This is a genomic window from Marinomonas sp. BSi20584 (assembly GCF_002792415.1).
GTDB classification, from domain to species: domain Bacteria; phylum Pseudomonadota; class Gammaproteobacteria; order Pseudomonadales; family Marinomonadaceae; genus Marinomonas; species Marinomonas polaris.
In genome coordinates this window covers 57672-115342 of the sequence record NZ_KZ454881.1, presented here as the reverse complement: position 1 = coordinate 115342, position 57671 = coordinate 57672, and the positions used below count along the sequence as shown (strand labels likewise).

The window sequence follows — 57671 nt, the reverse complement described above, 5'->3', positions numbered from 1 at the left end:
CTGCAACCAAGCACCGCCTTGCGTCATTAACATTAGCAAGCTAACCAAACCACAGACAATCGCAAATGGGTTTAGTAGAGCAAAGAAAGAACCGGTATAAGTCACACGCAAGTATTGATCAAACTCAAATGGAACACCTTGCAACAAGTTACCAAACGCCACACCGAAAATAATAGGTGGAACGGCAGAACCAAAGGTAATCCCCCAGTCCCAGCTAGTACGCCATTTTGTGTTTTCTAGCTTAGAACGGTAATCAAAGCCGATTGGACGGAAGAATAACGCCGCCAACACCAACATCATCGCAAAGTAAAAACCAGAGAACGATGTTGCGTAAACCACAGGCCAAGCAGCAAACAAAGCACCACCCGCTGTGATAAACCAAACTTGGTTGCCGTCCCAGTGAGGGGCAATTGAGTTGATCATAATACGACGTTCTGAATCCGTACCGCCGATCACTTTCAACAAGCTACCAACTCCCATATCAAAACCGTCTGTCACAGAGAATCCGATCAGTAGAACACCGATCAATACCCACCAAATGACTTTTAATAATTCGTAATCCATCTTACACCTCTTGTTTTAGCTGAGACGTTTCTTGTTCAAGTGCATAACGACCAGTATGTAAGCTAGAAGGACCTTGCTTAGCAAAACGAATCATCAAGTACATCTCGGCAATCAAGAACGTGGTATACAACACGGCAAAACCAGCAATCGTTATCCAAATCTCAGTAGCCGTTAAACTGGATACCGCAACGTGAACAGGTAAAATCTCACCAATCGCCCATGGCTGACGGCCATATTCTGCAACAAACCAGCCTGCTTCATTCGCAATCCAAGGCAGAGGCAAGCACAACATAATGAACTTAAGGAACAAAGGATTGTTGCCAATACGACGACGTGCGTTCTGATAAAAAGCAGCAGCGAAAACAATCAACATCACGAAGCCACAACCAACCATGATACGGAAGGCAAAGAACAACGGCGCAACTTGAGGAATAGAATACTCTACCGCCTGATCGATCTCTTCAGAGGTCACCTTGTTAATGTCTTCGTTAAATGCGGTTACTAGCAAACCGTAACCAAGATCGTCTTTCACTTTCTCGAAGTTCTCTTTTACCAGCGGATCGGTTGAACCACTACGCAATTTTTCAAGCAACTGGTTTGCATAAATACCATTGATAATACGTTGGCGGTTATGCTCTTTCAGTTCTTTGATGCCCTCTACTTCTTTGTCGAGGGAGCGCGTTGCGATCAAGCCCATTAAGCCTGGTATTTTTATCGCATACTCGGTTTCTTGAAGCTCTTGGTTCGGGAAGCCAATTAGCGTGAAGTCCGCAGGCGCAGGCTGTGTTTCCCACTCAGCTTCAACCGCAGCCAATTTCACTTTTTGCACTTCGCCTAGCTCGTAACCTGATTCGTCACCTAGAAGGATAACGCTCAAGATAGACGCCAAACCAAACGCAGAAGCAATCGCAAATGAGCGACGAGCAAAAGCAAGGTCACGGCCTTTTAATAAGTAGTAGCTTGAAATAACAAGAACGAATATCGCACCCGTTGTGTAACCTGCTGATACAGTGTGAACAAATTTCACCTGCGCAACTGGGTTAAACAATAAAGCACCGAAATCAACCAATTCCATTCTCATTGTTTCGTAGTTGAACTCTGAACCTACAGGATTCTGCATCCAACCGTTGGCAATTAAGATCCACAAAGCCGACAAGTTAGAACCTAGCGCCACGCCCCAAGTCACTACCAAGTGCTTCACTTTGCTTAGGCGATCCCAACCAAAGAAGAACAAACCAACTAACGTCGATTCAAGGAAGAAAGCCATCAAGCCTTCGATGGCCAAAGGTGCACCAAAAATATCGCCAACGTAATGCGAGTAGTAAGACCAGTTAGTCCCGAACTGGAACTCCATCGTCAAACCTGTTGTTACGCCTAGCGCAAAGTTAATACCAAACAATTTACCCCAGAACTTAACCATGTCTTTGTAAACTTGCTTACCTGTAATCACATAGACAGACTCCATGATTGCAAGTAAAAAAGACATCCCTAGTGTTAACGGGACAAACAAATAGTGGTACAGAGCAGTGAAAGCAAACTGAAATCGCGATAATTCCACTACAGCTTCGTTAATCATATAACTTCAACCCATTCATTTGATTGAGAAAAAAGACGATCGTAGACACTTACTTCATTGAGTGTTCTTGTTATCCAACGCCCACCGAAGCCTCAAAAAGTTATAAGGCTTACTATAAGGCTGGATTATGAGTGTAGTTGCAATTCAAAACATTGCGTTAGATCAAGATAAAGAGAGTGAAAGAAATAAGTAGTAAAAAAGACGTGATTAATCGAGAAATTAATTAGTTCGAGAGGCCGACACAAAAATGATAGTCAAGTATTAACGTATAAAATGTATAATCATTAGCACAAACGAATTATTTTCACACAGAGCCATTTTTCTTATTTTGGAACCTCATCAATGAGATTAATTTTGAACACTATACATTCTTACTTAAAGCTCTGTTTTATCTGTCTGTCGACTATTTTTTTAGCTGCTTGTAGCATGCCTAAAGAAATAAAAGAAAATGAAGGTATCGCTCAACAGGTTATAAATACGCCGGGGCTTATTCAAGATCATGTTTTGTATATGGAAGGCCCTGATGGCGATTTTAAGCTTCACTACGCCAGCAGTGACCCAAGTGAAAAACCGCGCGATACCATAGTGTTTGTTCATGGCACACCGGGAGATTGGACTTCTTTTGCCCGCTATTTTCAAGACGCTAAACTCAAACAAAGCTTTCGTCTTATCTCTATAGATAGACCGGGCTGGGGTAAATCGACTTATGCAGGGGACTTTCCAACTAAGTTACAAACTCAATCAGCTATGATCGGCCCGATGCTAGAAAATATTTGGGAGCGTAATGGAAAACAAAAAATCATCTTGGTCGGTCATTCTCTAGGGGCCTCTTTGGTGCCTATTTTAGCAGCAGATCACCCTGACTTTGTTCGTGGTGTGGTGATTCTAGCTGGTGACCTAAAACCAGAACTAGCAGAGGCTCGTTGGTATAATACGCTACTCGATTGGACACCAAATTTGCTGATTCCAGATATGTGGAACCACTCAAATATGGAAGTATTAGATCTAACTAGCAGCTTAGAAGCAGCCCAAAACAATCTGAGTGAATTAACGACACCCATTACTATTCTGCAAGGCACAAACGATACCTTGGTCGATCCAGCAAGTGTGACTTACGCCACAAGCTTATTTAAAAATAGTGAGCTAAAAGTAGAGTGGATTGAAGGTGCGGGACACATTATAAATCTGCAGTATCCAGATAAGGTCATTGAAATCATTCGCGAAATGAACACTCGTAGTAAGTAACAGCGATGATCTTACATCGTTATTACTTACTACCGCTAAGTCGTCTTATTTTAATTTGGCATTTACACTTTAGGCGTATCGTTTAAATAAATTTTAGCTTCATCCTGTCCCATGTATTTAGCCAGAATCGATAAAGGCACATCTTTTAAATTCACCACAATCAAACCATCCAATGAATTATGGAACGCAGGATCGACGTTAAAACACACTAACTTGCCGTTCATTTTTAAGTACTGACGAATCAATACAGGCAAGCCTTTGCCCTGCTCCATTCTCGATAAAACTTTAGAAAGCAGCGTAACACTCGCCAACGATGATAATAAATTAGGTTGCCAAAATACCGAGCCACTGTTTCGTAGTGGCGTCGATGGCATCACTAAACTGGCTTTCGCTTTATCGTAATAATGGATCGACAAAGTCGCGGCGATTAACTGGCGAGCTGTGTGACTATAATCATTACTAATGCTCACAGGGCCAAATAAATGCGTATATTTAGGGTTCCGATAAGCAAAGGTCGCAATGCCTTTCCAAAGTAAAAGCAATGAATTTAAGTTCTTTTGATACTTAGCCGCGACAACAGATCGCCCCATTTCAATGCTGTGATCTAGGCTGTCGATAAAAGTTTGGTCATAGTTAAACAAGCTGCGTGAGTACAAACCTTTTAAACCATGTGCTTCAATAAGTTTATCCACCAGCCCCATTCGATAGGCACCGACGACTTCTTTATTACCATGATGCCAAACAAACAATTGGTGGTAATAAAGATCGTATTCGTCCACGTCACAGGCTAATCCACTTCCCTCGCCCACAGCACGAAAATTTTCTTCTCGGATACGACCAATTTCTTGCATCAGTAAAGGGATCGATTGCGTTGGGGCACAATAAACACTGAACTCGCCTTGTTGTAACAACAGCATCTCGCCTGGCAAACTGGCAATTTCTTCTTCTAATAAATCTTGATCAACTGGCGCAATGATTGGCAAATCTGTGCTGCCATGCTGGAACACACGTTCCTGAGCATGTTGAGGACTCATTAAGTAGGTGTTTAAGCGCAAGTAACTAACAAGATCTTGGTTGCTCTCAAACTGGCTCACTTCCGAAAACGGCACGGCACTGCCAATGGAAATCTCAATGACCGAGGATTTTTTATTAAGTAGCTCCCTTCCCAACATAGCAGTGCGCAATAAAGGATGAATACGACCTGCTTGATAAAATAGCTCGCTGTTTTGGCCATCGATAAAAATAGGTACCGTAGTTGCTTCGCTGCGTTTTAAGAAATTAGCGACCGACTGACTCCATTCAATGTCTGCCAATATCTGCTTTTCTGGCGACTGATCCTTAGATTTTTTCGGATAAGTCGATACTTCCCCAGCAGGAAATACAATCAGCACGCCGCCATCAGCCAGATGTCGGTGAGCATCACGAATCGCTTTGCCATTGGTGCGTTGTGCCGATTTGCCACCAAAAACATCGACGCCAATAAATAAGTCACTTATTTCCGGCAATCGCTTAAGCAATTCATTAGCCAGCACTTTTACATCCGTTCGAACTTGTCCTACTAAATCCGCCAACACCACACCTTCAATCGCCCCAAGTGGATGGTTAGCTACTATCACCACAGGGCCTTTTTGAGGAATATTTTCTACGCTGCCTTTTGCAATCGAATAATCAATATCCAACGCCTCAAGGGTATAACGCATAAATTCAAAACTGGTCTGGCTGCTTGGTCTTTGTTGATACAAGCGATCTAATTTAGCGAGTCCGGTCGCCCATTCAATAACAGATTCCCCAACACCAAATGGCGTGACTCTTTTTAAACGAAAAGGACTAGGCGAACGAAAAGGACTAGGCGAACGAACAGGACTGGCTAACATAATTAGACTCCGCTATTCACAATTTTATTTAGGATGCCTTGCGGATTTTTCAAATCCCGAAGCGATAAAAACGCCGCACTTAACCAAACCAAACACGCCATGATAAACAGTAAACCACCGTCGCTACCGACGACTTCACCAACTTCGTTAAACTCAGGCATCACCACACCCAGTGGGGTGAACAGGTGAAAAATAATCGCACCACTCATAATGCCCATCGCCATCAAAGACCCCAAGCCATGCCAACGGGTAAAGAGCAAAATGGAGGCAATCAGTTCGGCCACACCAATAATGTAACCACCGTAATTCCCGAAGAATTCCAAACCAGACCAAGCACCCAACACGCCGAAGATATAATCAGTTTCGTAGGAACCAGTGAATTTAAAAAACAGTGACTGCACAAACACAAAGGCGATAAACACCGTTGGCACATATTTCACGAATTGCTTATTCATCTTTATTAACCTTATTTTTTAATATTATTTTTGATCCGTTTTTACGAATCAGGGTTGGCGAATCATTTTTGCGAATCAGGGTTTACCAATAAGAGTCGGCCAATTGGCATCCGCTTGCTTGATGTGCAAAGCCGGATCTTGATCCCACTTGCGTTTAATATCGTCGTCATAATTCAAGTAAAGCTTGCCGTCGACCACCGCCCAATCTTTTGGATCAGCAGAGGCAAAATCGTTTTTGGCAGACACCGCCCACGCGCAATATCCACCATATTGAGGAGCGTATTTTTCGGGCTCTGCTTTGAACATATCGAGATGCTGTTGCGAGGCAAAATACCAATCTGCGCCTTTATATTCGGTCACGTACTTAGCGCTACCTTCGACCGGTTTTTGGTCAGTAAAATAAGCAACCGTGTCATAACCACTCAGGGCTTTATTACTAAAATAACCTGTGTAAATTTCATCTTGCGCAAATGCCAGGCTGCTTATAAACAAGGCTAAAAACATCACTAAACGCGTCATAACAACTCCTAAACTTTGATTAAAGGGGAATACCAACAAGAGGAACCTTTTCTTGAATACGATTGTCTTGAAATCGATTGCCTTGAAAACGATAAGTCTGTTCCGCCAGCGCTTCTGGTGTTAAATGCAAGCACGGCGCCCCAGCTACATAAGCCATTTTTAGATTGTCTTTTGAAACTTGAATACGTGTAAAACTAACGGTTTCAGCGTCTTCTCTATGCATGCAAACCGATAAGTGAGAATGTTCTGGATGATGCTGAGAATGAAAGGACAACAAATCGACAGGCGTTTTGGCGGCGAGTTCGCCATAGATAGATTGTCGATAAGCAACAGCGTTTTCTAACGCCACTGCAGAAGAAAAATGCGGTGATGTGGCATAAGCAATAGAGATCCTTTCACCATCCCATTGGAATTCTCTAACCTTGTTATTACCCAGTTCAAAAGCTAGCAAGGTAAAAGGCGCAAACAACTCAAGAACCTGCAGAGCAAATTGCTGTTCGACTTGGGCGACTGTTGTCGCACTGGATAAGCGCTTTAACAATTGTCCGCGGCTAATCAGCTCGCCTGCTGGCTTCTTGCCTTGATAGTTATTCAGCAAACACAACGACACCCCCTGCTCATTCAAACTGATCCAGCTACCTTTGCCGATAGGATCAACTGGCATCAAAATCTGAGTTCCCTGCTGAATAAAAGACTGTGGCGGCAATGCAGCGACGCGCGCTTTTTGCTCATCACGATTGAAAAATAATTGATAGCCTGACTCTTCTACCAACCAAGAAACTGAACACATACTTATTGACCTCGCAAAAAAGTTGCTGTGGCTGGCGCAATACCAAAATCGTCATCGATTGGCTTATTCATCAAATTTGCGGCGACTTTCACCATGGCAAAATGATGATTCGCATGTAGCGCAGCGAAAATAATTTCCCGCTCTAAAGTCGATGACATAAGACACGCTTGCGTATGAGACACTGAGACTTCCGTCAAAACATTCACGTTTTTCTTGAGCTCTTTTACGGACAAGGAAGTAAGCCAATTTGTCAGCTCGTCGATTTCAGTCAATGCAATAGAACGTGATGTTTCTACCGCATGACCGCGACGACGATGGTTGTAATCAATCACTATGCCCGCTCGAGATATGGCATTAAAAACATCCAACCAATGGCGAAAATGCTCACCGATAGAGCTGCTAACGAAAGGCTTTATCGACGCTTGATAAGCCTCATCATCCAGTATCTGTAAGCAGCGAGAAGCCTGAGAGAAAACTTCTAAACAACCTTGCACTGTTGGCGAATAATCCGCTGCTAGCAACGCGTTTACTTCTCTATTCTTTAATACCGATTGCATAAATTCTTTCCTTCCAAAAATTGCCCTTAGCTAACACCTCAAACTCACTTTTTTATTTCATTCAGTCAGTGCTGGGATAATGCTGAGTCAGGGCTTTTTCTTCTCGCCATGCTTTCAATAAAGCTCGAAGGGTCGGTGATTTAAAACCGCGATTTTTTTGCAAAGCACCTATCTCAAACAAGATTCGATACTGTTTGAGCAGGGTGCCAAAAATTTCTGATAACTTGGTATTGCGATCCCAAATATGCGTTGCCTCACTGCTCGCGCCATTCATTTCTAAAATGGAAAAATTCTCACCGGTCATAAAGGATTCAATGTCGGCAAACTTGATGTCTAAACGACCATAGTAGTAACCATCGACGTCCTTTAAGATCTCATCCAATTTACGTGTTAGCGCTTGAGTAATGTATTGATTGCCATTGCGAAAAATCGAACCACGACTGTGACTGCCTGCAAACGCAAGGGGATATTCCTCACCGTCTGCGGGAACCCAATCCAGCTTTTGTGTATGACGCGGGAAGTACAAATGGGTTAACTGACCCGCACGCGGACAACGCTCAATAAGCTGTCTCAAGCTGTGCGCTCCATCACCAACCACACTTGGTGTGTATTTCAAGGTAATGGAGATAACTTGGCCCTGTTCCTGCCCCGGATAACGCACGTAAAACACACCTGCTTCCGCTTGGTATGGCGCTTTACGCTGAAGAAGAAATCTCGCAGATAGAGGGAAGCCATGGATGTAATCATAAAGTTGTGCTTTGGATTTCAGCAGTTTGACTCCAACACCGCGACAACCTAAGTCTGGCTTAGCCACAATCGGGAATGACAACTGAACGGCGTCCATTGCTTGCAAAGCGCTTTCTAACTGAGTATCTGTATTCTCTTGGTTTTTTGTCAGAGTAATAAAAGGTTCAATCCACTTTTTGGCTACTGGGCCCGCCAAGTTCAAAATATCAGTTTTAGATTCGCCCACCATGCCACTGAGCTTGATGCTCGGATTGGCGATTAATGGTAAACAGACATCCCCGTGACGCAAACCAAGTAACAGACTTTGCGCCACAACAGGCACATAAAAAAACCAGCTCGGCATGAATTCATAAGGCGAAATGCTCGCCTCTTTTTCTACGTGGAGCAGCGGCATTCCAGCATTAATTTTATTCGGCGCAATGAACTGCCCCTCTACCATGGCACTCATGACATACCTCGCGTAAACGATTTATTAAGAAAACGATTTATTAAAAACAACAGGCCAAATACCAAAGGAATAAGTACCCACTTCAGCTCTGAGACTTGCATAAAGACACTACTGCCTATTTGGTAAATCAGCGTGAATACCACCAGCGTCCAAATAGACGTGGCAAGCAAAACGGCGCTAAAAAAGACAGGTAACGGGATGAGGAGAAAACCACTCAAGGTAAAACCAATGGTCCTTAAACCGGGAATAAAACGAATCAAGAAGAGGTTCAAAAAAGCACGCTGGGTCAGCTTTTTTCTTACGACTTTAAACGAAGAATTGCTTAAAGCTCGGTAACGCAGCCATCTAACTTTTCGGGCATAATGTCCCAAAACATACAACCCCAAATCCCCTGTCGCAATGCCGATAAAAATCGCCATTAGAGCAAGTGATGAAGGCATGTCACCGAGAGCAGATAAAGTCGCTGCCGTTGCAATAGCAAGGTCTTCGAGTAAATAAGACAAGAACACAATACCAACACACAACAAAGTCAGCGATGTTGTTCCCGATGTTAGCCATGCTTGTAATTCTGCAATCAAGGTAAGCCACCTACCCATATCATCTAAAAACTTGGAAAGATCCAAGCACCCTTATTTTGTTTCTGAGGGTTAGACGTAGATAGAAATCACTTTCTTACAGCGCTATTTAAAAAACTTATAAAAAGTAAAAAATATTAAAAATAATGAAATTTAACTAGCTAGAAGGAATTAGAAGGAGAGAAAAATACAGTAAATGATCGGAGGAAGTTAAAGATAAAGAGTGTCGTGTTTCTGTTTGCGAATTGAGCAGTTAGCCAAAATATCCAGTTTTTCACTCTGCGTAGATTTTTGCCAATCCATGATTTCAGTTATGGTTCGATAGCAACCCACACAAACATCATCGCCATCTAGGCAGCAATGTCGAATACAAGGACTTTTTATGGTTTTATCAGTTTCATGATTGGCTGACATAGCTTTACACCTCTTGCTTTCGCAATCCAAAAGAGGCCACGTTAATACGCAGCCTCTTAGTAGAACTAAGTTTGGATTTTAAACTGTTACCTTGTCCAACGCCTGACTAATATCCGCAATAATATCTTCGATGTTTTCAATACCGACAGATATACGAACTAGATCGCGGCTAACGCCAGCTTTTGCTAATTCTTCGTCATTCAACTGACGGTGAGTCGTTGATGCTGGATGACAAGCTAGAGATTTAGCATCACCAATATTGACGAGGCGTAGTACCATTTGTAGTGCATCAATAAACTGTGTTCCAGCTTCGATACCACCGTTAATACCAAAACTTAGTACACCAGACGCTTTACCACTGGTAATTCGTTGGCTCATTTCATTGTATTTATTATCTGGTAACGCTGCGTAATTCACCCAATTCACTTTATCGTGATTCTGCAAAAATGCCGCTAGTTTTTCAGCATTAGAGCAATGGCGCTCCATTCTTAGTCCTAGCGTTTCCAAACCTTGCATGATTAAAAATGAACTGTGTGGAGACAACGCTGCGCCAGTATTACGTAAAGGCACTACTCGACAACGACCTATATAAGCAGCGGCGCCCAAGGCTTCCGTATAAACAACGTCATGGTAGGAGGGATCTGGTTCATTCAACATAGGGAAACGCTTTTTATTCGCCACCCAATCAAACTTACCTGAGTCAACAATAATACCGCCTACTGTCGTGCCATGACCGCCTATGTATTTTGTTAATGAATGCACCACGATGTGCGCACCCAATTCAAAAGGACGACATAAAAATGGTGTTGCCACAGTATTATCAACAATAAGTGGGATACCATGCTTATTAGCAATGGCAGCAAGCGCTTCTATATCAACTATATTACCGGCTGGATTACCGATAGATTCACAAAAAATAGCGCGAGTATTATCATCAATCGCTGCTTCAAACCCAGCTAGATCGTCCGCAGATACCATGCGGGTTTCAATGCCTTGTCTTGGGAAACTATGGGCAAATAAATTGTAAGTACCGCCATAAAGTTGACTGGTGCTGACAATATTTGAGCCAACATCACAAATACACTGTAGTGCATAAGTAATCGCCGCCATACCTGATGCTACGGCCAGAGCTGCGATACCGCCCTCCATTGCTGCAACACGCTGCTCTAAAACGTCAGTGGTTGGGTTCATGATACGGGTATAAATGTTGCCCTGAACTTTCAGGTCAAATAAATCCGCACCGTGTTGGGTGTCGTCAAAGGTATAAGATGTCGTTTGATAAATCGGAACGGCTGCTGCTTTAGTTGTAGCTTCAGATGTGTAACCGTGATGCAGTGCAAGAGATTCTAATTTCATGGTAAGCAAACCTATTTTTATTATTCCCAAAAAGTAACGACATAATACTACAAGGTTATTATGCTTTGGAAAAACAAGTATTACTCATAACGTTAGGTAAAATTCTAATCCCAATTGCTACGGCGCATACTTTTGATTTGGCCTTTTTGTTTTTTCTGATCAACGCGTTTCTTCTGCGAAGAGCGCGATGGTTTGGTCGGTCTGCGCGCTTTTTGCACACGAACAGCTTCAAGAATCAGTTCTTTAAGTCTTGCCAATGCGTCTTCTCGATTCAATTCTTGGGTGCGATGTTGCTGGGCTTTAAGCACAATATCACCATCTTTAGTAAGACGAGAATCACTTAACGCCAACAAACGCTCTTTATAAAATTCCGGCAAAGAAGAACTAGCGACATTAAACCTAAGGTGAATAGCGGAAGAGACTTTATTCACGTTCTGGCCGCCTGCGCCTTGCGCTCGTATAGCGGTCAATTCAATTTCGTGGTCTGGGATCGCCACAGCGAGGGTAATTTGTAGCATGATGATTGCTTTATATATCTTTCTATTTGAATGACCGACGATTATAACAGGCTTAAGAAGTGTTTGCTTTGGTACATCGTTTCTCAGTACATTATCGGTTACAATCGCCATTTTTTCTGACCAAATAGGAGTTTTTTGTGACCCAATTCCGTCCTTGTATCGATCTACACCAAGGCAAAGTTAAGCAAATTGTTGGTGGCAGTCTGAATGACAAAGGCGCCACAGAGAACTTTATCAGCGAACACAATGCTGAGCATTATGCCAATATGTATCGTGAACATGGGCTCGTTGGAGGGCATGTTATTGCGTTAGGAAAAGGTAACCAAGAAGAAGCCTTAAGCGCACTGCGCGCTTATCCTAATGGTTTACAGTTTGGCGGCGGTGTTAACAGTAGCAATGCTGAAAGCTACTTAAAAGCTGGCGCTTCTCACGTTATTGTCACTTCTTATTTGTTTGAAAATGGTGAGTTTTCTTGGGATCGCTTAGACAAAATCAAACGCGAAACAGGTACTGATCGTTTAGTATTAGATTTAAGCTGTCGTCGTACAAAAGACGGCTGGTATATTGCGACCGATCGCTGGCAAACCATTACATCTACTCAAGTAAACCAAGAAAACCTTATTGAATTGGCAAACCACTGTGATGAGTTTCTTATTCATGCTGCAGATGTTGAAGGCTTACAGGCTGGTATTGACGAAGATTTGGTTCAATTACTTGGTCAAGGCTGCCCTGTTGCAGTAACCTATGCAGGTGGCGCTCGTTCTTTGGCTGACCTTAAGCGTGTTAATGACTTGTCCAATGGCTTAGTTGATTTAACTATCGGCAGTGCGCTAGATATTTTTGGCGGGAAAGGCGTGACGCTAGACGAATGTATTTTGTGGAATCAGTCACAAAAATAAAGTCCAAAGAGAGACGAGCCGTTAACTTGTCTCTCACTCTCTCTGTATTACATTATTATCTCAAAGATTCATAAAAGATTTTATTTACACTTTTAAATAAGATACTCGCATCGGCAACAGGTACTTCAGCTCGACATACTATCCGCCATGCCGCATACTTAGTCACTTATTTTCGCTTCTAATCTCAGGATTATTAAATGCCTACATTTCGTTCTGGCCTTTTACTTGCAACGCTTTTACTAAGTGCTTGCTCGATGCCAATTTTTCAAGATTTACAAAACAAGCAAACTGAGAAAAACTCTACTCCAAACACAGTAAGCACTGAACAAACTATACCAAGCAAAACTACAGACAACGAGGTTGCTACTGTAGAAACGAGTGTTATTACTGAGACAAATAATAGCAACGGCTCGAAAGCCAGCAGTCCTGATAGTAATGCCGATCTGGCTGAGCAACTTAATACACAAAGAAAATTGGCTAACGCTAACTTTACAGAACTCAAAAATCGAGTTGGAAACGCGCCCGAGCTACCAAGACTATTAGCGACAGAGCAATTAAATTCGAAAGAAATTAACTTAGGTATTCAGCAGTTACGCTCATACATCAGCAAGACGAATACCGCCATAGCTTTGCTAAATGCACGTGTAGAGGACCGAGAAAAAGTCGCTATGAATGGTGACTTAATTCGAATTTTCTTATCTGAAGCGACGGTTACTCATGACAACATGACATTCAAAGCACAACCACTTGTGGGTCAATGGGTTCGCGGCGAAAGTCGAGTCATTCGTTTAAAAGACAATATTTTGTTTGAGAACCCTAAATCAGAAGACATGCATATTACGTTTTCAGAAACGTATCAACTTGTTGTTAATGGCGAAGTCATATCGACCGTTAACCCCAAAAAAGAAAAGAATAACGCAAGTTTCAATGTAACCACATCAGGTAATAACGGTACTATTGTTGGTAAATTAGACTATCGAGTCGTTGATAACGAATAACCTAATTATCGTTAAGTAAACAAACAAAATAAGAGCTTAAATTAGGCTCTTTTTTTATTTAACCAACTTAGCGGCTTTTCTTCGTTTCTGCGCATTGTCCAATACCATCTGAATGCACGCCAAATAATCAACAATCATGCTGGCAAATAACTTATTGTCTAACTCTCGAACTAATTTCCCGATACGCTTTATTACCTGCCAATTCACAGACATGACACGACTCGATGCATGTTTATCCGCCGCATTAAGGGCAGATAAGTATGCTGTTGCTATATAGCCAGGCTCCGGGTTCATTGTACCAGTATCTTCCGGCAGCGTTCCTACACTATGTAGCAGGCGCTCAGCTAACCGCCGATACAAAGACGACACTTTTTTAAACACATGCTTATCAAGTGTATTCCCTACTCGCCCACATAATGCCGAGTTAGCAAAAAAACCGTCAAAACACATAGAAAGCATGTCACATAAAATACGTGAATCCCTATTGGGATAAAGCATTTTTTCTGTTCTATGGTCTTTAAGCATGTCTGTCTCCTTTCAAAAAAGGGTGAGCTTTGTGCAAATAAGGATAATTAAGGCCGTGTTTAATGCAAAGTTACTGCAAAAGGCTAGGACAAGCTTATCTACCTATGATTCCATAACTCTATAAATTTTCACGATCACTCTTCTGTTCTATTTAGGGAAAATAATAATGTCTTCACCAAAGCTATTTATGCATGTTCAAGATCCATTATTAGCTTCAAATCTACTTTCTTTAAATGGCGTTCGACAGTATGAGTTAAACATTAGCCATCAAGATGAAAATTGGCTAGATCAGCTATCTGTCGCTCAATGTGATGTTGCTCTTATCGAAGTAAATTCATTGCATGATGTTGCCTTAAAAGAACTTATTAACAGCCCTGTTCTATATAAAACAGAGTTCTTATTTTTCAGCAAAGGCGAACCAGATCCAATATTAGATCACCTAATGCATAAAGGTGCTGGATTTCACTATCGTGCGCCTTACAATTTAAAGCTGATTGAATCTTCCTTAAAAGAAGTCTTTAGTGAACTAAGCCGCTCTCACGAAAATGCCAATACCCAAACCAGTTATCTGGATCAATTTGGCTTATTAGTCGGCTCATCAACTGCCATGCATTCGCTTTATCGCACTATTCGAAAAGTCGCAGCAACCAAAGCCAATGCTTTTATCATGGGCGAAAGCGGTACAGGTAAAGAACTTATCGCCAATACTTTACATGTTTTCAGCCAACGCGCTGAAGGTCCTTTTGTCGCCATCAACTGCGGTGCGCTTAGCCCGGAGTTAATCGACAGTGAATTATTCGGCCATGTTAAAGGTGCTTTCACCGGAGCACACAAAGATCATCAAGGCGTTTTCGAGCAAGCAGAAGGCGGTACACTCTTTTTAGATGAAGTCACCGAGATGCCATACGAACAGCAAGTAAAACTTTTACGAGTGCTCGAAAGTGGTGAATACAAACCAGTCGGCGCTCAACAAGTAAAAATGGCCAACGTACGAATTATTGCTGCAACTAACCGTACATTAAGCGATGCTATCCGCGATGAAGTATTCCGCGAAGATCTCTATTTTCGTTTAGCTCAATTTCCTATCATGGTTCCAAAATTAAAAGACCGAGAAGGTGATGCATGTGGCCTTGCTCAACACTTTTTGTCTTACCGCAACGCTAAAGATGGCCAACACAAACAATTTTCAGCACAAAGTCTAGAAAAGATTAACCACTATACTTGGCCCGGTAATGTGCGAGAGTTAAAACATGCCATTGAGCGGGCTTACATTCTAGCCGATCATATTATTCATCCAGAACACCTAATAACCAATGATCTCAGTGATCAAACCGAGATAGACAAAACAGCAGGTATTCCTACTGGTATGCGCCTAGATGACATAGAAAAAATCGCCATCTTAAAAACACTGAAAAACAATGACGGAAACAAAACAGATACTGCCCATCAACTTGGTATCAGTATCAAAACTCTATATAACAAACTCGATAAATACGAACATACCGATTTTTTATAAAGCAATAACAGTTACCTTAAAAAGAACGTTAGAAAAAAGGCCGATCAACTCGGCCTTTTTTCTGTTCGTTTTAGCAATCAGTGTCTTTGGCGTTCATGCCTTCTTTCGCTTCTTCACACTTGTCTTCAATGGCATTACCTGTATCTGTCATAGTGTCTTCAATTGAATTGCCCGCGTTATTTAGCGCTTCACCAGCATTATCCATTGTCTGCTCAACAGCATCACCAGCATTGGACATAGCGTCTTCTACTTTGTTGTCATCAGAACTCTGATCACATGCTGCCAATGTACCAGCAGTAACAAGAACCAAAGCGGTATTTAGTAGAGTGCGTTTAATATTCATAATGGTAACCTCCATTTAGTTTTTTAAAATTTGGGCGTCATGGCTGCGTTTATATCCAGCCCTCCCAAGTAATCAACTCAACGACCTGAACAAAAGAACTGAAGTTCATATCGTTGATTTCCCTTAGAGTATTGCGAAGCTTGTGCCAACTTTTAAAAAAACGTACAAGGTATTGATATTAAAGAATTTTTTTAAAAAACATTCATCCAACATAACTACTAGACAGCAAGCTAATAAGTAGTTTTTACAAAACTACTCGGTAACTGTTTCCGTCGAGTAATTGTAAAGACGCAAAAAATGTGGCTCATAAGCCATCAATGCTCTGAGATAAACAGGAAAAATCACGAAATAAACAGCTAATTTCATGGAATACACAAAAAGACTCTTGAATGTTTGTATGTCTGCCATAGAATTGGCCAAAATCTATGCTTTATTTATAAAAGCGACCTTTAAGGACATATTAATGAGCTCTACGCTGTACACCTCACCAAGATTAGATGGCTTTCGTATGCCTGCGGAACACGAACCGCAAGAGCAAGTTTGGATGGCTTGGCCAACCCGCGAAGACAACTGGCGAGAAAAAGGCAAACATGCTCAAAAAGAGTTTGTTGCTGTTGCTACAGCAATCGCACAATCAACAGACGTCACCTTCATTGCCGATGCCAAGAATTATGAACAAGCTCGCCTCGCTTTGCCTAGTAAAATCCGAGTCATTGAGATGCCGTCCGATGATTGCTGGATGCGTGACATAGGTGCGACCTATGTGGTGAACGATCAAGGCGAACGCCGTGCAAATAGTTGGCAGTTTAATGCTTGGGGTGGCGAACTAGACGGCTTATACGATTCTTGGGAGCAAGATAATGCGGTCGCCGCAAAAATGGCCACTGTCACAGGTGACTATGTTTACCACGCGCCGTTAATTTTAGAAGGCGGTTCCATTCATGTGGACGGTGAAGGCACCTTATATACGACAGAAGAATGTTTGCTGCACCCAAGCCGTAATCCGCATCTCAGCAAAGAAGACATCGAAGACCTATTAAAGGTGTACTTAAATGTTGAAAAAATCATTTGGCTTAAAGATGGGCTTTATAATGATGAGACTAACGGCCATGTCGATAACATTATGCATGTTGTTCGTCCAGGTGTTGTCGCATTAACCGATTGTGAAGACTCAAACGATCCACAATATGCCATCAGTAAAGCGGCGCTAAAAGTCCTAAGCCAAGCAATAGATGCAAAAGGCCGAACACTAGAGATTATTAAGCTTCCGATGCCGGGGCCGCTTTTTGTATCAGAAGATGAAGCAAAAAACTTAGTAGAAAGTGATTATATGAATCGCCAAGTCGGAGAACGTCTTGCAGCTTCTTACGCCAACTTTTTAATTACGAATAACAGTGTTGTATTTCCAACATTCGGCGAAAAAACTGATGAACAAGCAAAGGAGATTCTACAAAAGGCATTTCCTGAGCATAAAGTAATAGGTGTTTACGCCAGAAATATATTATTAGGTGGCGGAAACATCCACTGTATTACTCAGCAAGTTCCTGAAAAGTGCTCTATTAAAGCAGTTTAAGAGCCCTAATAAGCCCTTAACGGATTATTATATTGGTTATATATGTTATGCCTATATTCAATATAAATACCAAGATGATAAACCTTTTTTATGGCACTAATATTTCTGTTTGTGGCGCACACACACTGTGCTAATCTCGTGTATTAGCGCCTTGTAAAAACGGTTTATAACGCATTGGTGTTTTGTGTATTTTCTGGCTAGAACATAATCAAAGTTTTGCTTATGTTCGGTTGTACTAATTGAAGCGCATTGCTTCTTATTTACGATGGCGTATTTCGCTTGGGGTAATATCAATGGATTCCACGTTTACTTTATTGGACTTAGGCTGGCAGGCTTACTTTCAACAACAGTTATCATTGGATGATTTAGAATCTAACCGCATTGCACGTATCTGCTCTCAAAAAGACAGCAGCTACGAGCTTGTCAGTGAATTCGGCTTTTTCACTTTAGAAAACCATTCCGATATGCCAAGCATGGCTGTCGGTGACTGGGTTATTACTGACACTGAACAAAACTTCCTACGCCTTTTAGAACCAAGTTCTATATTTGAAAACATCGCTTCAAATATAGACACTGTATTTTTAATTTGTGCATTAAATCAAGATTTCAATTTAGCGTTGATTAAACGTTATTTAGAACTTACTCATGAAGCTCAAGCAGATGCAGTTGTTATACTTACAAAAGCAGATACTTGTAATGATGCAGCTGAAAAACGTGCCCAAGTAGAAAAACTTGATCCGTTACTCATCGTAGAAACAGTTAATGCTTTAGATGCTGACAGCCTACGCTGTTTATCGCCTTTGCTTAAGAAAGGTAAAACCATTGCCTTACTTGGCGCGGTTGGTTCAGGTAAATCTGCATTGATCAATACCTTGATGCAAACCACGGCCGAAGGCAAAGCACAAAGAAACATTGGTGATTCGGGTGCCTTAAAGATCATGCCATCAGGTGCTATTTTGCTAGATACTGCAGGCATGCGTGAACTACAACTTGCTGAATTCGATAGCAGCGCTATTGCCAATTTCGCTGACATCATTGCATTGGAAAAAGAATGCCGTTTCAGTGATTGTCATCACCAAGGCGAACCTGGTTGTGCCATCAAAGGTGCAGTTAAGGCAAATCGTTTAGATGAGCAACGTGTGGCTGACTTTATGTTACTTCGTAATGAAGACAGCGATGATGATCAAGTGACCAGATCTAAACCACAAGAAAAGTTTTACCGTAGCGCACAATCCGATATCCGCGCTCGAAAACACAGTTCTGCTGAGTAATATTAAGAGCAATCTCAAATTAGCAAAACAGAAAGCGGACTATACTCAATAGTCCGCTTTTTTTATGTGATATTTTTATACGTTTTTTATGCAACAGTAGATAAAATTCGGGAAGAAAAGCAAGTGTCCTTTACAGCAAGCCTTTGAGTGTTTATAACAAGTCCCTCTATTCGTTTTCACATCACTCCAACAGAGGCAGCTTTTCTGAATCACCATGTCTAATACTTTACTGATTTATTCAACAACAGACGGTCACACAAAAAAGATAAGCCTTAAAATGCAAGCCATTATCGAGAGCCAAGGCCATACCGTCACCCTTCTACCAGTAGAAGAAGCAAGCGCTGAAACCTTAGCCAATCACGACAAGGTAGTCATTGGTGCCAGCATACGTTATGGCAAACATCAGAAAGTTGTGATTGATTTTATTGAGCAGAATAAAACTCAGCTTAAAAGCAAACCAAGTGCATTTTACACCGTTAACCTTGTTGCTCGTAAACCTGAAAAGTGCCAACCTGATACCAACCCGTACATTATTAAACTTTTGGCTCAACTAGATTGGAAGCCAAGTTTAGAAGGCGTTTTTGCTGGTAAATTAAACTATCCAAAATACGGTTTTATCGATCGCAACATGATCCGCTTCATAATGTGGATGACAAAAGGGCCAACAGATCCCAAAACCAATATGGAATTTACCGATTGGAATAGTGTTGATCAGTTTGCTCAAGCCGTTTGCGATATGTAATAAAACGATAACAAACAATCCACAGCAAAAACTACGATTTAAAGCATTAAAACATTTAGTTCTTCTATTCAGTTATTAGAAAAGGAAAAAATGAAATGACTGACGCACTACTATTAACCTTTGTTTTTTTGGTTGCGGGGGTCATTTCTGTTCCTATTGCGTCACGCCTAGGACTGGGGTCTGTCTTAGGATATCTGTTAGCTGGCATCATCATTAGTCCATTACTAACCCTATTAGAAGTAGACATTGTTTCTATTCAACACTTTGCCGAACTTGGTGTTGTCATGATGTTATTTCTTGTCGGACTAGAGCTAAACCCTAAAAAACTCTGGGCATTAAAGTCTAAATTATTAGGCTTAGGTGGTGGGCAAGTTGTGTTAACAGCCCTTCTTATTATGGGATTAGGAATGCTGTTAAACCAAGAATGGCGTACCAGCTTAGCTATTGGTTTAGTACTTGCTCTATCTTCAACCGCCATCGTCATCCAAACATTGACTGAAAAAGGTTTAATGAAATCAGATGGCGGCCAATCATCTTTCGCCGTATTGCTCGCTCAGGATATTGTCGTTATCCCAATGTTGGCCTTTATTCCTCTGCTTGCCACACCAGAACTCATCGAATCTTTAAGTCATGCGGCAGAGATATCTCAGGGTGGAAGCCATTCAGTATCTTTAGTCGATGGTTTAGAAGCATGGCAAACTGCATTAGTCACCATCGGCGCTATTGGTATAGTGATTTTAAGCGGTAGCTTTTTAGTTACGCCTATTTTTCGTTTTATCGCAGTCACACAATTAAGAGAACTTTTTATTGCCGCCGCGTTGATGTTCGTTATCGGCACGACTCTACTCATGTCTTTGGTTGGACTTTCTCCTGCACTCGGAACATTTCTAGCTGGCGTGGTGTTGGCTAACTCACCTTATCGACATGAGTTAGAAAGTGATATAGCTCCTTTTAAAGGCTTGCTGCTGGGATTATTCTTCATGACCGTCGGTGCTGGCATAAACTTCGCCCTACTTTCTAGTCATTTTTTCTCTATTCTTGGCTTAACTGTCGGTCTAATTCTGCTGAAAGCTACCACGCTGTTAATATTAGGACGGATATTTAACATTCGTGGTTCAAATAAATGGCTATTTGCACTAGGCCTTGCCCAAGCCGGAGAGTTTGGTTTTGTTTTGCTGTCTTTTACTGTCAGTAATGCAGTGATATCACAAGAAGTTGCCGACATTCTACTGCTTGTCGTGGCGTTGTCTATGTTGCTCACGCCAATGCTATTCATCATCTATGATCGTGTTATCGCGCCTCGTTATGCCACCGACCAAACGGCCGGCACACACGATGAACTACCCGATGACAATAAAATCATTATTGCTGGTTCCGGGCGAATGGGAAGTACGATAGACAACCTTTTGCGTTTGGCTGGTTATCATTCAACAGTGATTGATTTCAGCGTAAAGCGATTAAGAGCACTTCAGCATTTTGGCGTTAAAAACTACTTCGGTGACGCCACCCGTCCAGACTTATTAGAAGCCGCAGGCATAGATGAAGCATCATTGTTGATTATTACCATTGATGATCCAGAGCAAATTACCAAGCTCGTCAAATATGTCAAAGAGCACTACCCTGATCTACACGTTATCGCGAGAGCTTTCGACAACAACCACGTTTACGATTTATGGGCTTCGGGATGTCGCGACATTATTCGAGAAAACTACGACAGTAGCTTGCGTATGGGACGGTCTGCTTTTGAAGCACTTGGCATTTCTCATAAAAAAGCCGAACAGATGATTGACGTGTTTAATCAGCACGACAAAGTATCTATGGTGGAAGTAGCCGATGCACATCAGATAGGTGTACCCTTCCATGAAAACACCGTATTTATTGCTCGTCTAAAAAAATACCTTGAAGAGAAAAACCCACAACTTCAAAAAGCTATGAAAGACATTCAAGCTCAAGCAGATGACTAAAAATATTCGTATTTAGCACTAAAAAGTTAGTGCTAAATACATTAATGGAGCGCCACTTTACTTTGTAGTTTGGCGAGCCGTTCATTCCATTTTCCCGCATGGGAGCGCTCGCAAGCTTCTTCTGTATCAAAGCTAACTTGCTGACGAAGCTGGTTTAGCTTGATGTTTACGGTGCTTAACTCATTATTAATAAGCGTATAAAAGTAATCATCTTGCTTCGCCTCAATGGCTTTAGACAAGGCCTCATCGGTTTCGAAAACACAAACGATCTTTAGCGAATTAGGAAACGCATTATAATTAACTAAATGCGTTAGCCAGACAAAACCTTTCACAGAATCCAGCGCTCCTTCACAAACATTCGTTAACGCTCCACGAAGTGCATTATCGATTTTTTTATCGGATTTCTTCATAAAAATACATTACTGATTTAAGAAGCCGAAAGTGTAACCTGTCGCACAACCTCAACCAAGTTGATCAAGCAGATTCCCTATCATGCATTTCTTCTAAAAAATAACCTGCTATAATTTCAAAACACCGTTTCAATATAAAGCTTCTACATAAAGCGCCGCATCATCGGAGATAATCTTGCACAAAACATTTCGCTCATTGAGCAACCCGCAATATCGACTTTGGGCAATGGGAGCTTTTGTCTCAAATATTGGCACATGGCTGCAACGTACTGCGCAAGATTGGATTGTGATTGCAGAACTGTCTAACGGAAACGCCACTGCAGTAGGTATTGTTGTCGCTCTGCAATTTATTTTCTTACCTATCATTGGTTGGGCTGCTGATTACTTCGATCGCCGCAAACTACTTATCGTCACACAAAGCTTGCGCGGTTTGCTCGCGCTGGTTCAAGCCATCATGATTCTAAATGGTCACCTTGAGCTGTGGCACATGTATATTTTCGCTTTTTTACTCGGCTGCTTTACCGCATTCGACACTCCAGCGAGACACGCATTCGTAGCCGATTTAGTTGCTGATAAAGATCTAGCTAACGCAGTTTCTTTGAATTCTATTTCATTTAATAGCGCTCGGATGATTGGCCCTGCTATCGCAGGTTTTTTAATTCTATTAATGGGTGCTGGCTGGGTGTTTGCGCTAAATGCCTTGTCCTTTATCCCAATTATAGCCATCACTTATATGATAAAGGCCAAACCAGTAAATTTACTTCCAAGCGTCGAAAGTGATTCTAGCAAATCTAGTAAAGCCACCTTATTTGATGGATTTCATTATATTCGCCAACGTCCAGACATGATCATTGCCATCACCATGTTCTTTTTCTTCGCTATGTTTGGGCTAAACTTCACTGTCTATCTGACGTCAATGACCGTTCATGTGTTTACTGGTAACTCTCAGCAATTTGGCATTCTGATGTCTATTATGGCAGTAGGTTCTATTGTCGGCGCCATGATTACCGCTAACCGAGAAAAACCTAATCTTCATTTTATATCCTTTTCAGCTATCGGCTTTGGGGGAATTGCCTTGATAGCCTCGATCATTCCTAATTTTTGGTTATTTGCTGTCTCACTCAGTTTAATAGGCATGACTACTCAACTTTTTACCACATCCGTACACAGCCTAATTCAACTCAGTGCACAAAAATACATACGCGGTCGAGTCATTGCTATTTTGTTAGCAACCTCTGTGGGAGGTTCGGCAATTGGTGGGCCTTTGGTCGGTTGGACTGCCGACTTACTCGGTGCTCGTTGGGCTATCGCCTGTGGAGGCATTATTGCTTTGCTAACCGCTGCACTTGGCTTACGCTATTTACATCAAAGAGGTGATAAATAAGTTTTTTTAAGATTAAGCAAAGCTCTCAACTATTAAGCTGCACCATGATGCATTACACTATTTGCTCACGATAACATTCGACCCAAACATTCGATAAAAAGCAGGAAACTCACATCGACCTCCTGCTTTTGCTTTGATTTAAGACATCCAGTAAGGAATCACGCTGTGAAAAAAGTATTTATTGATGGCGAAACAGGCACAACAGGTCTTCAAGTAAAAGACCGTCTAGTTAACCACCCACACATTGAAATCATCAGTATCGACCAAGATAAAAAACGCGACGTAGAAGAAAAGCGTCGTCTGATGAAAGAAGCCGATGTAACAGTACTTTGCCTACCAGATGATGCCGCAAAAGACAGCGTTATTTTGGCAAAAGAAGAAGGCTGTCGTATTTTGGACGCGAGTTCTGTCCATCGTGTCGCCGAAGGCTGGGTATATGGCTTGCCTGAACTTGATGTCACTCAACGCGACAAAATCAAAGATGCGCAGTTTGTCTCTAACCCCGGTTGTTACCCAACTGGCGTGATCTTGCTATTGAAACCATTGATTGAAGCTGGATTATTGTCCGCGTCTTATGATTACTCAATCAATGCCGTATCTGGTTACAGTGGTGGCGGCAACGCGCTAATTGACCGTTATGAAAGCACCAACAATGCGCCGATATTCGGTGCTTACGGTTTGTCTTTCAACCACAAACATCTAGCTGAAATGAAAAAATGGTCAGGTTTGGATAACGCACCCATTTTCGTTCCTAGTGTTGGTAACTTCCGCCAGGGCATGTTGACCTTCTTGCCAATTCAGCTAAAAAGCGATGTCACCATGGAGCAGTTACAAGCTAAATTGGCCGAAGTGTATGCCAACGACACGTTTGTAACGGTAAATGGCTTTAATGTGGTTGCCGATAACTCAGCACCATTCTTGACGCCACATGGTCTTGAAGATACCAACCAAATCGAACTCTCGGTTCTAAGTGAACCAGGCAACAAGTCTGGCATTCTTGTCGCAAAACTGGATAACCTCGGTAAAGGCGCGTCTGGCGCTGCCGTACAAAACCTAAACATCATGTTAGGTTTTGACGAAGCAACCGCAGTTAACCTTCGCTAGTCATCTTATCCCGCCTTCTTTTTCAAAGAAGGCGGGATTTATGCCTTAGAGCCTCAAATGAATAATAAAAATAAGTCTCCACATGTCACCAAAACAACACCGACACCTTCACTGAATATCCCAAGCAAACCTAGCTGGCCGCTTTATCTAATTTTAGCGATGACATTTGCCATAGGTGCTGTTTCCTATCAATTTCTAACGCTTCCGCAATCGCTAACTGCTGGATTGCTGTTCATTTGTATCGCCTTCTGGGCGACGTCTCTGGTGCCAGCTTATTGGCCTGCATTGGGCTTATTTGCTTTTGCGACGGCAACACAGCTTGCTCCGACACAAGTCATATTCGCAGGATTTCAGTCGTCGACATTTTGGTTACTGTTCAGTGGTATGGTGTTTGGCGCAGCGATCAATCATACGGGGATCAATTCTCGCGCTACACGCTTGCTGATGCTAATTCTCGGCAATAGCTACCAAGGCACTATTATCAAAATTGCGTTGTTTGCGATGGGATTGGCCTTTTTGATTCCTTCTGGCGTAAGTCGTATCGTACTCATCATCCCGATCATTGCTTCCCTTGCAGATCATTTTGGTTATGATCAAGACTCTAATGGCCGAAAAGGCATGTTATTGGCCGCGGCATTTGGAACCTTTTTACCTGCCTTTTCTATCTTGCCTGCGAACGCGCCTAACATGCTGCTTTCAGGTATGGCCGAAGCGCTTTATAACGCACCCTTTTCTTATGGTGAGTATCTACTTTTGCACTTCCCTATCTTAGGACTTGGAAAGTTAATCATGACTGTTGGCGTTATTCTGTGGCTTTTTCCAGATAAAGCACCAAACCAAGCGATACAAGCGACAATCGAAAAGTCAGCCATGACAAAAATAGAAACACGGTTGTTAATTGTCCTTTGTGTTTGTTTTGCTTTCTGGTTCACAGACTCGCTGCATCATATTTCAGCAGGTTGGGTTGGGCTAATTGCTGCATTAGTTTGCCTATGGCCAAGCCTTGGATTGATGGCAAAAAATAGCATCGATAAAGACATTCAGTATGGCACACTGCTATTTGCGGCAGGCATTATAGGATTAAGCGCGATCATTGCTTACTCAGGCCTTGGTAATATCTTGGTTAATTATTTAACCGAAGTCATTCCTTTCTCAGAAGATTCAGCTTTACTGAATTTGAGCTTGCTGACATTTATTTCCACTTGCGTGGCTGTGGTGACTAATTTGGCAGGTGTTCCCGCTATTATGACCCCAATGGCTGAGCATTTAGCCAGCATCACCGGCCTTTCTAGCCATGCAGTGCTAATGACGCAAGTATTGGCTTTTTCCAACGTGTTACTGCCTTATCAGGCGCCGCCACTGATTACCGCGATTGCGCTTGGCAATTTATCCATCAGCGCCGTCACTAAGGTTTGCTTAGCGACCTTTGTTTTAACAAGCTTGATACTGCTACCACTGAACTTCGTCTGGTGGCATATTCTCGGTATGTTTTAGGTAAGTTCTTAGCTAAATAGACAAAAGCCGCCTATCCATTCAGATAAGCGGCTTGTTAATGACAAAGCTATTTAATATTTAAAATAGAAACCTACTTCGTTGGCTGCCAAACGTTAAGCTTAGACTTACGCATTTGGTCTTTTTCTGCTGCAGAAGCGCCCCAATTACCATCATAAACTTTACCTTCCCAATCACCGTAAGCCGGATTAGGTAACATGATAAATGTTGTACCAAACAGCGCTTTATTTTTCTCAACCGCTGCATCACTTTCCGCTAAACCCTTGGTTCTGAAATCGGTGGAGAAATCGTTTAGGTTATCACCCATCAACAACGCAACGTCGTAGCTCTCTGCCACTTGTTGTCGGCGAGGCTCTTTGTTACTAGTAGACGTATTCAACATCAAATGCGCATCATCCACATTAGGAAACCCTAAAGCTTTTAAATTTTTACGTGTGCCTTCTAAACCTGATGCTTTACGGTTAGTTATATAAAATACTTCACCACCTTTGCTCGCCACATAGTTCAGAAACTCAGTCGCGCCCGGCATGGCTTTCGCCTGTGCAGCATCCATCCATTCGCCCCATGTTTTGCTTGAATAGCCAAAATCCTTACCGATCAACCAAGCTTGATAACCGCTGTTGTCGATAACTGTTTCGTCAGCATCGACAATCACCGCGATTTTCTTGCTGCCTTTATGTTGGCTAGCATATTGATCAAATTGCATTTTTGCCAAATTAAACGCTTGATAAGACAAAGCCTTATATTCAGCAGAGGCTTGCATCCACAAGGTCGACATAACCAACTGTTCGTTTAAGTCTTTGGCCGAATAATCAGATTCTTGAGCAAAAGCGGTGAACGAAAAACCGCCCGTTAGCAGTGCAGTTGACAGAACCAGTGTACGAAAAGTGATTGAAGACATTAAAAACCTCTTATTTATAGACACATATGTAACTCAATAAACGCTTCTTGCAAAAAATACACCTTCTTTGTCTATTCGTCTTCCTCTTTTATTCAAACAATAAAGAACGTCAATCTTGTTAGAAAAACCATCTCGCAGCCATTTGAGAACAGCTTTTTCAACGAAAATATCGTATTATCCCCGCTATTAGCCATTGACCCAGCATTCTAACTATTGATTCCTATGATACGACTTTCCAATATCCAACTTCCTCTTGATCACGACGCTAGCGCAGTAGAAAGCGCAATTTTATCCATGCTTGAAATTCCAGCCGAGAAACTCGTTAGCTTTAACGTTTTTCGTCGCGGATACGATGCGCGCAAGAAAACTAATATCATGTTGATTTACACTTTGGATGTTGAAACGACGTGTAACGATGTTTTGCTTAGCCAATTTGCGGATCACCAGCAAATCAAAGTCACGCCAGACTTAGATTATCATCCGGTCGCACAAGCACCGGTAACTTTGACTGAACGACCTATCGTTATTGGTTTTGGTCCATGTGGCTTATTAGCAGCCTTGGTTTTAGCGCAAATGGGTTACAAGCCAATCGTGTTGGAGCGTGGTAAAGAAGTACGTGAACGTACCAAAGACACATTCGGTTTCTGGCGTAAGAAGATTCTGAACACAGAATCTAACGTACAGTTTGGAGAAGGCGGCGCAGGAACCTTCTCTGACGGCAAACTCTATAGCCAAGTTAAAGATCCAAAACAATACAGCCGTAAAGTGCTCAACGAATTTGTTGCTGCGGGCGCACCGGACGAAATTCTTTACGTCAGCAAACCTCACATTGGTACCTTTAAGTTGGTTGCCATGGTCGAAAAAATGCGTGCACAGATTATTGAGCTAGGCGGTGAGATTCGTTTTAGCTGCCGCGTCGATGATTTACATATCGAAGACGGCCAAGTCACTGGCGTTACCCTTGCTGATGGCGAACAATTACACTCCAAGCACATTGCTATCGCCATTGGTCACAGCGCTCGTGACACCTTCGAAATGCTGCACAACAAAGGCGTATACATCGAAGCCAAACCCTTCTCGGTGGGCTTTCGTATAGAGCACGAGCAATCCTCTATTGATAAAGCACGCTTTGGCCCAAATGCGGGTAACGAGATTCTGGGTGCGGCGGATTACAAACTGGTTCACCACTGTAAAAATGGTCGTTCCGTTTACAGCTTCTGCATGTGCCCTGGCGGTACAGTAGTTGCCGCTACGTCGGAAGAAAATCGTGTGGTCACCAACGGCATGAGTCAATACTCTCGTAATGAGCGCAACGCCAACAGCGCCATTGTTGTGGGTATTGATCCATCCGATTACCCGGGTGGCCCGCTTGCAGGAATCGAATTCCAACGCAAGCTAGAAAGCCTTGCTTATGAATTGGGTGGCAGCAACTACGATGCGCCAGCACAAACCGTCGGTGCCTTTTTGCGTAACGAAACACCAGAAAAACTCGGTACAGTTGAGCCTTCTTTCAAACCGGGTATTAAACTTACTAACCTAGCCGATGCCTTACCCGATTTTTGTATTGAAGCGATTCGCGAAGCTATTCCAGCGTTTAATAAGAAAATCCGTGGTTTTGCTTTCGATGATGCTTTATTGACTGGCGTAGAAACACGTACCTCAGCACCAATCAATATCAAACGTGATAACGACAGTCTAGAAAGCATCAACACCAAAGGCTTATATCCTGCAGGAGAAGGCGCGGGGTATGCTGGCGGTATCATGTCAGCGGCAATAGATGGTATAAAAATCGCCGAGGCCATGGCATTGAGTATTAACGCTAAAGCAGTCAAATAACCATTAGACATCGCTTATAGAAACTAACTAGAAAGGGCTCTCTAATGAATAGACAGCCCTTTCTTCTTTTTGCTAACAAGCTATTTATCAGACCCTTCTGTCACATCAATACCTCGCTCAGCAAATACTTCTTTGGCGGCAAAAAGGCCATTTAACGCTGCTGGAAAGCCAGCATAAAGTGCCATTTGCATCAACACTTCGATGATTTCTTTGGGGGAACAGCCAACATTAAGCGCAGCATGAAGATGGACTTTAAGTTGTGGTGCAGCATTACCTAATGCAGTTAACGCCGCCACGGTAGCGATTTCTCGTGATTTTAAATCCAAGCCAGAGCGGCTATAGATATCACCAAAACCAAACTCGATCATCAAGGTAGCGAAATCTGGCGCGATAGGTTGTAGTGCATCGACGACTTTCTGGCCTTGTTCACCGTCTATTTCAGCGAGTTTTTTCAAACCTAATTGATAACGATCTTCACTCATTTTTCTCTCCTAAACACTTCATAAAAGGACACCTGTTGCATTGCTTGTTACTATGTCATTTTTTATAATCGAAATATTTAGAGAAAATAGAGAAGTCATTTTTCAATATTGAAAAACAACTTTAGCGGAATATCTTATGAAAGAGATAATTTGGGATGATACAAAAGCTTTCTTGGCGCTTGCCCGTTTCGGCACGCTTACCGTAGCAGCAAAATCCCTAGACATGGGAATTGCTACACTATCACGAAAAATAGAACGTCTTGAGCACAGTCTTCAAACACCGCTCTTTTTGCGTTTTCAAACAGGTTACCAACTGACGGATGAAGGCAAGAATCTATTAAATAAAGCAGAGGCAATGGAAGCCGCCGCTTTTGCGTTTACCAAGAGTGCGAAAAAGGAATCTCAACTGATCGGAAGGGTCAAAGTCGCTACGGCTGAAAACCTCGCCACTCACCTCATTTTGCCAGCACTAGGCCGTTTTCAGCAAACTTACCCTAACTTACACATCGATATTGTCACTGACATTCATACAGCCAATTTACATCGTCGAGATGCTGACCTTGCCTTACGTATGGTGCGTCCAACTAATGGCAATGTCAGCTTCCAACATGTTGGTACGCTAGGCTACGGACTCTACTGCAGCACTCATTACCAAAAGGAACGCGATGACGCTAATGACAATTTTATTCAATGGGGAGAGCATTACGAGCATTTGCCCGCAGCACAATGGATAGCCAATCAATTAGCAGGAAAAGAGCCCATTATCACCACCACATCGGTAGCAACACAAGTAAGTGCTTGCCTTGCGGGAATCGGCGTGGCGGTGTTGCCACACCTAGTAGCACGGCACACTGAACTTGTTTGCCTTATCGACACACCAGAGGTCAATCAAGAAATTTACCTCGTTATCCAGACTGATTTAACCCAATCGAAACGCACTCGCGCTGTGGCGGATTTTCTTTCAGAGCTGGTAAAGACACATCAAGATCGCCTTAATTAGGGTACGGCCACACCTTACACATTCTCACCATAAACTTAAACTGGTCACTCGTAGTCACACAGCGGATGTGTTCTAGCTCGTCTAACAAAAATCTCTGTTGAAAAAACCAATCATCATTTTTCGATAGATAATCTAGGGCTTTCTTTAGCACTCAAACTCAATGGAGCTAGCGGTGTTGGGAACCTTTAAGAACAATAAACGCAATCAGTATTTTAAAAGCTCATTGTGCTTCTTTAAAAAACAATCCAAGACTTGTGTTTTGAGTTCGATTACGCTGACTTAATACAAAAACAGTCAGCAACAAAGCAAGAAACTCAGTGCTCGCGGCTGCATACCAAATTCCCCACTCGGAAAAGAAGTACGGTAGAATAAAAATCAACGGCAGAGAGAACGCATAGGTTTTCATGATGCCTAAAATGCCCGCTCTTTTTGCATCACCAATGGCTTGGAAAAACATGCTAATCATCATTTGCGGGCCAACCAGAAAAAGCGCCAAAGTAGAAAACGGTAAAATTCGCACTACCTCACTAATCACAGCTTGATCACTAACAAACAGCATTCCTAAATCACGTTTAAAAACAAACGCTATCGTCTGTAATAGCAGGCAATAAACAAAGGCAATAGTCAGAGCAATTTTAATACTGACATTTACTCGGCTCAACTCATTCGCTCCAAAGTTGTTACCAACAATCGCTTGAAACGCCATGCTAAGCCCAAGTAAAGGCAAAAAAATAAACGTCATTAAACGCGTAATAATGCCATAAGCTCCCACTGTCGTTGCATAATTAGCAGCATCCCACGTTTGCAAATTGTATAAAATAGCGCCAGACGTTAATGCCAAGCCGATATAATTTAAACTCGAAGGTGCTCCTAAAGACAAAAACGTCAGCCAATGCTGTCGAGATTTTGAGAACGACACAACCTGAAGGTTAAGCTCGTTTTTCTGATATTTCCGATAGCAAAAAACAATAATTAAAGAGACCGTTTGTGCCAAAACAGTGCCATAAGCAGAACCCTCTACCCCCCAATTCAAACCGACGATCAACAAATAGTTAAATACGCCATTCAGTAGCACTGACAAAAGAGAGACCGACGCCATGAAAGAAACACGCCCTTCGCAGCGTAAACTGTCACCATTAATAGCTAAAACAAAGACCAAGGGAGAGAAAAAGACCAAAATAGATATATAACGATAACTCATATCGGCAATCAGATTTGAGCCATTACTCACTGCATCTGTTAACGCGTGTCCACCTAGTAAAAACAAACCGATCAGCACAGCACTGACCACTAAAGACAAACTAATCGCTTGCGAGAACACTTCCACGGCACTAGATCCATTTCCCGCGCCTAATTGCCGCGCCATCAAACTGGCAAAACCATTCGATACTAACGTTGACAAAGCAACAATCAGAATAAAAGCAGGAAACATAGAAGTAACGGCAGTTAGGGCATCGGCGCCAACAAACACACCAAGGAAGTACGCGTCCACCAGCGCAAACGAACCATTCACCATCATGATCAAAATAATCGGTGCCGCTGTTTTTAGAAACACAAAGGGTAAAGGCGCATTAAGAAAATTATTATTTTTATGTAATTCTGTCGTCATTCGAAATACGTCCGGTTAGATCATCACCATAGGTAAAGGTATTTAGAGCATAAGCTCTTATCATTGGGTCCCAGGATATTATTCTAAGCAAAGATCAAACGGGAGCTTTTATCATAAGAAGTATTAAAAACAGCAATATCAGCCATGTTTCATCATTAGATGCTTAGACCTGAATAAGTTAAACACACATTCATTTATTTAACGTAGATATAAAGATGTCCTATAGCTGATCATACTTATAGCTGCTACTGTAATGAGTAAACCATCAATTCGGGAGTTGTTTTATGTGGTTAGAAGCATCCAGTACTCTTGAGTTCAACATTGAGACACCGTCACCTTTTGTGCTTATGTTACGACCTCGTAGCGGTATGCAACAATGGATTGCTCGAGAAGAATATGTGTTGTCGCCTAGTGTGCCAGCAGTTGAGTTTACCGATTCCTTTGGAAACTTATGCCAAAGATTAGTCGCTCCTGTCGGACATTTTTCGATTCGTATCTCTGTGGTAATAGAAACCGCCAACGCTTCAGATACTGCACCCGGCGCGCCTTTTGTTGACATCCAGCAACTACCCGACGAAACCTTACCTTTTTTGCACCCTAGTCGTTATTGCGACTCCGATCATTTTACCGAAATGGCGTCATCCATTGTTGCAGGCTTAACTCCAGGCTATGACCAATGCAGTGCTATCGTCGATTATATTCGCAAAAATATTCAGTACACACCAGGTGAAGGCGAACAAAACATAAGTGCATCAGAGCTAAACGGATTAGGACGAGGTGTTTGTCGAGACATGGCACATTTGGGCATTGCTTGCTGTAGAGCGCTTGCCATTCCTGCACGCATGGTGGTCGGTTATCTTGAAGGCTTAGAGCCGATGGATTTACATGCGTGGTTTGAAGCCTACGTTGGCAATCGTTGGTACACATTTGATCCAACGCAAGCGGATTTACAAGGTGGTCGCGTCGCTATCGCTTTTGGGCGAGACGCTGCTGATGTGGCAATCTACACCCAGTTCGGGCCACCGGTAGAGCTGCTCAATCTCGATGTTAAGGTCCAAGAAACGCAAGGACCAACGCGATAAAGCAGCACTTTTTATGAAGCGACACAATTAATGAAGCAACACAATTAATAAAGCTATTAGACTATCTCAAATTGAATAATAGCATTACCCTGATTCATAACTCGGTTCACACCTAAAGACTCAGCGGCTGACACTAATCCATTTAAGGTTCCGGTAATAAAAAAGTAGTCTTTATTGCCGTAGCCTCGTTGAATACATTGAAGTATACCTTTCTTCACCACGTCTTTCTTTGCCTCTACAAGCTGATCCAATCCTGCAGAGTAGGTATAACCTTGATTACCACCTTCAAAAAGTATCTCACCAGCTACTGGCTTTTGAGAGACAAAAACACCGTAGTTGAAATAGAAATCACACGCTGAATGGTTCGTAGGGTGAATAGCCGGACGAATCAGTTCGACAGCTGCAAAAGATGTCAATTCACCAACCAATTCATTAATTGCATCTGTCGTACTTGGTACAGTCAATTGAAAGCACACTTCTAACTCAGTACCGCGAAATGCTTGATGTGGAATGGTGTCGCCAAGATTGGCGAATACTTGGAAGTCAAAAATAGGAGAAAGAATAATCACGCCATCTTTATCGACAATTTTCCAACCGGCGATCGTGGCACCTTTCTCGACAATTTTAGTAATCAGAGCATCCTGCGCGGCGCACACTGCGTCAAAACTATCAGTTAACGATAATGACGCCTCAAGCTGAAATCCTTTTACTATCCGAGAATATTCTTCGAAAACCATTTTGTGACAACCCTTGTAAAAATTAATAGCGGCAAAAATAGCCAAACACCACAAACATTTAATCGTAGGAAAGACGCCGCTATAGTATGAGAAAAAAACGAGATGAGATATGATCTTTGCGCGCTTAACATCATATAAAAGCAAGAATCAGCCACAAAAAGCAATAAAATATGAATGGAATCCTGAATGCGAATTGACCCAACTTCCCTGCGATTGTTCGTCTGCGTCATAGAGCAAGGCTCAATTGCCCGCGCTGCCGAATTGAATTTCATTGCGGCTTCTGCTGTATCAAAACGCATCAAGGAATTAGAGCAATTGCTTCATACCCCATTAATGATGCGCACCAATCGCGGTGTAGTTGCCACTCCTGCTGGTCAAGCTTTGTTACAGATGTCCCGCGGCGTGCTGCATCAGTTAGATGATATTTATAACCAAATGAATGAGTTCTCCCACGGTGTTCGAGGGCAAGTTCGAATGGTAGCCAACATTTCTGCTATCAGCCAATTTCTCCCTAAACAACTGCGCTCTTTTCTGAACCAAAACCCTTTGGTGCAAATTCATTTGGAAGAGAAAATCAGTAGCGAAATCATTCGTGCCGTAGCAGAGAATGCAGCAGATATTGGTATTGTCACCATCGCTTCAAGAGAATACCCAGACCTTTCTATCTATCCTTATAAAACAGACCGTCTTGTGGTCATCACTCCGGTTGGGCACCCTCTTGGACAGTACAAAGAGGTCAAGTTTGTAGACACTTTAGGGCATGACTATGTCGGTTTACATACAGGAAGTGCTATCAATAACCAAATGATTAATGCGTCTACCAATGCCAATTTACCACTAAATATGCGCATTCAAGTCACCAGCTATGAAGCGCTTTGCAGCATGGTGGAATCAGGACTTGGTATAGGTCTTATGCCTATCGACATTGCTCGCCCCTACATAAAAGCTTCACGAATAGAGGCCTTACCATTATTGGACAGCTGGGCACATCGAGAACTTAAGATCTGTGTTCGCAGTTCTGATCAACTGCTCGACGCCGCTCACCATTTATTAACCCATTTACGTACAACTTAATGACTATCAATCTTGCCATATCCTAAAGAGATGGCAGCCTAACATTTAGGCGCTTTGCTCTTGCTCTAGATTAAAAGATGATAATTACAACAATTACAAAAAATAATTAAGGGAAACGAGAATGAGCCAACGCGACTCGTCATCTAACACAAATTCTAAAAATGAAACCGAATTACCTTTAAAGGGCGTACGCGTTTTAGAACTGGGATCTCTCATCGCCGGTCCCTATGCTGGCAGCATTTTTGCTCAATTCGGCGCAGAAGTAATTAAGGTTGAACCTCCCGGAAGCGGTGATCCATTGCGCAAATGGCGCAAAATGTACAAAGACACTTCTCTTTGGTGGTACTCACAAAGCCGCAATAAAAAATCTATTACACTCGATCTTAAATCGGCGGATGCCCAAGCCATCATCCATGACTTGGTAAAAGACGTCGACATAGTCATCGAAAACTTCCGTCCTGGCACCTTAGAAAAATGGAATCTTGGTTGGGAGCAATTATCTGCTATTAAACCAGAACTCATCATGTTACGTGTTTCGGGTTATGGTCAGGATGGGCCTTATTCTTCGCGTCCTGGTTTTGCTGCGATTGCAGAATCCATTGGTGGCTTACGTCACCTTGTTGGTTATCCAGATAGACCTCCGGTTCGAGTGGGTGTCAGCATTGGCGACACACTTGCATCACTTTACGGCGTAATCGGTGCCATGATGGCGATGCATCACTTAAAAGTAAATAAAGGCACTGGGCAGTTTATCGATGTAGCCTTATACGAATCTGTATTCGGTGTGATGGAAAGTTTGATCCCTGAATACGGTATGTTCGGTTTTATACGAGAACGTACTGGCGCCAGTATGCCGGGCATTGCACCATCTGGTTCTTATATGAGCAAAGACGAACGCTACATTGTTATTGCCGCTAACAGCGACAGTATTTTCAAGCGTTTAATGAATGCAATGGAACGACCAGATTTAGCAAACGATCCAGAGTTAGCGCAAAATGACGGTCGAGCTAAACGCTCCGACGAACTAGATGAAGCAATTCAAGCTTGGACATCTCAGCATTCTCTTAAAGATGCGCTTGCTATTTTAGAAGAAGCCGCCGTGCCGTCTAGCGGCATAAACAATGCGGAAGATATTTTTAACGACCCACACTTTCATGCCCGAGAAATGATTGTTGAACATCCGCTTTCTGGTGACGATAAAATATCACTTCCTGGCATAGTGCCAAAATTAAGCCTAACACCTGGCAAAACTCAGTGGCTAGGGCCAAAACTGGGCGAGCACACAGACGAAATTTTAGGCTCAGTTGGAATCGACAAAGACAAGCTTGCCGTGCTACGTGCCAAGGGTGTGATTTAGGAGCCTATTATGTTCATGCAGAATCTACCAACCAAGGTACGAATTAACGAAGTGGCGACTCGCGATGGTTTTCAGAGCGAAGCGCTTTTTATACCAACAGATAAGAAAATCGAGATCATCGACCGCCTATCTTTACTTGGTTTAAATAAAATCGAAGTCACCTCTTTTGTATCGCCAAAGGCAATTCCTAATCTGCGTGATGCTGAAGAAGTCATGAATAGCATTACGCGTAATCCCAAAGTCACTTATGTGACACTGGTTCCCAATGAAAAAGGCGCAGAGCGTGCACTGGCGACCAAGGCGGATGAAGTAAACCTGGTTATGTCGGTGAGTGAATCGCATAACCTTTCGAACATGCGTATGTCATGTGAGCAGTCATTGGCGCAGTTCATACGTATTTGCGAGTTAATGAAAGGCAGTAGCACTCGAATTAATGCTTCATTAGCCACTTCATTTGGCTGCCCTTTTGAAGGCATTATCGCTCCTGAGCGTGTAATCAAAGTCATTCATCAATATATTGATATTGGCATTCAGAGTATTTCGATTGCTGACACAACAGGTATGGCATCACCAAGACAAGTCTATGAGTTATGTTCGCAAGTTCGCGATATTTTTCCAGCGCTCGATGTGACGTTGCATTTACACAACACGCGCGGTATGGGATTAGCGAACGCGCTTGCTGGTTTGTCTGCTGGTATCACTCAACTAGATGCGTCATTAGGTGGCATCGGCGGTTGCCCTTACGCACCAGGAGCCACAGGTAACATCTGTACAGAAGACCTAGTTCACATGCTAGAATCCATCGGTTTAGATACGGGTGTAGATTTGACTACTTTATTAGTCATGGCTCGCGAGCTACCAGAATTACTAGAACACGATATATCAGGACAAGTTGCCAAGGCAGGCTTACGAACTGAAACAAGACCTTTATCACAAAGTGTCATTGATCTTAAAGCTCGTATTGAAAAGCACTAAAATAAAAAACTAGCAGTAATAAAACTATAAAAATAATGATTAATAAGAAAACAGGACTTTACCATGAATTATAAAACCCTTCTAAAAACTGGCTTATTAACGTCTACTTTGATGGCTTCTTTGCCAACATTAGCAGAAACAACGTTAGGGATTTCGCTGCAATTACCTCTTAAACATCATCTTGGTCAAAACCTTGTCGACTTCAAAAAAGAAGTAGAAGAAAAAAGCCATGGTGATATTAAGATCAAAATTTATCCTTCTGCACAACTGTTTAAAGACAGCGAAGTGCACCAAGCAGTGAGTTCTGGCGCCATTGAGATGGGTGTGATGAGTCTTTCTCAGCTTGCAGGAACTATTCCAGCAGTAGATGTTTTTTATGTGCCTTTCATGTTTCCTTCTCAAGACAAGGTAGAAGCTGCAACTCGCCCTGATAGCCAAGTTCGCAAATTACTGGATGAAGCCATTCTAAAAACCGGTACGCGTCCATTATGGTGGCAAGCTTATGGTGGCGTAGCGTTACTTTCTAAGAAAAAACCAATTGAACTACCAGAAGATATGAAAGGCATGAAAGTTCGTGTTTTTGGTAAAACATTAGGTGAATTTGTTAACGCAGTAGGCGGCGCACCAACATCACTATCTGGCTCTGAACAATTCCTAGCCTACCAACGAGGTACAGTAGATGCAGGCATGACAGGCGTATCTGCGGTTGGCCCACGTAAGCTTTACCAAGTAATGGATTACCTTACTCTAACGAATCATGCTGACATTGAGTTCTTAACTGTTATCAATGAAAAAGTATGGGAATCTTTATCTGCTGATAATCAAAAAATTCTGTCTGATGCAGCTCGTAAAGTTGAAGTTGAGCTAAGAGATAAAATCAAAAAAATCGAGAGCGATGCTATCGTAGATGCTGAAAAACACATGAAGGTGATTCATCTTACTGATGACGACATCATCGCTTGGCGTAAAGCGACCACCTCTGTTAAAGAATCTTTCTTAGATAATTCTGGTCCACTCGGTTTTAAAGTCATTCAAGCTGCCGAAAACCTTTAAGCTTATAAAAATATATCGCGGATGAGCCCTTCATCCGCGATATTTCGTTGTTTTTTGGAGTATTGGCTTATGTCCAACCATGAAGAAAAAAAGCAGGACTTGTCAGCTTGGCGAGCAGAACACCCCGCTCTTTGGGTTCGTATAAACTACCGAGTAATTCGATTATGCGGCCAGCTATCTGCAGCACTGTTTGTTTTCATCGCTGCAATTATCACTTATGAAGTCGTTGCCCGTTATATATTTACTGCACCTACTATCTGGTCAGAAGACATATCATTGCTTTGTCAGATTTGGGCAACCTGTTTAGGCGCCAGTTGGGTATTGCAAAACAAAGCACTGATTCGCATCGATTTTCTAACCAATATGCTGGGTGAAAAAGCGAAAAAACTGTCTGACTTCGTCGCGCTATTATCGATCATCTTCTTCGCGGGATTTATTACCTTTTATGGTTATCAACTATTAAAAGAATCCATTGAAATGGGCTCTGCATCAGCAAGTATGCTGGGGCTACCACTTTGGACAACAAAATCAGCCATCCCTATTGGATTTGGGTTACTAACATTACAAGCCGTCATGGAAATATTTTTGATGTTCGCGGGTGATTATCAAGAACACGAAGAGGTTTCACTATAATGACGATTATCCTGTTACTGGTTATCATGGTCTTAGCGTTGTTAATCGGCGTACCTGTTGCTTTTGCCTTAGGTGGGTTAGGTTTAGGGATGCTGTTATTAGCTGGCTTCTCACCAATGATGGCGCCGCTAGCGCTTTACTCTTCCTTCGACAGCTTTATTTTATTATCTGTTCCACTGTTTCTATTGATGTCGAATATCTTGCTGCAAGGTGGCATAGGCAAAGACTTATTTAGAGCCGTACAATCTTGGGTCGGTCATTGGCCTGGCGGTCTTGGCATTGCCACAATCGCTTCTTGTACTATATTTTCGGCTATTTCTGGATCATCTGTCGCTACAGCGGCAACCATAGGAAACGTAGCTATCAAAGAAATGACTGACCGAGGCTATAACAAACCATTCGTATACGGTTTAATCGCCGCGGGCGGTACCTTAGGTATCCTGATTCCGCCTTCTATTCCAATGATCGTATATGGCGTTATTACCGAAGAATCCATTGTCGATTTATTTTTAGCGGGTATCGTGCCCGGTTTATTAATGGCAGGTAGCTTCATTGTTTACTGTTTTTTTTACGCACGCTTCAGCAAAGATTACACGCCAAGTGAAAAGGCTACTAGCGCTGAACGCAAAAGTGCCAGCTTACGAGCAATACCAACGCTGTTACTAGCTAGCATCATCATTGGCGGTATTTATACTGGTGTATTCACGCCAACTGAATCTGCAGGTGTCGGTGTTGCGGTTTCTCTGATTATTGTCATCATGATGGGAACCTTTAGCCTTGAGAAATTCAAAGCCGCAGCTATGAGCACAATGAAAAATACGGTGACGATTTTTCTTATCATTGCTGGCGCGAAAGTCTTTGGTAAAGCCATTACTCTGTACCAAATTCCTCAAGATATTTCGATGTTAGTAAGTGAGAATATATCTGAAGTAGGTTTGTTCATAGCGGCAGTGTGTTTTGTCTTGCTAATTATGGGCTTCTTTCTTGAGTCTGTATCTATGCTATTGATCATGATGCCAGTACTTTACCCATCGCTTGGCATGTTAGGTATCGACCCAATTTGGTTCGCTATCATCTTTGTGATCATGATTGAGTGCGCATTGATTACACCGCCCGTTGGGTTAAATCTCTTCGTCATTCAATCGGTGTCTGGAGGGAAATCCTCGGAAGTCATTCAGGGCGTTTGGCCTTTTATACTTATCATGCTTGGCTGTTTGCTAGCTGTATATTTTTTCCCAGCTATCGCTCTTTATATTCCCTTTCAGTTATAAGTTAACTTAAATCACTATCCAGCTTTCACAGTATCGCTGGATAGTGAATTTTATATAAGAACTTAATGTTTCTGAGCATTAATCCTTTTAAAAAACAAAACACTTCAAACACTCCAACTTTTCTTTAAGTTTCTTCACAAACATCCGTCTTCATTTTGTTTCATAAGAATTAGTCTGTATCATACGCGCACCTTAACCCATCCTATGAAAAGGAACTTCCAGTGAAGAAAATACTTTCCGTGCTCGTTTTCACGCTTGTTGCTGCTTGCTTAGTAGCACCTAAATTTATCGCTCCTAAGCATCAAGAAAAAGTCGCGGAACTGATCTCAAATATTAATAAAGCTCCAGGCTATACAGCGAATATTGTGTCTACAGATTTAGCGTGGTTCGGCTCTGAAAATAAAGTGCTTGTAACTTTTGATACCACACAAATCGATCCAACAATTCAAGAAGGAGTTCTTGAAGCCGAACTCATTATTGATACGCATTACGGCCCTATACTGTTTGCAAGCCAAGGCTTATTTGGTTTGTACGATACTAAAATTAGTTATACAGGTGACAAACAACGTAACTTCATAGACTGGAATGAAGACCTGCCTTTATATGAGCTTTCTGTGCTTGGCGGCTTTACAGGTAACTTCAAAGTAGCCGATAGTATTCCTGCCTTTAGTAACCCAGCTAATACATTTCAATTTAGTGGTTACGCAGGCCAAGGTGAAATGACAGATCAAGGATTCATCTACCAAGGCACCTTAGATCAAATTGATATAGTTGACGGTTATACTCCAGTTAAAGCAGAAGGATTCACACTGTCTATTGAGTTGAACGCAAACTTAGCCACCATCATGCAAGGTGGATTTTATGACAGCACAACAGACTTCAACCTTGAAAAGCTTAATATAGGTGCTGATACTGAACTTTCAGGTCTAAATATTGAAATGGGTTCTAGCTTAGATAAGGAAACGCAACTAGGTAGTATTGAAATTGGTTATCTTATTAAAGATGCCATGTTTGGAGAGTTTAAAGCGAGTGATCTTTCTTTAGTCACTGAGCTGACCAAGCTGAGCAATAAATTCTTTATTGATTACAAAAACTTTTCTGACAACCTGCTAGCTCAAACCCATTCGTCAGATGCTGTTTACGAAGTAATATTGGCTTTTATGCAAGATAATATTGGTGAGTTACTTGCAGCGAAACCAGAATTCAACATCACTGATTTCAGTGGAACTTTCCCTGAAGGTAGCTTCAATGCAACGCTAACGAGCAAGCTTGCCGATATTGGCACACCAACTATTGAGGAGCTTTCTATTCCTGAGTTTTGGTTGTACAACGCGATTGTTACAGCCAACCTTGAAGCAGATGAACCCTTGGTACGCAGCCTAGCAGAGCAATTCATTGCCAGTAAAATGCGCGCACCATTGAATGCACCAGAAGTAAAACAACAGGCATTAATGATCATCGATAGTTTTGTACAACAAGGTTTGATTAAATTAGAAGATGATAAATATAAAAGCGAAATCACCATCGAAGATGGTCAAGGCAAAATCTATGATTCTGCATTTCCTTTGATGTAGGTTACTTATTTAAACTTATCCTAGCTCCAAACTAAAAAGGCGCGTCTTATATTCTGGTTTACAGAAATAAAACGCGCCTTTTTTATTTCACTAAAAAATTTAGTTGCTAGCGAAAGGCTCACCATTATATTGCGTAACTAGGCAATCTTTGCCCTTTTCTTTTAACATTTTACAAAAGTCTGAACTAAATGTTTTATTCACAAATGGCCCTACTTTAAGCTGATACATAGTACGACCATTGACTTCTTTTTGATTCACTAATGGCTCTAAACCGTTAAAAACTGTTGGATAGGACTTCTGCAGTACTCTCCAACCACGAACAGCTTCATCACGATTACCATAAGAAGCCACTTGCACACCGTATTCGTCTCCAGTCACTGTCGTTTGTTTTGTTGCCATCACCGGCGCAACGACAACAGGAGGAGCCGCTCTATCCATCTCGAAGTTTTCTTCTGGATCGATAGTCATTGGATCAGCATTACCTTGACTGTCTATAGGTGCCTGCATAACAGCAGGAGCAACATTTACAGCCGCCATAGTTGCACTAGTCGACATACCATTACCAGCCATGTTATTTGACATTGCTGCAGATTTGGTTGGCAGAGCCTTACCTTGCTTTAATGCTGCGACTTCAGCTTCTAGCTCGTCAATTCTATCCAATTTCGATTGTACGTTTTGCCATTGTTCATCATGAGTACGAACTTTATCTTGCAAATCGCCATAGGTCATAAAGGTGTTTTTATCGTCCAGAGATGAGCAAGCACCTAATGATAATCCTGCCATCACTACGATCAGTTTTTTGGACATTCCCATTATTCTATTCTCCATGTACATCATTAGAACTTCGCGCTTACTATCATGGACTTTTTTATCCGTACCTCTTACAGAGTCAATAGTAAGTGCTGTCCCCACAAAATTAAGGCATAACGAGCCGCTTTGCCAATCAAAACCAAAGGTAAAAAATACCAAATAGGTGTACGCAACATTCCCGATACTAAAGCAATCCCGTCGCCAACAACAGGCAGCCAAGTAAATAATAAGCTCCAAATACCATACTTATTAAAAAAACGTTCTGCTTTTTGTCGAGTGGGCGCCTTCATCGGAAACCATTTTTTGTGCTCGAAACGAATCAAATATAGCCCTAAGAACCAGTTTGTTACCCCCCCTAATGTATTCCCCAAACTTGCCCAAATCCATAGATAAAATACCGACAAGGTTGCGTCATTTGCATAATAAAGCAACAAACCTTCTGAGCCCAAGGGCAAAATAGTAGCTGACAAAAAAGAAACTAAAAAAATAAATAAATAACTTAACACTATCTCTCTATACCTACGTTCATCGAGTAATTAAATATCTAAATACAAAAACAATGACCCATCTCAATTTTACCCACTAGGCAATATATAGAAAAACAACTACTCTAGGAATCATGGCCATTTTTTATCTCAAAGCAGCCATTTCAATAGCTCCATTTATTGGCGTCAAATACGCAAAACCAACCTAACGGAGGCGACATGCTGGATCGCATTAATGACATAAAAATTCGTTACAAGTTATGGGCTATTATTGGACTAATGTCCATGGGAACCACGGCACTTATTCTCGTATCTCTTTCTTCATTGTTTAACAGCCATGTAGACGCCAGAAAAGATAGAACCCAAGACATATTAGATATCGTAAACACCACACTATCTCCTATCTATAAAAAACAAATATCTGGTGAATTAACAGCAGAACAAGCAAAGCAACAAGCTATTACACTGTTATCTGAATTCAGTTATGGCGATCAACAAAGCCTATGGATTATCAACAAAAACAGCCGTACTTTACTTAGCGCTCCAGCAAACTATAAAAGTAGCACTTCGCCTTCATCCCTAACTGACGAACTAAACAGGTCACAACCATCGACGTCTAAAAAGAATTATCAAACTATAGAATTTGAGTATCAAGGTAACGATGGCGCAGCTCATCGAATGATTGCCAGCGCATCTACGTTCACACCTTGGAACATTACCATTATTGCTACCGCGTCTATGGATGCCGTGTTCAGCTTTTTCTTAAAAGCTTTAATAGATTACGCCATTGTCGTTGGTCTATTAACTGTACTGGTCGGCGGAACCGCTTTGTACATTATTCACTTGGTTACTAGCCGTGTGACTTCTCTATGCAAGACAATGACGTCGGTACAACATTCGGGTGACCTTACTCAACGTGTTGAATTTACTGGCCAAGACGAAATGGGGGAAATGGCGCGTGCGTTCAACAGCATGATGAACGATTTCCAATCCATCGTGCGCAATGTCAGCCATTCCAGCGAAACCTTAGACAGTATCGTTGGTCAAACGAATAATTCGACAACCAAAACAGCGCAAGGCGTCGCCAGACAATTATCCAATACAGGTAAAGCGACAGAGCTGATGCAAAGCGTAATGACGTCAGTTGAGGATACCCTTGCCATTGCTGAACAAGCCAACAACACAACACAAGAACTTGGCCAGCATTCCAAACAAGGTCTTGGTGTTATGAATAAAGCTAACCAAGATATTCAGCAACTATCGGTTGAAGTAGGCGATGCAGCTAAACAAATTCAACAATTACGAGAAGACGTTACTCATATTAATGACAGGCTAGGCATCATTGCTGAAGTAGCAGACCAGACAAACCTACTAGCACTGAACGCAGCGATTGAAGCTGCTCGTGCTGGTGAACAGGGTCGCGGCTTTGCAGTTGTTGCTGACGAAGTGCGTCAACTTGCCCGGCGTTCACAACTCGCAGCAACTGAAATCGGAGGTTTGATTGATCAACTAACTCAGCAAACACTCAATACTGTAGAAGTCATGGAGTCTGCCAGAAACACGGCTAACCAAGGAGCAGAGCAAACATCTCAGGCTGGGCAAGCGTTTACTCAGATTGCCAATGGCGTGCTCTCTATTTCCAAACTGAACAGCAGCATTAGTAAAGCCGCAGATCGTCAATTTGAGTCATCACAAACAGTGAATCAAACCCTAGAAAATATTGCGAACATTTGTGAAGAAACCAACCACAACTCCACGGATATTCAAACATCGGTAAACAACCTACAAGATTGTGCCAGCCAATTGCGTCAATTGGTTCATCAGTTCAGTACTTAACTATTAACTGTTAGCGTTTTATACCTCTTTTTATATAAATATAAAAAGAGGTCATGCACTTAAAAAACCATGACCTCTTTCACCTTTCTAAGATCTTGTCCTTGCGTCATAAAACATTCAATAACGCACCTTAAACTGCACTTAAGCAATATTTTCTGCTCAAAAATTGTGCATAAATGCCTGACTTAATTGAAATCACGACATTTTTAAAAATTAAGTAAAAAAGAAGCTTCTTTAGTACTTTAACTTCTTGGTGAGTCACATTATGTTTGGGTATAGTGGTTTTAGACTTAATTAGTACTATAGTACGAACTAAGCTTTAGGCCTTTAAACAACAGAGTTTCATAAAGGATCGAACATGGCGTCTGATACGCAAGATAAGCTAGATTCTCTTTATCAACACATCCAAGCGGTTATCTTATCCCGCCAGCACCCAGTAACAGGGCTTTTTCCTGCTAGCACCAGCATTAACAATCACGGTAACTACACCGATGCTTGGGTACGAGACAATGTTTACAGTATTCAAGCCGTATGGGCCTTACATCTAGCCTATAAGCGCGCTTCCAACCCTCAAAAGCGTGCCAATGAACTTGAATTCGCCTGTATAAAAATGATGCGCGGCTTATTATTTGCCATGATGCGTCAATCCCATAAAGTAGAAGCCTTCAAGCACAGCCTAGACCCTAAAGACGCGCTACACGCTAAATACGATACTAAAACGGGTTTAGAAGCCGTCGCTGATGACGCTTGGGGACATTTACAAATTGATGCCACCAGCTTTTATTTATTGATGTTGGCACAAATGACCAAAGCTGGCAGCAAGCTGATCTTTTCTCGTGACGAATTCAACTTCATCCAAAACCTTATTTATTATATTTCGCGTACTTATCGCACCCCAGATTACGGCATTTGGGAGCGTGGCAATAAAGTAAATAATGGCAAAGCCGAAATAAACGCCAGCTCCGTTGGTATGGCAAAGGCCGCCATGGAAGCTATGGACGGATTGAATTTATTTGGTGAAGAGGGTCCCGAGTGGGCAGTAGTACATTCCTTTGCTGATGCCGTCGCTCGCGCGGGTTCTGTATTGCAATCGCTACTACCTAAGGAATCTCGCTCCAAAGAAGTGGATAGCGCTATTCTCAGTATCATTGGCTTTCCAGCCTTTGCGGTAAACGATGAAAAATTAACTCGCCGGACACGCAAAGAAATCATTAGCAAGTTGGGCGGCGAATACGGCTGTAAACGCTTTTTATTAGACGGTCACCAATCTGAGCTAGAAGATCAAAGCCGAATCTATTACGAATACGATGAGTTGATTAATTTCGAACATATTGAGTCCGAATGGCCGCTGTTTTTCACTTATCTTTATATCGATCGTTTATTTGCCCGAGATTGGGAAAGCGCTAACTTCTACCGTCATAAACTCGAATCGTTAATGGTCGAAAAAGACGGTCAGATGCTGCTGCCAGAACTTTATTATGTGCCGCAAGAAAATATTTTAGCGGAGAAAGAAAAGCCTGGATCTCAAAAACGTGTTCCCAATGACAACCTACCTTTGGTTTGGGCACAAAGTTTATTTTTAGTCGGTAAAATGCTCGATGAAGAGCTGATCACCACTGATGATCTCGATCCTCTTGGTTTACATCGAGTCCAGCACCGACCAAACAAAGTCACCACATCCATGGTTATCTTGGCACAAAATGACAAGGTCAAACAAAAGCTACTAAACGCTGGATGTCTTTGCCAAACACTTGAAGACATTGCGCCACTAAAAGCCATTAGTGCCGATCAATTGGTTGAAACCTACCGTCATCTTGGTGCTTCCGAGACACTGGGCCTTACTGGTCGCCCTAATCGTGCGTTGAATAGCTTGGCAACCTCTCAGGCATTTAGTATCAATGACGAAAGTTATTTGTGTTTGTCTTGGATTCAAAATGAAGACAAAGACTATCGAAAAATTGATCCTAGCCTATTCCAAGCACACATTCGTAACGAATTAAAAACCATCGCCAATCATTGGTATTATCAAGCCAATGCTGTTTTCAGCATTCTCATAGATGAAGCAATGAGTGAGATGAAAGGCAGCGATGAACTGTTTGAATTTATTCGCTTACTGCAAAAACGTGAGCACGAAGAATTCCGTGTAATTCCTCAATCTGCTAAGAATGCCTTTAAATCAGGAAATCGTCGCGCCATTATAATTAGCTCACTTGACCATAAACAGTTAGAAACCAAACTACCGGTTCACAATACCCTTTGGCCTTTAGCTGACAAGCCAAAAGCCTACGATACTGCTAGCCTTAAAGCAGCCGAAACCGATGCTCTGCTTGCTCGCCTAGTAGATCAACCTAGCTTAGACGAAGCGGTAGATTGCTTAATGGAGCTTGGTGGTCGTCGCGCATTAATGAGTACCATACCAGGCTCAACACCTGCAATTACAGCTTATAAAGTATTGAATAGTGTCTACCTTCAAGCGCTATTATCAGAAAATTGGCGCCCTGCACGAATACTGTATTCTTTGATCTTGAAACCATCAACGGATCTTGCAACCTACATTGCCGACATTACCGTTCGTCAGCGCTTGTTGGTGATAGGTGAAACGCCGGAAACGGAAGTCGATATCAGTTCACCACTGCATCAAGATGCCATTTTAGACATGCTGAGAAGTGTCTCGTCATCGCCGATTGGTCTAGTTATTTGCCATGAGTTAATTGCTATCGCGGGTACGCTAATTAAAGTACACCCTGAGTTTTTCTCAGGTGTTCGTACTATTCGTATTCACAATTTGGCCATGCTTTGCGCTCGACAATTTGATCCAGAAGACGATGCACCAGTTTTTGACACATTATCTAAGGTCTCCCCTAGTGAGCTTTACGAAGCACTCACTCAAGTGTTACAACAGAAGCACGATGAATACGCACATGTGGCAAATAATATGCGTTATCACAACAGTACCGATGCACAAAGTAAGATGAAAGATGTTGACTGGTTTGACTGGCGTTCTGAGCAAGGTATGATCACTAAGCTCCCAGAATCTATGTTATTGCAACTCTGGGGAAGCTTAAGTCATGCAAATACCATTGTGTTTGGTGATTCTCAGAGTAATACCGCGCTGGATTGCAAACGTGCGCTAAGTTCAATGACACCAGGTGAAGACACCTTTGCCCTGCTGATTGAAACCTTAACATCAGATATTCATCCAAGCTGGTATAAGAGCCTTATTTTTGAAGGTTTGTATGCCTTCATACAGTTTTGCCAGCAACATAAAAACTGCAAGTTTGATCAAGAAATCAACTTGCCTGTGCTAGTTTCCCAAGCCGCTTTGGATCACGCCAAGCAACATCAAGCAGAACACCCGGAAGAAAGCTGGGCAGAAGCCGCATTGGATGAATTTGCACAAATAACACCAAATAAAGTAAACCAATATTTGCGTTGGGCAGTGAGCAAACTTCACAGTCATCAGCACCAACACTCATCGAGTTAACACACTCACTCTTGCTGGAGAAGTGAATGGATTTAATAAAAAATGCCCTAATTAACGATGTGCTGAATGCTCATTGTTCAGACCCATTTGGCTGTTTAGGACTACAAACATCACCTTCTAAAAAAGGTTTGTCGCTACTTGTTTGGCAACCGGAAGCGATCTCTATTCGTGTATTAGCCATAGAATCAGACAAAGTGCTCGCCACAATGAGCGAGACCAATGATAAAGGCCTGTTTCACGCCGAATGGCCAAAAGAAAACACGCGCTTTCATTATCGTCTTGAAATTACTTATAAAGACAAAAGCACTTATACGCTGGTCGACCCATACCAGTTCCCTAATACGACCTTTGTCGACCCAGAGCACCATCAAGCAAATCAATACAAAAGCCAAGGTGCAATTCGTGCTGGTGCCAAGGTAAACGATAAACTCACCATTCAAGGCACACGCTTTGCGGTTTATGCGCCAGCAGCACGCTCTGTGTCTGTGGTTGGCGACTTTAATGCTTGGGATGGTCGCATTCACCCAATGTCGAGCAATGGCGATGGCATTTGGCGATTGTTTATTCCTGACGTTAATCACGGTGCCCGTTATAAGTTCGAGATTCGCGCGAAATCCGGCGAGATTCTTCCTCATCGCAGCGACCCATATGCACAGCGTATTGAACAATATCCATCCTTTGCCAGCGTAACCTGTTTTGACAATAAGCACGCATGGCAAGACGACGCTTGGGTTAAACGCTCTATCGAAGACATCTATGAAAGACCCATGAGCATTTATGAATTGCACATAGGTTCATGGCGTCGCAAAGGTGACAATCAACCGTTGACGTATCTTGAGATCAAAGATCAGCTGGTTCCTTATATTCAAGAAATGGGCTACACACACGTCGAATTATTGCCGATTACTGAATACCCATTCGATGGATCTTGGGGCTATCAGCCTGTCGGTTTATATGCTGTAACATCTCGATTTGGTACACCAGAAGATTTCAAAGCCCTTGTCGATGCGCTTCATCAAGCCAACATCGGCGTGATCATGGATTGGGTTCCTGCGCATTTTCCAGCCGACAGCCACGGTTTGGCGAACTTCGATGGTTCCAAACAGTACGAATACCCAGACCCTAAAAAAGGCTGGCATCCAGAATGGAATTCGTTGATCTATGATTTTGGTAAAGAGCATGTAGTGAATTACCTAATCAGTAATGCCGTTTATTGGTTAGAAGAATTCCACATCGATGGTTTGCGCGTTGATGCCGTGGCCTCAATGTTGTACTTGGATTATTCCCGTGAAGACGGCGAATGGATTCCCAACAAAGACGGCGGCAATCATAACTACGAAGCCATTGATTTTTTACGCCGTTTAAACGAAACCGTGTATTTGAATCATCCGCGCTGCTTTACAGTAGCGGAAGAATCTACCGCCTTTCCAGGTGTGTCTAAGCCAACTTATATGAATGGTTTGGGCTTTGGTTTCAAATGGAATATGGGCTGGATGAACGACTCGCTAGCTTACATTAAAAAAGATCCAATTTATCGCCAGCATCATCAAGGCGAACTTAGCTTCAGTATGGTTTACGCCTTTGACGAGCAGTTTGTTTTACCGATTTCTCACGATGAAGTAGTACATGGCAAAGGCTCGATGATCACTAAAATGCCCGGAGATGCTTGGCAGAAATTCGCTAATTTACGCGCATTTTCGGCTTACATGTATTTCCATCCTGGCAAGAAGCTCAACTTCATGGGTAACGAGTTTGCGCAAGGTCAAGAATGGAGCCATGAACGCTCTTTGGATTGGCACTTGTTAGACACCGATTTCCATAAAGCTCAGCAAACACTGTCAAAAGACCTAAATCATCTTTATCAAAACGAAGCGAGTTTGCAATTTGATCATTCCCATCAAGGCTTTGAATGGATCAGCTACGATGACAGCGCCAACAGTATTTTGGCCTTTGCACGTAAAGCCAAAGACAGTGATGAGCATGCGGTCGCTGTGATTAACTTTACGCCAGCACCTCATGCAAACTACCGCATTGGTGTGCCTAAGGCAGGTCGCTACCAAGTCATTATAGATACGGATGAAACAAGCTATACCGGCAGTGGCTTCGCTAAAAGTAAAGAATACGATACACAGACTATTATCAGCCATGGCCGTGATCAAAGTATTGAACTGCAAGTACCACCACTTGCTGGCGTTTTATTAAAATGGTTAGGCGAGTCTTAATCGCTAGCATTAACAGCATTTAGTAATAACAACAGCAACATAAATAGCATCTAGAGGTATTAATGAACCAAGCACACCAGATTTCCGATGGCTCCTCTTTTCCTCTAGGCGCCACAGTGACTGAAAACGGTGTTAATTTCGCCGTTGTCGCTGAAGACGCTATTCAGCTGTATTTGTGTTTATTTGATCAAGAAGATAATGAACAAGAACCCCTGCCATTTATTAATAAAAATAAGGGCATTTGGTACATGGAAGTACTTGGTTTAAAAGAAGGTCAGCATTATGGCCTTAGAGCCAAAGGCGAATTCAAACCAGAACTCCAGTTGCTCTACAATGAGCGAAAACTGCTTATTGACCCTTATGCAAAAGAGTTAAGTGCCAAACTGGTTTGGCACGAAGACCAAGCAGCGATAACAAAAGAAGGTCAATCGCATCCTACAGACTCAGCGTATTGCGTTCCTAAATCTATTGTCCGTACCGTTGAAGTAAAATCAGATCGACCTGCAAGAGCCAAAATCACACCGTCTAGTCGTGCCTTGTATGAATTACATGTCAAAGGTTTTAGCAAAAACCTGCCAATCGAGAGCGAGCTTCAAGGCACTTACCTTGGTGTCATTTCTTCCGCAGGCATCGAGCATTTAAAAAGTCTTAACATTACTACGATTCAATTAATGCCTTGCTTTAGCTTTATGACAGAACGTCATTTACAGCAATTGGAGCTCAACAATTACTGGGGATACAACCCGATTAGCTTTTTTGCCGTCGAGCCTTCATACGCCATAAAAGACGCGATTGTTGAGTTCCAACAAATGATTGATGGATTGCGCCAAGCAGGTTTTGAGGTGATTTTAGACGTGGTGTATAACCACACAGCTGAAAGTGAATTAGATCAATCCAGCGTGTGTTATCGCGGCTTAGACAATGCGCGTTACTATCGCCATCAAGATGGTCAATATTTGAATTACACAGGTTGTGGTAACTGCGTTGATACCTACAATCCCACCAGCATTCGTCTTATCTGCGACAGTATGCGTTATTGGGTTGACGTGATGGGCGTCGATGGTTTCCGCTTTGATTTAGGTGTGGATCTTGGTCGCACAAATCACGATTTCACGCCACAAGCGCCTTTATTACAAGCCATTCTTCAAGATCCTGTTTTAAGCGAAACTTGCCTTGTCATGGAGCCTTGGGACATTGGTCCAAACGGTTATCAAGTTGGGCAGTTTCCTAAAGGGTTTCTCGAATGCAACGACCAATATCGCGACACCATTCGTCGTTTCTGGCGTGGTGATGATGGCTTAGTGCCAGAATTTGCCACACGTCTTATGGGATCAAGAGACTACTTCCATAAAGGCAAAAAAAGCGCGCTAAACTCGGTTAACTACATCACTTACCACGATGGCTATACAATGAAGGATTTAGTGTCTTATCATCATCGTCATAATCTTGCCAATATGGAAGAAAACCGTGATGGTCATGGTGAAAATATCAGTCAAAACTTTGGTGCAGAAGGCGAAACAGACGACAAAGATATTCAAGCACAGCGCTTGAATCAGCAGCTTTGTTTTATGGCAACGCTGCTATTAAGCCAAGGCACACCACATATTTTAGGTGGTGACGAACTGTCCCATAGCCAACAAGGTAACAACAATGCCTATTGCCAAGATAACGTCATTGCGTGGCAAACTTGGCAAAACCTAGACACCGAAACAAGCCATGCGAGAAAGACAATCCAAGATACCATCTCAACGCTTATGGCATTGCGTAAAACCTACCCTATCTTGGCAGAAATTCATTTAGAAGATGATCCGCTTTATCAACATACGTCGTCAGATAAAATCCATTGGCTCAACGAACAAAGCGAAGCAATGACGATAGAAGACTGGGCTGATGACAGCCGACACTTCATTGCGCTAACACTAACACCAGCCGACCATTCCAGCAGTTTTTGGATAGTATTCTATAGTGACGATGCGCCACTTAGTATTCCGTTACCTACAGAAAACGACAACATAGAAACGCTTTACCAAACTCCTGGATTATCCATTACAGACAACACACTCCATTGCGCTTATCGTGGAGTATTTGTTGGTAAATTTTAATCAGATTGAGCGTCATCATGTTGATTAAACTGTAAGTCGGCTAATCGTTTATACAAGGCACAGGTTTCGAGTAATTCGACATGCGTTCCTTGGGCGATTATTTCCCCTTGATCCATCACAACAATTCGATCTGCGTTCAATACCGTTGCCAAACGATGGGCAATCACCAAGGTGGTTCGACCCTTCATCAAAGGTTCAAGCACGGCTTGAACCTTGTTTTCGCTTTCTGCATCTAAAGCACTTGTTGCTTCGTCTAATAACAAAATCGGTGCGTCTTTTAATATCGCCCGAGCAATCGCTACACGCTGTCTTTGACCACCTGACAAACGTACGCCGTCTTCTCCTAGACGAGTTTCATAGCCTTTATCCAAACGAGCAATAAACTCATGGGCATTCGCCTGCGAAGCAGCATACTGAATAGACTCCTTGCTGGCATTGCGATTGGCGTAACCCAAGTTATCGTAAACTGTTTGATCGAAGAGAACCGTTTCCTGTGGAACCAAAGCAAAGTGCTGGCGCAGATCGTCTAAGAAATACTCTTTAATATTCTCACCAGCCAAATAAACACCGCCTTGCTGAGGATCATAAAAACGCAGCAACAATTCAAACAAGGTAGATTTACCGGCTCCTGATGGCCCAACTAAAGCCAGCATTTCACCCTGCTTGATAGAAAAAGAAAGATTCTTCAACGCGGCATAATCAGGTCTTGTTGGATAACGGAACTCGACATTATCAAACTTGATGACCTCTTCGCCTTGACGAATTTCAGCCATACGCTGAGAAGGAAATTCGGTAGAACCACTTACCACAACGCTTTTTGCACTAAGCAATTCCATAATGCGCTCCGCTGCTCCCGCAGCGCGCTGCAACTCGCCCATTACTTCAGAAATGGCACCAACCGCGCCAGCGACAATAATGGAATAAAACAAGAAGCTTGCTAGATCACCAGCACTGATAGCCCCTGAGATGACGTCTTTACCACCAAACCACAACATCACCCCAATGCCACTCATCGATAACAAAATGACCATCAGAGTTAGCCAAGAGCGCTGCTGAATACGTTTCACACTTACATTGAAGGCGCGATCAACCGTTGCTGAAAAACGTTGCGCATCATGCTTTTCGTGGGTAAAGGCTTGTACCACTTTTATGTGACGCAATGCTTGTGATAAATAGCGGCCCACATTAGCTACTTCATCTTGGCTATCACGAGATAGTCGTCGCACTCGTCGGCCAAAATACACTACGGGAACAATCACAAAAGGTACGCAGGTCAGCAAAATAAGCGTTAATTTAAAATGCATCACCAGCAAGAATAAAATCCCACCAATCAACATCAAACTGCTGCGTAAGGCAATCGACAAAGAAGAGCCAATCACACTTTGTAAAAGCGTGGTATCAGAGGTAATACGGGATTGAATTTCACTAGGAGAATTATCTTCAAAGAAGGAAGGCGACAAAGTGAGCAAATGCGCAAACACGGCTTGACGAATGTCGGCCACCACTCGCTCACCTATCCACGACACCAAGTAAAAGCGACAAAAACTGCCAATACCCAATAAAAATACCAAAGCGATGAAAATCATCAAGGCATGAGTCAAGCCAGCCTCTGAACCAGATGCTAGACCTTGATCAATAAGCAACTGCACGCCTTTGCCTAAGCTCAGCATGGTTCCAGCGGTGACCACTAAGGCGATCAAAGCCAACACTATATGACGTCGATATGGACGCAAAAAAGGCAAGAATGTTTTTATTCCACTATCAACTCTTTCCCTATCAACAATTGCATTCTCAACATTTTCCGGTTTGCTCATCAGTCATAACCACCATAAAGTAATAACGACCGTCACTATAGCGTATCTGTGTCTACACAACTGGGTAAATACCAAGTAGAGATTTTTTACTAGCTTTCACTATTAGGATGAAGCTGCAGATTTGAATCCCATGCGGAAACCACCCCAATGCTTACCATTTACAAAAATAGGCACGGAAAGATCATGGAGAATTTCTCCCGTATCACGTTTATAAGTTTGCAGTAAAAAACTGTCAGTATGAGAACCACATCGGCTGCCAGTGGCATCATTAAAAATACGTTTGCTGCGGTTGTTCACCAAGTCTTTTTCATAATCACCACTTAATGGCTGACTAAATTTTTTGTTATGAGTTGGGAAGTAGCCATTTACATCCACCGCACCAGCAAACATAACCTGCTCATATTTTTCTAGAACCGCTTCTTGAATAGCTGGAAAAGCACGGTCGCTAAAAGCATCATAGGAAGTATTGTATTTCTGTGGATTAGTATTATTGACTGGTCGGTAGTCTCTAGAAAAAACCGCTTGCTGAGTTAAATCACCCTTTTTGATTGCCTCTTCAAATAGCTGACCAATAGCTTGTGCAGATGTTTTGGCAACCATAAGTAACTCAGAAAAGAACAATGATTGATCAACCTTGTCTAGCTCCCTAAAAACCACTTCAGCTCCGTTGCTTAAACCTGACGCTTCTTTTGACAATTTATCGCTGCGCTGAGAAATATCTTGCAAAGAATGACGAATACGCGAAATAGAACCATTTATCTGCGTGCTGGCTGCGCCTAATTCCTCTCCTGCACTTTCGACTTCCGACAATACGGCAGAGGCATTTTGAACCTCTTCCGTTAAAGAAATAAAGCGCTGCGTTTCTCCTAACAAGGTCGTTGATAAAGATTCGGTTAAGCCTTTTAATGACGACATTTCGTGATTGGTTAATTCGCTGTTACGACGTACGTCTGTCAATAAACTCGAGATTTGCTCTGACGCACTAGCACTTTTAGCAGCTAGCGCTCGCACTTCATCCGCCACTACCGCAAAGCCTCTACCTTGCTCACCTGCACGAGCAGCTTCAATTGCGGCATTGAGTGCTAATAGATTGGTTTGTTCAGAAACGCCCTTAATAACCGCTGTAATACTGTCGATATCATCGGCACTTTTGGTTAATAAAGCTAATTGCTCACTGGCGGTTTGCACTTTCCCTGTGAGCTCATGGATCTGATCGGCACTTTGTGACAAGGCTGTTTGGGCTGTTCTACTCGATTGCGCCGTTTCACTCATAGTACGAGCTAGCTGACCTAGGTTAGTCGACAGCGTCAATCCAGTATCTGACAGCGTTTCTACTGCTTGAGAAATCTGTTCGCTATCATGATGGGTAAGATGTATGTCTTTACTTAACGTATCGACAAAATGAGATACTTCGGCCGCCCCCATGGCCATCTTTGATGTGGCACGAGTAACTGTTTTACTCACTTCAGAAAACGAAGTTGATGCATTATCCTTGGCGGCATCGGCCTCTTTAGAGCTCGGAGTAAACGTACTTCGCACTAGTTTTGGCAAGACTAAAAAGACACATAGTAAAAGACCTGCACCAGCATAAGCTTGAGGAACAGAGCCTTGTATGTAACCTAAAATAAAAATTACGAGAAGCCCTACAACACCACACCACTGGAAATAAACCATCGTTCTTTCCTTCCTTTTCATTATTATTTCTTCCCAGTGTTTAACTATGGCTGTTGAAGGTCAATACAAAACGAAGAACATAAGACTAAAGTCGCACTGAAAAAAATTAACATGCTTGCTATCGGGATAATCCTATTATCAAAGACAACTATTTTCACCTAGCAATATACCTTCTCTTTAGGAAAGCATTCATTCATAGAAGTACATACATCGTTTTTCAAAATTAGATAAATAATGCACAAAAATAGATTAAAAAGAATTATAAAACCCATAAAACTGCTTTTTAACACATAAAAAGCAGAAAAATTCTCCCACAATCCAACTACACTAGAAAGCAAGCTCACGAAGCACAACAAAAATAAGAACGTCGTTGCGCATAATCTGCCAACGAACATACTGAGGATAAATGTCATGATCACCAACAAAGTTAAAACAGAATCTTTCTACCTTGAGTTGGGACAACTAACCCCAGATAGCGTTGATCACCTAACGCCTTCTTTTGATCATTTACCGCCAAATCCTTACGCTGATGGTGAGTTCCGTTTACGTCGTTATTCTCGCTTTACACTTGAGCAAGGGCTGCTAAAGCGTTTGCCTTCACAAGCGTTTGTCCAAGATGAAAACATCAACCACTTCCAAGGCAACGTTGTACGCAGTTATGAAGAAATTGACGACAGAATAGTCGTAGACCCAGCCTTTGTGGAATTATTTGAACACTTTCAGAAAATGGCTAGTGTGGTTGATAGCACCCCTATCGAAGTACATCAATTACGTATTTTTGCTGATCATAAGGTCGCTGAAGTGGCGCCAGAAGGAATTCATCAGGATGGCTTTGATCGCATCGGTATTTATGTAATGCAACGTCATAATATTGAAGGCGGCAATATCAATATTCACCTAGATAGAAACAGCCCAGCACTCATTAGCCATGATTTTGATAAAGGGGAGTTTGTCGTTCTGAACGACCGTAAGTTTTTTCACAGTGCTCAGCCCATTAAACCAATCGATGGTGACCAAGGCTATATGGATATTTTTGTATTGACGGCGAACTTAATGCATTGAGCAATAAGTGAGATGCCCTAAAAATATGACTTCCTTATTACTTACAACTTTTCCTAGTTAAATCAACCTGAAAACACTAGGGCGACTCAGCCAAGCATGGTATAAAACGCGAATGTAACCATTTGTAATTTTATTAATTGTTTTGTAATAGATCAGGCCGGGAAAGTTAAACAGTGACAGATATTAGCTCAGCAGAGGATAGTAAGAAAAATAGCGTAGAAGATACTACAAAAAAATCGGTACTAATCATTGAAGACATGAATGAAATGCGCCTAATGCTGAGATCAATGATGCTCTCATTAGGCTACACAAATATAGAAGCTGAAGCCTCTGGGCAGAGTGCACTCAAGCGCATTGCAGCTAAACATTTCGACATTATCCTTTCTGACTATAACCTTGGTGGCCGCATTAATGGCCAACAGGTTTTAGAAACCTCACGAAGAAATAACATTTTAAGTCATTCTACTATTTTCATCATGATTACCGCCGATACAGGCTATGACAGTGTCGTCAGCGCAATAGAGCATCGCCCCGATAGCTATATGGTGAAACCATTTACTCCTGCGACTCTACACAGACGACTCAGTCGCATTAAGCTACAAAAAAATATATTTTCTGAGGTGGATGAACATCGAGGTAAAATGAATTTTGAGATGATGGAGAGTAAGGCCAAAGCCATCATGATCAAACACCCTCAATACAGCAGTTTATGTCTAAAA

The 57671-nt window shown here is 42.2% G+C and carries 50 protein-coding genes (2 of these 50 cut by a window edge); 27 read left to right on the top strand and 23 right to left on the bottom strand.

Annotated features, from left to right (window positions below):
• Both cydB and TY87_RS13435 read right to left on the bottom strand, forming a co-directional pair.
• Positions 1 to 564, bottom strand: the 5' portion of a protein-coding gene (gene cydB / locus TY87_RS13440) for a cytochrome d ubiquinol oxidase subunit II (RefSeq protein ID WP_100187461.1). Its footprint begins 573 nt before the window's first position; the window shows 564 of its 1137 coding nt (coding positions 1-564); it begins with the start codon at positions 562 to 564; its stop codon lies beyond the left edge, outside the window.
• Position 565: 1 nt separating this feature from the next.
• Positions 566 to 2140 (bottom strand): cytochrome ubiquinol oxidase subunit I, encoded by a 1575-nt coding sequence (locus tag TY87_RS13435; RefSeq protein WP_072837835.1) that lies wholly within the window; start codon positions 2138 to 2140, stop codon positions 566 to 568.
• A 426-nt stretch (positions 2141 to 2566) separates the two neighbouring features.
• Here TY87_RS13435 and TY87_RS13430 point away from each other — a divergent pair, with 426 nt between their 5' ends.
• The gene (locus tag TY87_RS13430) at positions 2567 to 3385 is read left to right on the top strand and encodes an alpha/beta fold hydrolase (RefSeq protein ID WP_232617138.1); all 819 of its coding nucleotides are present in this window, start codon (positions 2567 to 2569) and stop codon (positions 3383 to 3385) included.
• A gap of 62 nt (positions 3386 to 3447) precedes the next feature.
• On the opposite strand, the gene TY87_RS13425 is transcribed toward TY87_RS13430, so the two are convergent.
• The 10 genes from TY87_RS13425 to arfB form a co-directional block, all read right to left on the bottom strand.
• Positions 3448 to 5259, bottom strand: a complete 1812-nt coding sequence (locus TY87_RS13425; RefSeq protein WP_100187459.1) for a bifunctional lysophospholipid acyltransferase family protein/GNAT family N-acetyltransferase — start codon at positions 5257 to 5259, stop codon at positions 3448 to 3450.
• 2 nt (positions 5260 to 5261) lie between these two features.
• Positions 5262 to 5714 (bottom strand): hypothetical protein, encoded by a 453-nt coding sequence (locus TY87_RS13420; RefSeq protein ID WP_100187458.1) that lies wholly within the window; start codon positions 5712 to 5714, stop codon positions 5262 to 5264.
• Between the two features lie 75 nt (positions 5715 to 5789).
• Complete coding sequence (locus tag TY87_RS13415; protein WP_072837831.1) at positions 5790 to 6233, bottom strand: YHS domain-containing (seleno)protein; 444 nt, start codon at positions 6231 to 6233, stop codon at positions 5790 to 5792.
• Positions 6234 to 6252: 19 nt separating this feature from the next.
• The gene (locus TY87_RS13410) at positions 6253 to 7023 is read right to left on the bottom strand and encodes an NRDE family protein (protein WP_100187457.1); all 771 of its coding nucleotides are present in this window, start codon (positions 7021 to 7023) and stop codon (positions 6253 to 6255) included.
• Positions 7024 to 7025: 2 nt separating this feature from the next.
• Entirely contained in the window at positions 7026 to 7580 is a 555-nt protein-coding gene (locus TY87_RS13405) for a hypothetical protein (RefSeq protein WP_100187456.1), read from the bottom strand.
• 61 nt (positions 7581 to 7641) lie between these two features.
• Positions 7642 to 8775, bottom strand: coding sequence for a D-alanine--D-alanine ligase (locus TY87_RS13400; protein ID WP_100187455.1), 1134 nt, complete (start codon positions 8773 to 8775; stop codon positions 7642 to 7644).
• On the bottom strand, positions 8772 to 9353 hold the full coding sequence (locus TY87_RS13395) for a DedA family protein (protein WP_198432094.1): 582 nt from the start codon (positions 9351 to 9353) through the stop codon (positions 8772 to 8774). The genes TY87_RS13400 and TY87_RS13395 overlap by 4 nt, the downstream gene beginning before the upstream one ends.
• Before the next feature lie 207 nt (positions 9354 to 9560).
• On the bottom strand, positions 9561 to 9764 hold the full coding sequence (locus TY87_RS13390) for a DUF1289 domain-containing protein (protein ID WP_100187453.1): 204 nt from the start codon (positions 9762 to 9764) through the stop codon (positions 9561 to 9563).
• 78 nt (positions 9765 to 9842) lie between these two features.
• The gene (locus TY87_RS13385; RefSeq protein WP_072837825.1) at positions 9843 to 11120 is read right to left on the bottom strand and encodes an O-acetylhomoserine aminocarboxypropyltransferase/cysteine synthase family protein; all 1278 of its coding nucleotides are present in this window, start codon (positions 11118 to 11120) and stop codon (positions 9843 to 9845) included.
• Positions 11121 to 11224: 104 nt separating this feature from the next.
• Positions 11225 to 11638 (bottom strand): alternative ribosome rescue aminoacyl-tRNA hydrolase ArfB, encoded by a 414-nt coding sequence (gene arfB, locus TY87_RS13380; RefSeq protein WP_100187483.1) that lies wholly within the window; start codon positions 11636 to 11638, stop codon positions 11225 to 11227.
• A gap of 137 nt (positions 11639 to 11775) precedes the next feature.
• Here arfB and hisA point away from each other — a divergent pair, with 137 nt between their 5' ends.
• Entirely contained in the window at positions 11776 to 12537 is a 762-nt protein-coding gene (gene hisA, locus TY87_RS13375; RefSeq protein WP_100187452.1) for a phosphoribosylformimino-5-aminoimidazole carboxamide ribotide isomerase, read from the top strand.
• Between the two features lie 197 nt (positions 12538 to 12734).
• Positions 12735 to 13535: a hypothetical protein gene (locus TY87_RS13370; protein WP_100187451.1), complete on the top strand. Its 801-nt coding sequence runs from the start codon at positions 12735 to 12737 to the stop codon at positions 13533 to 13535.
• 54 nt (positions 13536 to 13589) lie between these two features.
• Here TY87_RS13370 and TY87_RS13365 read toward each other — a convergent pair whose 3' ends face one another.
• The gene (locus tag TY87_RS13365) at positions 13590 to 14060 is read right to left on the bottom strand and encodes a hypothetical protein (RefSeq protein WP_100187450.1); all 471 of its coding nucleotides are present in this window, start codon (positions 14058 to 14060) and stop codon (positions 13590 to 13592) included.
• Between the two features lie 166 nt (positions 14061 to 14226).
• Between TY87_RS13365 and TY87_RS13360 the strand changes: the two genes are divergently transcribed.
• Positions 14227 to 15576 (top strand): sigma-54 interaction domain-containing protein, encoded by a 1350-nt coding sequence (locus TY87_RS13360; RefSeq protein ID WP_100187449.1) that lies wholly within the window; start codon positions 14227 to 14229, stop codon positions 15574 to 15576.
• Positions 15577 to 15646: 70 nt separating this feature from the next.
• On the opposite strand, the gene TY87_RS13355 is transcribed toward TY87_RS13360, so the two are convergent.
• Positions 15647 to 15919: a hypothetical protein gene (locus tag TY87_RS13355; RefSeq protein WP_012069204.1), complete on the bottom strand. Its 273-nt coding sequence runs from the start codon at positions 15917 to 15919 to the stop codon at positions 15647 to 15649.
• Between the two features lie 463 nt (positions 15920 to 16382).
• Between TY87_RS13355 and aguA the strand changes: the two genes are divergently transcribed.
• From aguA to TY87_RS13335, 4 genes are all read left to right on the top strand, one after another.
• Positions 16383 to 17492, top strand: a complete 1110-nt coding sequence (aguA, locus tag TY87_RS13350; RefSeq protein WP_072838061.1) for an agmatine deiminase — start codon at positions 16383 to 16385, stop codon at positions 17490 to 17492.
• A gap of 293 nt (positions 17493 to 17785) precedes the next feature.
• Entirely contained in the window at positions 17786 to 18763 is a 978-nt protein-coding gene (gene rsgA, locus TY87_RS13345; RefSeq protein WP_072837820.1) for a GTPase RsgA, read from the top strand.
• A 214-nt stretch (positions 18764 to 18977) separates the two neighbouring features.
• Positions 18978 to 19505 carry a menaquinone-dependent protoporphyrinogen IX dehydrogenase gene (gene hemG, locus TY87_RS13340; protein WP_100187448.1) on the top strand — a complete coding sequence of 176 codons (528 nt, stop codon included), beginning with the start codon at positions 18978 to 18980 and terminating at the stop codon, positions 19503 to 19505.
• 95 nt (positions 19506 to 19600) lie between these two features.
• A complete protein-coding gene (locus TY87_RS13335) occupies positions 19601 to 21469 on the top strand; it encodes a cation:proton antiporter domain-containing protein (RefSeq protein ID WP_072837818.1) in 1869 nt (622 codons plus the stop codon).
• Positions 21470 to 21510: 41 nt separating this feature from the next.
• On the opposite strand, the gene TY87_RS13330 is transcribed toward TY87_RS13335, so the two are convergent.
• Entirely contained in the window at positions 21511 to 21879 is a 369-nt protein-coding gene (locus tag TY87_RS13330; protein WP_100187447.1) for a Fis family transcriptional regulator, read from the bottom strand.
• Between the two features lie 175 nt (positions 21880 to 22054).
• On the opposite strand from TY87_RS13330, the gene TY87_RS13325 reads away from it, so the two are divergent.
• The 3 genes from TY87_RS13325 to TY87_RS13315 all read left to right on the top strand — a co-directional run bounded on the left by TY87_RS13325 (position 22055) and on the right by TY87_RS13315 (position 25861).
• Complete coding sequence (locus TY87_RS13325; protein ID WP_100187446.1) at positions 22055 to 23263, top strand: MFS transporter; 1209 nt, start codon at positions 22055 to 22057, stop codon at positions 23261 to 23263.
• A 165-nt stretch (positions 23264 to 23428) separates the two neighbouring features.
• The gene (argC, locus tag TY87_RS13320) at positions 23429 to 24367 is read left to right on the top strand and encodes an N-acetyl-gamma-glutamyl-phosphate reductase (RefSeq protein ID WP_100187445.1); all 939 of its coding nucleotides are present in this window, start codon (positions 23429 to 23431) and stop codon (positions 24365 to 24367) included.
• A gap of 57 nt (positions 24368 to 24424) precedes the next feature.
• Entirely contained in the window at positions 24425 to 25861 is a 1437-nt protein-coding gene (locus TY87_RS13315) for an SLC13 family permease (protein WP_100187444.1), read from the top strand.
• Positions 25862 to 25952: 91 nt separating this feature from the next.
• Here TY87_RS13315 and TY87_RS13310 read toward each other — a convergent pair whose 3' ends face one another.
• Positions 25953 to 26780, bottom strand: coding sequence for a 5'-nucleotidase, lipoprotein e(P4) family (locus TY87_RS13310; RefSeq protein WP_072837813.1), 828 nt, complete (start codon positions 26778 to 26780; stop codon positions 25953 to 25955).
• Between the two features lie 222 nt (positions 26781 to 27002).
• Between TY87_RS13310 and TY87_RS13305 the strand changes: the two genes are divergently transcribed.
• Positions 27003 to 28616: an NAD(P)/FAD-dependent oxidoreductase gene (locus tag TY87_RS13305; protein ID WP_100187443.1), complete on the top strand. Its 1614-nt coding sequence runs from the start codon at positions 27003 to 27005 to the stop codon at positions 28614 to 28616.
• Positions 28617 to 28696: 80 nt separating this feature from the next.
• On the opposite strand, the gene TY87_RS13300 is transcribed toward TY87_RS13305, so the two are convergent.
• Positions 28697 to 29098: a carboxymuconolactone decarboxylase family protein gene (locus tag TY87_RS13300; protein WP_100187442.1), complete on the bottom strand. Its 402-nt coding sequence runs from the start codon at positions 29096 to 29098 to the stop codon at positions 28697 to 28699.
• Positions 29099 to 29234: 136 nt separating this feature from the next.
• Here TY87_RS13300 and TY87_RS13295 point away from each other — a divergent pair, with 136 nt between their 5' ends.
• A complete protein-coding gene (locus tag TY87_RS13295; RefSeq protein ID WP_100187441.1) occupies positions 29235 to 30098 on the top strand; it encodes a LysR family transcriptional regulator in 864 nt (287 codons plus the stop codon).
• Between the two features lie 220 nt (positions 30099 to 30318).
• Here the strand turns inward: TY87_RS13295 and TY87_RS13290 are convergent, their stop codons facing one another.
• Entirely contained in the window at positions 30319 to 31707 is a 1389-nt protein-coding gene (locus TY87_RS13290; protein WP_100187440.1) for an MATE family efflux transporter, read from the bottom strand.
• Positions 31708 to 31991: 284 nt separating this feature from the next.
• On the opposite strand from TY87_RS13290, the gene TY87_RS13285 reads away from it, so the two are divergent.
• Positions 31992 to 32789 carry a transglutaminase domain-containing protein gene (locus TY87_RS13285; protein ID WP_012069190.1) on the top strand — a complete coding sequence of 266 codons (798 nt, stop codon included), beginning with the start codon at positions 31992 to 31994 and terminating at the stop codon, positions 32787 to 32789.
• A 56-nt stretch (positions 32790 to 32845) separates the two neighbouring features.
• Here TY87_RS13285 and TY87_RS13280 read toward each other — a convergent pair whose 3' ends face one another.
• Positions 32846 to 33526, bottom strand: coding sequence for a hypothetical protein (locus tag TY87_RS13280; RefSeq protein WP_100187439.1), 681 nt, complete (start codon positions 33524 to 33526; stop codon positions 32846 to 32848).
• Positions 33527 to 33712: 186 nt separating this feature from the next.
• Here TY87_RS13280 and TY87_RS13275 point away from each other — a divergent pair, with 186 nt between their 5' ends.
• The 7 genes from TY87_RS13275 to TY87_RS13245 all read left to right on the top strand — a co-directional run bounded on the left by TY87_RS13275 (position 33713) and on the right by TY87_RS13245 (position 41463).
• Complete coding sequence (locus TY87_RS13275; protein ID WP_012069188.1) at positions 33713 to 34600, top strand: LysR family transcriptional regulator; 888 nt, start codon at positions 33713 to 33715, stop codon at positions 34598 to 34600.
• A gap of 121 nt (positions 34601 to 34721) precedes the next feature.
• A complete protein-coding gene (locus TY87_RS13270; protein WP_100187438.1) occupies positions 34722 to 35957 on the top strand; it encodes a CaiB/BaiF CoA transferase family protein in 1236 nt (411 codons plus the stop codon).
• A 9-nt stretch (positions 35958 to 35966) separates the two neighbouring features.
• Entirely contained in the window at positions 35967 to 36932 is a 966-nt protein-coding gene (locus TY87_RS13265) for a hydroxymethylglutaryl-CoA lyase (RefSeq protein ID WP_012069186.1), read from the top strand.
• 63 nt (positions 36933 to 36995) lie between these two features.
• Positions 36996 to 37985, top strand: a complete 990-nt coding sequence (locus TY87_RS13260; protein ID WP_012069185.1) for a TRAP transporter substrate-binding protein — start codon at positions 36996 to 36998, stop codon at positions 37983 to 37985.
• Positions 37986 to 38054: 69 nt separating this feature from the next.
• Positions 38055 to 38618 carry a TRAP transporter small permease gene (locus TY87_RS13255; protein ID WP_012069184.1) on the top strand — a complete coding sequence of 188 codons (564 nt, stop codon included), beginning with the start codon at positions 38055 to 38057 and terminating at the stop codon, positions 38616 to 38618.
• The gene (locus TY87_RS13250) at positions 38618 to 39889 is read left to right on the top strand and encodes a TRAP transporter large permease (protein WP_012069183.1); all 1272 of its coding nucleotides are present in this window, start codon (positions 38618 to 38620) and stop codon (positions 39887 to 39889) included. Before TY87_RS13255 ends, TY87_RS13250 begins: the two co-directional genes overlap by 1 nt.
• A gap of 221 nt (positions 39890 to 40110) precedes the next feature.
• The gene (locus TY87_RS13245) at positions 40111 to 41463 is read left to right on the top strand and encodes a YdgA family protein (RefSeq protein WP_100187437.1); all 1353 of its coding nucleotides are present in this window, start codon (positions 40111 to 40113) and stop codon (positions 41461 to 41463) included.
• A gap of 99 nt (positions 41464 to 41562) precedes the next feature.
• Here TY87_RS13245 and TY87_RS13240 read toward each other — a convergent pair whose 3' ends face one another.
• Positions 41563 to 42276, bottom strand: a complete 714-nt coding sequence (locus TY87_RS13240; protein WP_100187436.1) for an SPOR domain-containing protein — start codon at positions 42274 to 42276, stop codon at positions 41563 to 41565.
• 68 nt (positions 42277 to 42344) lie between these two features.
• Positions 42345 to 42743 (bottom strand): YqaA family protein, encoded by a 399-nt coding sequence (locus TY87_RS13235; protein ID WP_232617137.1) that lies wholly within the window; start codon positions 42741 to 42743, stop codon positions 42345 to 42347.
• Positions 42744 to 42977: 234 nt separating this feature from the next.
• Between TY87_RS13235 and TY87_RS13230 the strand changes: the two genes are divergently transcribed.
• From TY87_RS13230 to glgX, 4 genes are all read left to right on the top strand, one after another.
• Positions 42978 to 44594, top strand: coding sequence for a methyl-accepting chemotaxis protein (locus TY87_RS13230; protein WP_100187434.1), 1617 nt, complete (start codon positions 42978 to 42980; stop codon positions 44592 to 44594).
• 358 nt (positions 44595 to 44952) lie between these two features.
• Positions 44953 to 48078, top strand: a complete 3126-nt coding sequence (locus TY87_RS13225) for a glycoside hydrolase family 15 protein (protein ID WP_100187433.1) — start codon at positions 44953 to 44955, stop codon at positions 48076 to 48078.
• Positions 48079 to 48104: 26 nt separating this feature from the next.
• Positions 48105 to 50300, top strand: a complete 2196-nt coding sequence (gene glgB, locus TY87_RS13220; protein ID WP_100187432.1) for a 1,4-alpha-glucan branching protein GlgB — start codon at positions 48105 to 48107, stop codon at positions 50298 to 50300.
• 62 nt (positions 50301 to 50362) lie between these two features.
• Positions 50363 to 52402 carry a glycogen debranching protein GlgX gene (glgX, locus tag TY87_RS13215; protein WP_100187431.1) on the top strand — a complete coding sequence of 680 codons (2040 nt, stop codon included), beginning with the start codon at positions 50363 to 50365 and terminating at the stop codon, positions 52400 to 52402.
• Here the strand turns inward: glgX and TY87_RS13210 are convergent.
• On the bottom strand, positions 52399 to 54216 hold the full coding sequence (locus TY87_RS13210; protein ID WP_100187430.1) for an ABC transporter transmembrane domain-containing protein: 1818 nt from the start codon (positions 54214 to 54216) through the stop codon (positions 52399 to 52401). The genes glgX and TY87_RS13210 overlap by 4 nt on opposite strands.
• Before the next feature lie 102 nt (positions 54217 to 54318).
• Positions 54319 to 55890: a methyl-accepting chemotaxis protein gene (locus TY87_RS13205; RefSeq protein WP_100187429.1), complete on the bottom strand. Its 1572-nt coding sequence runs from the start codon at positions 55888 to 55890 to the stop codon at positions 54319 to 54321.
• 411 nt (positions 55891 to 56301) lie between these two features.
• Here TY87_RS13205 and TY87_RS13200 point away from each other — a divergent pair, with 411 nt between their 5' ends.
• Together TY87_RS13200 and TY87_RS13195 are read left to right on the top strand one after the other, a co-directional pair.
• Entirely contained in the window at positions 56302 to 56952 is a 651-nt protein-coding gene (locus TY87_RS13200) for a 2OG-Fe dioxygenase family protein (RefSeq protein ID WP_100187428.1), read from the top strand.
• Positions 56953 to 57125: 173 nt separating this feature from the next.
• Positions 57126 to 57671, top strand: the 5' portion of a protein-coding gene (locus TY87_RS13195) for a response regulator (RefSeq protein WP_100187427.1). Its footprint extends 705 nt past the window's final position; the window shows 546 of its 1251 coding nt (coding positions 1-546); its start codon is at positions 57126 to 57128; its stop codon lies off the right edge, out of view.

Coding starts and splice junctions, on each gene's coding strand:
- TY87_RS13435 (WP_072837835.1), bottom strand. CDS start 2,140: ATGATTAACGAAGCTGTAGTGGAATTATCGCGATTTCAGTTTGCTTTC.
- TY87_RS13430 (WP_232617138.1), top strand. CDS start 2,567: ATGCCTAAAGAAATAAAAGAAAATGAAGGTATCGCTCAACAGGTTATA.
- TY87_RS13425 (WP_100187459.1), bottom strand. CDS start 5,259: ATGTTAGCCAGTCCTGTTCGTTCGCCTAGTCCTTTTCGTTCGCCTAGT.
- TY87_RS13420 (WP_100187458.1), bottom strand. CDS start 5,714: ATGAATAAGCAATTCGTGAAATATGTGCCAACGGTGTTTATCGCCTTT.
- TY87_RS13415 (WP_072837831.1), bottom strand. CDS start 6,233: ATGACGCGTTTAGTGATGTTTTTAGCCTTGTTTATAAGCAGCCTGGCA.
- TY87_RS13410 (WP_100187457.1), bottom strand. CDS start 7,023: ATGTGTTCAGTTTCTTGGTTGGTAGAAGAGTCAGGCTATCAATTATTT.
- TY87_RS13405 (WP_100187456.1), bottom strand. CDS start 7,580: ATGCAATCGGTATTAAAGAATAGAGAAGTAAACGCGTTGCTAGCAGCG.
- TY87_RS13400 (WP_100187455.1), bottom strand. CDS start 8,775: ATGAGTGCCATGGTAGAGGGGCAGTTCATTGCGCCGAATAAAATTAAT.
- TY87_RS13390 (WP_100187453.1), bottom strand. CDS start 9,764: ATGTCAGCCAATCATGAAACTGATAAAACCATAAAAAGTCCTTGTATT.
- TY87_RS13385 (WP_072837825.1), bottom strand. CDS start 11,120: ATGAAATTAGAATCTCTTGCACTGCATCACGGTTACACATCTGAAGCT.
- arfB (WP_100187483.1), bottom strand. CDS start 11,638: ATGCTACAAATTACCCTCGCTGTGGCGATCCCAGACCACGAAATTGAA.
- TY87_RS13370 (WP_100187451.1), top strand. CDS start 12,735: ATGCCTACATTTCGTTCTGGCCTTTTACTTGCAACGCTTTTACTAAGT.
- TY87_RS13365 (WP_100187450.1), bottom strand. CDS start 14,060: ATGCTTAAAGACCATAGAACAGAAAAAATGCTTTATCCCAATAGGGAT.
- TY87_RS13360 (WP_100187449.1), top strand. CDS start 14,227: ATGTCTTCACCAAAGCTATTTATGCATGTTCAAGATCCATTATTAGCT.
- TY87_RS13355 (WP_012069204.1), bottom strand. CDS start 15,919: ATGAATATTAAACGCACTCTACTAAATACCGCTTTGGTTCTTGTTACT.
- aguA (WP_072838061.1), top strand. CDS start 16,383: ATGAGCTCTACGCTGTACACCTCACCAAGATTAGATGGCTTTCGTATG.
- rsgA (WP_072837820.1), top strand. CDS start 17,786: ATGGATTCCACGTTTACTTTATTGGACTTAGGCTGGCAGGCTTACTTT.
- hemG (WP_100187448.1), top strand. CDS start 18,978: ATGTCTAATACTTTACTGATTTATTCAACAACAGACGGTCACACAAAA.
- TY87_RS13335 (WP_072837818.1), top strand. CDS start 19,601: ATGACTGACGCACTACTATTAACCTTTGTTTTTTTGGTTGCGGGGGTC.
- TY87_RS13330 (WP_100187447.1), bottom strand. CDS start 21,879: ATGAAGAAATCCGATAAAAAAATCGATAATGCACTTCGTGGAGCGTTA.
- TY87_RS13315 (WP_100187444.1), top strand. CDS start 24,425: ATGAATAATAAAAATAAGTCTCCACATGTCACCAAAACAACACCGACA.
- TY87_RS13310 (WP_072837813.1), bottom strand. CDS start 26,780: ATGTCTTCAATCACTTTTCGTACACTGGTTCTGTCAACTGCACTGCTA.
- TY87_RS13305 (WP_100187443.1), top strand. CDS start 27,003: ATGATACGACTTTCCAATATCCAACTTCCTCTTGATCACGACGCTAGC.
- TY87_RS13300 (WP_100187442.1), bottom strand. CDS start 29,098: ATGAGTGAAGATCGTTATCAATTAGGTTTGAAAAAACTCGCTGAAATA.
- TY87_RS13295 (WP_100187441.1), top strand. CDS start 29,235: ATGAAAGAGATAATTTGGGATGATACAAAAGCTTTCTTGGCGCTTGCC.
- TY87_RS13290 (WP_100187440.1), bottom strand. CDS start 31,707: ATGACGACAGAATTACATAAAAATAATAATTTTCTTAATGCGCCTTTA.
- TY87_RS13285 (WP_012069190.1), top strand. CDS start 31,992: ATGTGGTTAGAAGCATCCAGTACTCTTGAGTTCAACATTGAGACACCG.
- TY87_RS13280 (WP_100187439.1), bottom strand. CDS start 33,526: ATGGTTTTCGAAGAATATTCTCGGATAGTAAAAGGATTTCAGCTTGAG.
- TY87_RS13275 (WP_012069188.1), top strand. CDS start 33,713: ATGCGAATTGACCCAACTTCCCTGCGATTGTTCGTCTGCGTCATAGAG.
- TY87_RS13270 (WP_100187438.1), top strand. CDS start 34,722: ATGAGCCAACGCGACTCGTCATCTAACACAAATTCTAAAAATGAAACC.
- TY87_RS13265 (WP_012069186.1), top strand. CDS start 35,967: ATGTTCATGCAGAATCTACCAACCAAGGTACGAATTAACGAAGTGGCG.
- TY87_RS13260 (WP_012069185.1), top strand. CDS start 36,996: ATGAATTATAAAACCCTTCTAAAAACTGGCTTATTAACGTCTACTTTG.
- TY87_RS13255 (WP_012069184.1), top strand. CDS start 38,055: ATGTCCAACCATGAAGAAAAAAAGCAGGACTTGTCAGCTTGGCGAGCA.
- TY87_RS13250 (WP_012069183.1), top strand. CDS start 38,618: ATGACGATTATCCTGTTACTGGTTATCATGGTCTTAGCGTTGTTAATC.
- TY87_RS13240 (WP_100187436.1), bottom strand. CDS start 42,276: ATGGGAATGTCCAAAAAACTGATCGTAGTGATGGCAGGATTATCATTA.
- TY87_RS13230 (WP_100187434.1), top strand. CDS start 42,978: ATGCTGGATCGCATTAATGACATAAAAATTCGTTACAAGTTATGGGCT.
- TY87_RS13225 (WP_100187433.1), top strand. CDS start 44,953: ATGGCGTCTGATACGCAAGATAAGCTAGATTCTCTTTATCAACACATC.
- glgB (WP_100187432.1), top strand. CDS start 48,105: ATGGATTTAATAAAAAATGCCCTAATTAACGATGTGCTGAATGCTCAT.
- glgX (WP_100187431.1), top strand. CDS start 50,363: ATGAACCAAGCACACCAGATTTCCGATGGCTCCTCTTTTCCTCTAGGC.
- TY87_RS13210 (WP_100187430.1), bottom strand. CDS start 54,216: ATGAGCAAACCGGAAAATGTTGAGAATGCAATTGTTGATAGGGAAAGA.
- TY87_RS13205 (WP_100187429.1), bottom strand. CDS start 55,890: ATGGTTTATTTCCAGTGGTGTGGTGTTGTAGGGCTTCTCGTAATTTTT.
- TY87_RS13200 (WP_100187428.1), top strand. CDS start 56,302: ATGATCACCAACAAAGTTAAAACAGAATCTTTCTACCTTGAGTTGGGA.